A 47,135-nucleotide genomic window follows, 5' to 3' on the forward strand; every position below is an offset into this window, starting at 1 on the left:
ACTTCGGGGTTGTCCGAGCGGGCGCGTGCCAGGCCGATATCGGTGCCGTGGCCCCAGGGCAGGTAGCGCTCCTGCGGCGAGGTGCCGTACAAGTGGGGGAAATCGGTACGCGATGCCTGGCCGATCTCGCGCAAGGTCATCATGCCCAGGCGGGCACGGCTGCGCTTGGGCAGGGCATGGATGCTGCGCTCGATTTCATGAAACTGCCGGCTCAACTGGCGTCCGCGATTCATGACGATGAGTCGGGTGACGATGCGCATGGCGTGTCCTCGGTCGGGGCCTGGAGTGGCGTCCGCGCCGAGCGTCGCCGGAGGAGGACTTTAGCCCCGACCGGCGAATGCGTGCGCCAAAATGGTCACAAAACGACGCAATGCGTCAGTCGGCGCGTCAAACTATTGACGCGCCGACGGCTCAGGCGTGCAGCTCGCGCCCCAGTCGCTGGCCCACCTTCACCGGCTGCTGCGAGGCAAGGGCGTCCAGTTCAACGGTGCCGTCGGGGAACAGCAGGATCACGGTAGAGCCCATGTTGAAGCGGGCCATTTCGGCGAAGCGCTCCAGGGTGATGTTCTGGCCGACGAAAGACTTGCGGCGGATCGACGAGGCGTAAGGAGGAATCACCAGCCCGTCCCAGACCGTGGCGACGCTGGAGACCAGGATCGCACCCACCATTACCACCACGAACGGGCCATGCTCGCCCTCGAAGTGGCAGACCAGGCGTTCGTTGCGCGCGAACAGGCGCGGAATCGCCTCTACCGCGAAAGGCGCGACGCTGAAGATGCGACCGGGCACATGCACGGTTTCCTTGAGCGTCCCCTTCAGCGGCATGTGCACGCGGTGGTAGTCGCGCGGCGACAGGTAGATGGTGGCAAAGCGACCGTTGCGGTACGGCGCGGCGCTGGCCTCGTCGCCCAGCAGCTCGGCGGCGGTGTACTCCTGGCCCTTGGCCTGGAAGATGCGCCCGTCGACGATCTGGCCGGTCTGGCTGATCTTGCCATCGGCGGGAGAGATCATGGCCTTGGGGTCGGCATCGGCCTGGCGGGCATCGGGGCGCAGCTTGCGCGTAAAGAACGCATTGAAGTGCTGGTAGGCCAGCGGATCGGGCTGCGCGGCCTCGGCCATGTTCACCTGATAGTTGCGCACGATGGTGCTGATCAGGAAATTCTTCCACGGCGTGAACGTCCAGCGCGTGGCCCAGTAGACCACCCGCGACAGGGCGCGGTGCGGCAGGATGTATTGGAGGAATACGTTGAAGGTCATCCGCCAAGTATGAACGAAGCGGGCGATGATTACGCCTGGGTGACAGCCCGGCTCCGGCTATACTTGGCGACCCTCCGACGCCCAGACGCCGCCGTGACCCACGAACTCGCCTCCATCATCGACTTCATCCGCTACGGCGCCAGCCGCTTTTCGGCGGCCGGGCTCACGTTCGGGCATAGCCACGACAACCCGATCGACGAGGCCACCCACCTCGTGCTCGCCAGCCTGCATCTGCCGCCGGATATTCCGCCGGCCTACGGCGCGGGCAAGCTCACCGGCGAGGAGCGCGAGCGCGTGCTGGCGCTGATCGAGCGCCGCGTCAACGAGCGCCTGCCGGTGGCCTACCTGGTGGGCGAAACCTGGTTCGCCGGCCTCAAGTTCAAGAGCGATCGCCGCGCCTTGGTGCCGCGATCGCCCATCGCCGAGCTGATCGAGTCCGGCTTCATGCCCTGGCTGGATCACCGCCATGTCGAGCGCGCGCTGGACCTGTGCACGGGCTCGGGCTGCATCGGTATTGCCATGGCCGAGTACAACCCGTCCTGGCAGGTGGATATCGTGGACATCAGCGATGATGCGCTGTCGCTGGCTCGCGAGAACATCGCCTTCCAGCACGTGGAAGGCCGCGTGGAAGCGATCAAGTCCGACCTGTTCGGCGGCCTCAAGGGGCGTCGCTACGACCTGATCGTGTCCAACCCGCCGTACGTCACCGAAGACGAGTACGCCGCGCTGCCGGGCGAGTACAGCCACGAGCCGAAGCTCGGTCTGACCTCGGGCGAGGACGGCCTGGACATCTGCGTGCGCATGCTCAACGAGGCGGCCGACTACCTTAGCGAGGACGGCTTGCTCATCGTCGAGGTGGGCGAGAGCGAGCACGCCCTCGCAGCGTTGTTCCCGGAAGTGCCCTTCGTGTGGATCGAATTCAAGGTGGGTGCGATGGGCGTGTTCGCCATCGAGCGTCGCGACTTGATCGAGCATGCCGACGCCTTCCGCGCTGAGGCCCAGGTTCGCCAGGGCCGCTGAGCCTGCATGGAGCTGCGTACGCCCCGGCTTCGGCTCGATGCGCTGCATCCGGCCGATGCGGCGGCGCTGTTTGCCTACCGCGCCGACCCGGTCGTGGCGCGCTACCAGGGGTGGGTGCCGGCCTCGCTGGCCGAGGCGGCGCAATTCATCGATGACCTGCCGGCCGAGCCCTTGCCCGGTCGCTGGTTCCAGTGGGCCATCCGCGTGCCTGAGGACGGGCGCCTGATCGGCGACCTCGGCGTCTGTTTGGATGGGCGCCGGCAGGCCACGTTCGGCATCAGCCTGGCGCCTGCGCAGCAGGGGCGCGGCTTGGCGCAGGAGGCGCTGCAAGAGGTGTTGGGCTGGCTGTTCGGGGCGATGGACGTCCATCGCGTGCACGCTTCGGTCGATCCGCGCAACCTGGCCAGCATGGGCTTGCTGGCACGCCTGGGATTGCGCCAAGAGGCACTGCACCGCCAGAGCTATTGGTTTTGCGGTGAGTGGGCGGACGATGCGGTTTTCGCCATGCTCGTCAGCGAATGGCGCGCGCGCGTTGCAAACGGCCCCGTGGCGGCCTGCACGCGCTAAGCTGTGAGGGTTTCCCCGCAGACGACCCGAGTCCCGTGTCCAGTAATTCCTTCGGCAAACTCCTCACTGTCACCACGTTTGGCGAAAGCCACGGTCCGGCTATCGGCTGCGTGATCGATGGTTGCCCGCCGGGCCTGTCGATTTCCGCGGAAGCGTTCCGTGCGGACCTGGACCGTCGCGCCACCGGCAAGAGCCGGCATACCTCGCAGCGTCGCGAGGCGGACGATATCGAGATACTCTCCGGCGTCTATGAGGGCGTCACCACCGGTACGCCGATCGCGCTGCTGATCCGCAACACCGACCAGCGCAGCAAGGACTACGGCGACATCGCCCAGACCTTTCGCCCCGGTCACGCCGACTACAGCTACTGGCAGAAGTACGGTATCCGCGATCCACGTGGCGGCGGACGCTCGTCCGCTCGCGAGACCACCATGCGCGTGGCGGCCGGCGTCATCGCCAAAAAATGGCTCGCCGAGCGCTACGGAGTGCGCGTGCGTGGCTACATGGCGCAGATCGGCGAGATCACGCCCGGTTCGTTCGACTGGGATGTGGTGGAGCAGAACCCGTTTTTCTGGCCGGACGCGCATGAAGTGTCGGTGCTGGAGTCGTACATGGATGCCTTGCGCAAGTCGGGTGATTCGGTAGGCGCGCGGGTCAACGTGGTGGCCGAAGGCGTGCCGCCGGGCTGGGGCGAGCCAATCTACGGCAAGCTCGATGGCGACCTTGCCGCCGCGCTGATGTCCATCAATGCGGTCAAGGGCGTGGAGATCGGTGACGGCTTTGCCGCCGTCAACCAGCATGGCAGCCAGCATCGCGATGAGATGACGATGGACGGCTTTACGTCCAATCATGCCGGCGGCATCCTCGGCGGCATCAGCACCGGGCAGGCCGTGGTGGCCTCGATGGTGCTCAAGCCGACCTCCAGCATCCTCATTCCCGGTCGCAGCGTGAATCTTGCCGGCGAGGCGGTGGAAGTGGTGACCAAGGGTCGTCACGACCCTTGCGTAGGCATTCGCGCCACGCCCATCGCCGAGGCCATGATGGCCCTGGTGCTGATGGATCACGCCCTGCGCCATCGCGCCCAGTGCGGCGATGTGGGCCTCATGGCGCCACGTATTCCCTGAATGTTGTGATGCCCGCCGCCGGCGGCGGGTGGATGAAGAGTCGAAGTACACGCCAATGACCAGCAAGCCGAAAGTATGGGTCGCGCGCCCCCTGTTCCCCGAGGTGCTGGCGCGCCTGGCCCAAGTCGCCGAGGTAACGGCCGAGACCGAAGAACGGCCGCGCAGCCCGGCCGAGCTGAAAGCTCGCCTGGCCGAGGTCGATGCGGCCGTGGTGGGCCTGACCGATCGCGTGGATGCCGCCGCTCTGGAGGGCAACCAGCGCCTCAAGGTGGTGGCGAACCTGGGCGTGGGCCACAACAACCTGGACCTGGACGCGCTGACCCAGGCCGGCGTGCTGGCCTGCAATACGCCCGACGTGCTGACCGAAAGCGTCGCCGATTTCGGCTGGGCGCTGATGCTGGCGGCCGCGCGGCGCATCGGGGCTGCCGAGCGCTGGCTGCGGGCCGGCCACTGGCCGGGCAGCCATATGCGGTTTGACGATTGGCTGGGCCTGGACCTGCACGGGCGTACCCTGGGTATTCTCGGCATGGGCCGGATCGGGCAGGCGGTGGCTCGTCGTGCCGGTGGCTTCGGCATGCCCGTGCTGTATCACAACCGCTCGCGCCTGCCCGCAGCGGTGGAGCAGGAGTGCCGCGCCACGCTGGTGAGCAAGGCGGAACTGCTGGCGCGAGCGGATTTCCTGGTGCTGGTGTTGCCGTTCACCGCGGCCAACCATCATGCCATCGGCGCAGCCGAACTGGCGCAGATGAAGCGCTCGGCGGTACTGGTGAACATCGCCCGGGGCGGTATCGTGGATGACGCCGCCCTGGCGGCGGCCCTGCGCGAGGGCACCATCGCGGCGGCCGGCCTGGATGTGTTCGAGGGCGAGCCGGCCGTGCATCCGGACCTGCTGGTGTTGGACAATGCGGTGCTCAGCCCGCATATCGCCAGCGCCAGCGCCGCTACCCGTCGCGACATGGCCAACCTGGCTATCGACAATGTCATCGCGGCACTGGGTTACGGCGAGTCGGCCGGAAGGCCGCCCACGCCGCTCAATCCGGCCGTGTTTGACCGCTGGGCGATACGTAAAGCGTGATGACATTCACGGCGATGCGCATCGCAGGTTGTTTTGCGCGCCGCCCCGGCTAGATTTCCGCGATGCGGAGATCGGCACCGCCGGGACGGTTTTCCGATTCCTCCTACCTGATACCGGGACATGAGCAAGAAGAGCAGTTACAAGGTGGCAATGGTTGGCGCGACAGGCGCCGTGGGTGAAACGCTGCTGGCGATCCTGGCCGAGCGCGAGTTTCCGGTGAGCGAGCTGGTGCCGCTGGCGAGCGAACGTTCGGCGGGCGAGAAAATCACCTTTGGCGACAAACAGATCACCGTGCAGAACCTTGCCGACTACGATTTCGACGGCGTCGACATCGCGTTCTTCTCGGCGGGCGGTTCGGTGAGCCGCGAGCACGCGCCGCGTGCGGCGGCCGCAGGCGCGGTGGTCATCGATAACACCTCCGAATTCCGCTACCAGGACGACATTCCGCTGGTGGTGAGCGAGGTCAACCCGCACGCCATTGCCGAGTACACCACGCGCGGCATCATCGCCAACCCCAACTGCTCCACCATGCAGATGCTGGTGGCGCTGGCGCCGATCCATCGCGCGGCAGGCATCGAGCGCATCAACGTGGCGACCTACCAGTCGGTGTCCGGCGCCGGTCGCAGCGGCATGGAGGAACTTGGCCAGCAAACCGCGGCCATGCTGAGCTTCCAGGAAGTGGAGCCCAAGAAGTTCCCCAAGCAGATCGCCTTCAACGTGATTCCCCACATCGACGAATTCCTTGCCAATGGCTACACCAAGGAAGAAATGAAGATGGTGTGGGAGACCCGCAAGATCCTCGAGGACGACACCATCCAAGTGAATCCCACGGCGGTGCGTGTGCCGGTGTTCTATGGCCACTCCGAAGCGGTGCACGTGGAAACCCGCGAAAAGCTCAGCGCCGAACAGGCGCGCGAGTTGCTGGAGCGCGCCGATGGCGTGGTAGTTATCGACGAGCGCAAGGCGGGCGGCTACCCGACGCCGGTAGGCGATGCAGCCGGCAAGGACGAAGTATTCGTGGGTCGCATTCGCGAAGACATCTCGCATGAGCGGGGCCTGGACATGTGGATCGTCTCGGACAACATCCGCAAGGGTGCGGCCCTCAATGCCGTGCAGATCGCCGAGCTGTTGATCGAGGATTACCTCTGATGAAACATGTGTTGTCCGGACTGGTGTGCGGTTTGTTGGCGATAGCCTCGCCGCTCCGGGCAGCACAGGTGGCGGCCCCTTCCAGCAGCAAGAGCGGCCAGCCCGCCAGGCTGGAGGGCGCCATCGCCCAGGAGCAGGCCAAGGTGCGACAGTTGCAAGGCGACGTGGGTCGGGAAGAGGGCAAATCCCAGCAGGCCGACGACAAGCTGAAAAAGCAGGACCAGGCCATTGCCGAGCTGCAGCGGCAACTGGAGGCGCTGAAGAAGGCGCCGCAGGGAAGCGGCCACCCCTGAGCGGGTGGTTCCAGGGCGTTTTCCTACCCAAGAACAAACTGCAGCAAGATGTCGTAAGCATCGGTCGGTACTATTGTTGATCGGCCTGTACCTAACTAAAGTGGCCCCTCGTTCCAGGAGCTGTTGCCTTAGCGGCAGCCAACAAGAAACGCCATGGGGTCGTCCGGGGGAATACACGATGAATCGTTCGTTGAAGCTGTCGATATGGCTGGCGCTTGCCCTGGGCAGCACTCAGGCGGCCGCACTGGAGCTGGGCCAGATCCAGGTGAAGTCGGCGCTGGGGCAGCCGCTGATTGCCGAGATCCCGGTCAACCCTGATAGCCCGGCCGAGCTGCGCAATCTCAGTGCGCGCCTGGCTTCCGCCAGTGATGCCGCGCAGGCCGGTGTCGCAGCAGGTCCGAACATTCCGCTGCAGTTCTCCGTGGTGGATGCCGGCAACGGCAAGAAAGTCATCCGCATCACCAGCACCGCGCCGGTGAACGATCCCTACCTGGACCTGCTGGTCGAGGTGAATAACGCGACCGGCAAGAATCTGCGCGAATTTACCATACTGCTCGATCCGCCCAGCAGCACAGCCGCCGCGCCTGTCAGCACCCCGTCGCCGGCACCGGCGCATGCACAGACTCAGGCGCGCGCATCGCAGGCCCCGGCCGCCGTGTCGGCACAGCCGCCCGCACCGGCTCCGGCTCCTGCTCCTGCTCCCGCTCCCGCTCCGAAGCCCTCCAGGCCGGCGGCGGTGCCGCGCGTGGCTGCCAACGGCACCTTTGGTCCGGTCGAGCGTGGCGAGACGCTGTCGTCCATCGCGCACCAGACCGCGCCGGAGGGCGTGGACGTCAACCAGATGCTGCTGGCCCTCAAGCAGGCCAATCCTGATGCCTTCTACCGCGACAACATCAATGCGCTGAAGACAGGCGCCGTACTGCACGTGCCTTCGCGTGAGGATGCGCAATCGGTGGCCGTGGCCGCCGCCTTGGCCCAAGTGCGCAAGCAGAATGGTGATTGGCGTTCGGGCGTCGCCCGCACGCCCACCGTCGTGGCCGATGCCGGTACCCGCGCCAACGCGTCGTCTGCGCCGACCACCGCCGGCCCGGCGGGCGATCATCTTGCCCTGGTTCCGGCCAAGGAAGGTTCCGACAACGCTGCCGGTCGTGGCAGCAAGGGCGACAAGGCCGAGAAGAACATGGCCGCGCTGCACCAGGATCTGCTGCGCAGCCAGGAATCGTTGACCAGCTTGCAGAAGCAGGGCGACGAGCTGAAGTCGCGCCTGAAGGATCTGGAAGACATCAACAGCAAGAACGAGCGCCTGCTGTCGCTCAAGGACAACGAAATCGCTGACCTGCAGCGCAAGCTGGCCGAGGCCCGCAAGACGGCCGGTCAGCCGGCCTTGGCCGCAGCGAGCAGCGCCCCGGCCAAGGCCGAGGCCGCCAAGCCGGAAGCCAGCAAGCCCGAAACGGCCAAGCCGGCCGTCGAGGAAGTGGTCGCCACGCCGGCACCGGCAGCCAGTGCAGCGGCCGCCGCTGCGGCGACGCCGGCCGAGCCGGCGCACGCCAGCACGGTTGCGATGGCCAAGCCGGCGCCGGTCTCGCCAGCGGTCAAGCCGGTCGCCAAGCCGGCCGCACCGGTGACGGACGAAGAACCCTGGTACATGCAGACCTGGGCCTGGGGTGCCGGCGCGGGTGCGGCCGTACTGCTGCTCCTGCTCGGCCTGCGCAGCCGCAGCCGCAAGCCGGTGGCTGCCGTGGCCGCTGCTTCCGGCAGCTCCCTTGCCGATCGCTTCGGCACCATGCCGACGCTGTCGGAAGACGGTATCGACCTGGATCAGGACGAACTGCTCGACCAACTGGCGGAGCATCCCGATGACATCGGCCTGCACCTGGAACTGGTCAGCCTGTATTACAGCCGCCGCGACGTGGAGCATTTCGAAGCCGCCGCCGAGGCCATGCACGCCCACGTCAGCGACGTGAACCAGCCGGAATGGCTGGATGTTGTCCACATGGGCGAGGACCTGGTCCCGGAGCACCCGCTGTTCGCCGCCGCCTCGGGCGCGGCCGCCCAGGTGTACGCACCGACCGATGACGAAAAGGACGCGCTGCATCATTTTGACCTGGGCAGCTATGCGGTCGATCATCAAGGGAGCGAGCTGCCGCCGATTCCGTCGCCCCCGCCCGCGCAGCATCATAAAGTCAGCGAGTACCACTTCGACTTTGACCTGACGCCGCGTCCGGCGACGTCGGGCGCCGCTAGCCAGGCGGACTCCCACGCCGACGCCGAGCCCGGCGCCACCACCAATGGCGAGGAGCTGCCCCCGCTGTCCTGGCAGTTCTTTGACCGGGAGGACGAGCTGGCGGTCGAGAAGTCGGCGCACGAAGCCCATCACGAAAGCCAGCAAGAGGCCCACCAAGAAACCCATCACGAGCCGGTGGCCGAGGCGGTGCATACGGCACACGAAAGCGATCTGGCTCCCGTGCACGGATCCGATCACGAGTGGGGTCAGTTTAGCGATGACCCGGTCGATACCAAGCTCGACCTGGCGCGCGCCTACCTCGACATGGGTGATCCGGATGGCGCCCAGGCGATGCTCGAGGAAGTGCTGCACGAAGGCACGCAGATGCAGCAGGATGCCGCCAAGCGCCTGCTCGACAGCATTCGCTGATCGCTCGCGCTTTGCGCTACACCCACTCGGGCCGGCCTTGCCGGCCCGAGTTCATTTAGGGTTGGGGTGGCCGCTGCTGCTACTCTTTGCGCTTCCATTTTTCCTGCAGCAGTTCTTCCATGCGAATCGCCTTGGGCGTCGAATACGACGGCACTGAATTCTCCGGCTGGCAGCGACTGAGTCACGGCAACACCGTGCAGGGCGTGCTGGAGCAGGCGTTGTCGTTCGTGGCTGCGCATCCGGTGGAAGTGACCTGTGCCGGCCGCACCGATGCCGGCGTGCATGGGCTTTGCCAGGTCGTGCATTTCGATACCGAGGTGCAGCGCGATATGCGTGGCTGGGTGCTGGGCACCTGTTCCAACCTGCCGGCAAGCGTGGCTGTGTTGTGGGCGCAACCGGTGGATCAGGCGTTTCACGCGCGTTTTTCCGCGCGCAGCCGGCGCTATCGTTATCGCATCCTCAATCGCACGGTGCGTGCCGCGCTGGATGCCCACTATGTCACCTGGGAGCGTCATCCCTTGGACGCCGGGCGCATGCATGAGGCCGCGCAGGCGTTGGTCGGCGAACATGATTTCAGCGCCTTTCGTGCGATGTCCTGCCAGGCCGCGCACGCGCGCCGCGAAGTGCTCGCGGTGAGTGCGCGGCGCGAAAACGAACACGTCGTTGTCGAGATCGAAGCCAACGCGTTTCTGCATCATATGGTGCGCAACATCGTCGGTTCGCTGCTGCCCATCGGACGTGGTGAACAGCCCGTGGCGTGGATGGCCGAACTGCTGGCCGGCCGCAGCCGCGAGGTCGCCGGTCCTACCGCGCTCGCCTCGGGCCTGACGTTTCTCGGGCCGCGCTACGAGGCGCATTGGGGCCTGCCGGCGGAGGTGAGCCAATGACGCGAATCAAGTGCTGCGGCATGACGCGCGTGGAAGACGCCGTGATGGCCGCTCAACGGGGTGCCGACGCCATCGGCCTGGTTTTCACCGCGCGCAGCAAACGTCGCGTGTCGCCCGAACAGGCGCGTGCCATCGTGGAGGCGTTGCCGCCCCTGGTGAGTACGGTGGCATTGTTCATGGACGATGAGGCGATCTGGGTGCAGGAGGTGATCGATGCGATCCAGCCCGATCTGCTGCAGTTCCACGGCGCCGAAGCAGATGCGTGGTGCGCGCAATTCGGTCGTCGTTATCTCAAGGCCATTGCCATGGGCGAGGGCGCTGCCGCCTTGTCGCGTCTGCGCGAGTACCCGCGTGCGGCGGGCCTGTTGCTGGATGGACACGGTCTCGGTGAGGCTGGTGGCAGCGGCAAGGCTTTCGACTGGCACCTGATGCCGGCCGATGTTCGGCAGCCCTTGATGCTTGCCGGTGGCCTCACCCCGGACAACGTGGCGGAGGCTATTCGCGTAGCGCGTCCGTGGGCGGTGGATGTGGCCAGTGGCGTGGAGTCCGCGCCGGGCATCAAGGACCCGCAGAAGCTCGCCGCGTTCATCGAGGCCGTGCGCCACGCGGGCTGAGCTCGCTTATGCGTGCCGCGTTGCGCCTATGCGACGTGTTTTCCACAGGGAATGTGGATGTGACCGGGAAAAGCCTGTGGATAGGTGGTCTATCTCATTGACGCGTCGACGTTACTGACGCGGTGATGCGCAATTGCGCAGCGGCGTCATCGCCGCGCACCAGCGTGCGGTGCAAACGGCGGGGAATATCGCTATGGCGTTGGTGCAACGCTGCGTGCGAACGCATTCTTCAGCCATGTCGCAAGCGCGTTGGATCGCTCTGCCGTCGCGCGGGCGGGTGTGGCCAGCACCCACTGCGCGGCAGTGTCCTGGAAGCCCCAGGGCGCTACCAGGCGGCCGGATGCCAGGTCATCGGCGACCAGTGGCTCGGGGGCGATTGCCATGCCACGCCCGGCCACGGCCGCTTCGATCAGGTGGTAAAGGTGTGGATAGCCCTGGCCCAGTTGCAGCTTGGCGGGCGCAATGCCGGTGCTTTGCGCCCAGCGTGTCCAGGCCTGTGGTCGCGACACGGTATGCAGCAGCGCTTGGCGCGTCACCGCCTGGGGCCGGCTGCGTACGAGGTGCAACTCCTTGGCCAGGCTGGGGCTCACGACCGGTCCCACCCGTTCATTGGCCAATGGCTGGACACGCCAGCCGCCAGGCCACGGCGCTTCTCCCGCAAGTACGGCGGCATCGAGCCCGCCGAGCGCCTCGTCGAACGGTGCCTCCTGCGGGCGCAGGTGCAGGTCGAGGTCGGGCAGGTCCGCCATCAGGCGTTCCAGTCGCGGAATCATCCAGCGGGCGAGCAGGCTCACCGGACAGCCCAGCACGAATGGAGCGTGCGCCTGTTCGACACGCAGCAGGTCGCAGGCCTCGCGCAATTGTCCAAAGGCGGCGCCGCTGGCGTCGCGCAGCCGCTGTCCTGCGGGGGTGAGCGCCAGTCCGCGTCCCTGGCGCTGGAACAGCGGCGTGCCCAGCTCCTCTTCCAGTGCGCGAATGTGTCGGCTCACCGCGCCGTGGGTGACGTGCAGTTCGTTGGCCGCCTGACTCACACTGCCCAGGCGGGCAACGGCTTCGAACGCATGCAGGGCATTGAGCGAGGGCAGTGGGCGGGGCATGGTATATGTGAGTTTTCCTGACAGGTGATGGCCATCATATCGCTTTTGGGAAAGGCGCCTTTGGGGTAGGGTGGCGAATGCATCCCACGCCTCCCCGCGAGTGCCATTCATGAGCAAAATCACCGATTTCAGCGTCTATCCCGACGAGCACGGCCGTTTCGGCAATTACGGTGGCAGCTATGTCGCCGAAACGCTGATGGCACCCTTGGCCGAGCTGACCGAGGCGTATCTGCGCCTGCGCGAAGACCCCGCGTTCCTGGCCGAGTTGGACCGTGACCTGAAGTACTACGTCGGCCGACCCAGTCCGATCTACCACGCCGAGCGCCTGTCCCAGCATGTGGGCGGCGCGCGTATCCTGCTCAAGCGCGAAGACCTCAATCACACCGGTGCGCACAAGATCAACAACACCATCGGTCAGGCGCTGGTGGCCAAGCGCATGGGCAAGCCGCGCATCATCGCCGAGACCGGTGCAGGCCAGCACGGCGTGGCCAGCGCCACGGTGGCGGCGCGCTTTGGCCTCAAGTGCGTGGTGTACATGGGCGCGGTGGATATCGAGCGCCAGAAGATCAACGTGTATCGCATGAAGCTGCTCGGCGCCGAAGTGGTGCCGGTCACCTCCGGCTCCAAGACGCTCAAGGACGCGCTCAACGAGGCGATGCGCGACTGGGTCACCAACGTGGCCGATACCTTCTACATCATCGGCACGGTGGCGGGCCCGCATCCGTATCCGCTGATGGTGCGCGACTTCAATGCCATCGTGGGCCGCGAAGCGCGTGTGCAGATGCAGGAGCAGTTTGGTCGCCTGCCGGATGTCATCACCGCCTGCGTTGGCGGTGGTTCCAACGCCATCGGCCTGTTCCACGCGTTCCTCAATGATGCGAGCGTGCGCATGGTCGGCGCCGAGGCAGCGGGTGAGGGCATCGGCACGGGGCATCATGCAGCGTCGCTGGCGGCGGGGCGCCCTGGCGTGCTGCATGGCAATCGCACCTATGTGCTGTGCGACGACAACGGGCAGATCACCGAAACGCATTCGGTTTCGGCGGGCCTGGATTATCCGGGCGTCGGTCCGGAACACGCGTTCCTCAAGGACGCCGGTCGCGCCGAATACGTTGGCGTTACCGACGAGGAGGCGCTGGAGGCGTTTCACTTGCTGGCGCGTACCGAAGGCATTCTCGCGGCGCTCGAATCCAGCCATGCGGTGGCGCAAGCGATCAAGCTGGCGCGCGAGTATCCCAAGGATGGCCTAGTGCTGTGCAACCTCTCCGGTCGCGGGGATAAGGACGTACACACGATTGCCGCCCGCGAAGGAGTGCAGGTATGAACCGCATCGATCGCCGTTTTGCACAGCTCAAGAGTGCCGGCCGCACGGGCCTGATTCCCTTCGTTACCGCAGGCGATCCCGCGCCGGCACACACCGTGGCGCTGATGCATGCGCTGGTCGCGGCCGGTGCCGACGTGATCGAGTTGGGGGTGCCGTTTTCCGACCCCATGGCCGATGGCCCGGTGATCCAGCATGCCAGCGAGCGTGCCATCGCCAAGGGCATCGGCCTGGGAGACGTGCTGCGTTGGGTGGCCGAGTTCCGCCAGCACGACGCGGACACGCCGATCGTGCTGATGGGTTACCTCAACCCGGTGGAAATCCACGGTTATGCCCGTTTCGCCACCGAGGCCGTACAGGCCGGGGTGGATGGCGTGTTGCTGGTGGATTGTCCGCTGGAGGAGTCCGCTGTATTGCAGCCATTGCGCGACGCGGGGCTGCAGCAGATCCTGCTGGCGGCGCCCACGACCGCACCCGAGCGTATGGTGCAGTTGTGCGGGTCGGCGCAGGGTTTCCTGTACTATGTCTCGTTCGCCGGCATCACGGGCGCGGCACGTTTGAGCACCGGCGACATCGCCGGGCGCGTGGCCGAGATCCGTGCGAAGTCGAAGGCACCGGTGGCCGTGGGGTTCGGCGTGCGCGATGCGCAGTCGGCCAAGGCCATCGCCGACTTCGCCGATGCGGTGGTGATCGGCAGTGCATTGGTAGAGCGATTGGCCGGGGCGGATGATGTGCAAGACGTCACCGCGCGGGCGACCGCATTCCTGGCGCCGATACGCGCTGTGCTGGATGCGCATTGAGACACGCTGCGTTCCTGACGCAGCGATGCGTCACGAACGTTTGAGGTGTTGCGATGAACTGGCTCCAGAAAATCATGACTCCCCGTGCTCGCACGGAAACCACCGGCAACGCCGGCAAGGGCAAGGTGCCGGAAGGCGTGTGGGAGAAGTGCGGTGGTTGCGGCACGGTGCTGTATCGGCCGGAGCTCGAGCGCAACCTGATGGTTTGCCCCAAGTGTGGCCATCACCACTCCATCGAGGCGCGGGCGCGCCTGGAGTCGTTCCTGGATGAGGGTTCCATGCAGGAGCTGTGGGCTAGCATGGAGCCCAACGACCCGCTCAAGTTCCGTGACTCCAAGAAGTACCGCGATCGCATCGTGGCGGCCCAGAAGTCCACTGGCGAGAAAGATGCACTGATCGCCATGAGCGGTCGCCTCAAGGGACGTCCGCTGATGACCGTGGCGTTCGAGTTCTCCTATATGGGCGGCTCGATGGGCTCCGTGGTGGGCGAGAAATTCACTCGCGCAGCCGAGCGCGCGCTGGCCGATCGCAGCGCGCTGGTTTGCTTCTCCGCGACGGGCGGTGCGCGCATGCAGGAGTCGCTGTTCTCGCTGATGCAAATGGCCAAGACCTCCGCCGCGCTGGCACGCATGCGCGATGCAGGCGTGCCCTATATCAGTGTTTTGACGCATCCCACCACCGGTGGCGTTTCCGCGAGCCTTGGCATGCTGGGCGACATCAACGTGGCCGAGCCCAAGGCGCTGATTGGTTTCGCCGGCCCGCGCGTGATCGAGCAGACCGTGCGCGAGACCTTGCCGGAAGGCTTCCAGCGCTCGGAATTCCTGGTGGAGCACGGGGCCATCGACCTGATCGTCGATCGTCGCGAAATGCGCGACAAGCTGGCGGATCTGCTCGGCATCCTGATGAAGGCGCCGCGCGCCGCCTGATCGCGCACCAAGGTAGTTCGGTATCTCCAACAGCGCCTCGCTCAGCCGGGCGCTGTTTTTTTTGGTGGCGTATCCAACGCGTTTTCCACAGCGAATGTGGACACGGGCTGGGTAAGCCTGTGGGCAAGTGCGATTCCCACCTTTGCCGACAAGCACTTGCTACACCGTGCCTACTATTTGATCAGCGTACGCGCGCAGCCATGCGTGTTGTCCACAGCTACTGTGGATGCGGCACGCGTAAAGCTGTGGAAAAGTGCAGTAACTCCTTGCTGGCAAAGCACAACGCGACACGTTGATGAAGAAATGCGCAACATCGCTGCATTCGCAGACGGCGGTGCATGCGAGGTTTTCCACAGCACGTGTGGATGTATCTCCAGCAAAGCTGTGGAAAAGTACCGCAAGTCCTTGCTGCGTAAAGGTGTCAGTACGTCGTGATGAAAAATTGCGCAGCGCGTGCGTGATCGAGGCATGCGTGCATGCGCGGGTTTTCCACAGCGAATGTGGACGCACGTGGGTGTAGCCTGTGGATAGCTAGGCTATCTCGTTGAACGCAAACGCGATGCGACGCATTGATGCGCAATTGCGCAATCCACGCGTGAGCTATGCCATCAAGGCATGCAGCGGCAGCAGCCACAGCGAGAGTGCGCCCAGCGCGCTGCCGATGGCCGTCGCCGCGATCACGTCGCTGGGATAGTGCAGGCCCAGGATCACGCGCGATGCCCCCACCAGCGTGGTGAAGGTAAGCAGCAGCGGTGCCAGCAGCGGATACCAGGCAAGTGCCACCACGGTGAAGCTCACCGCTTGCAGCGTGTGCCCCGAAGGGAAACTGAATTCATCCAGCGGCGGCACATGGGCAATAACGCCAGGGCAGGCGCGGAACGGGCGCGGGCGGCGCGTCCAGCGCTTGAGCACGCGATAGAGAAACAGTGCGGTGAGTCCGGTGAGGGCCATCTGCGCGGCAGCGAGCAGGCCACGGCGACCATCCACGAGCGCGAGTACGGCCATCAGCGAGTACCAGAACACGCCATCGCCAAGGCGGCTGATGATGCCGAAGAACGCACCCACCGCGCGGCGTGTGCCCCAACGGTTGGCCGCCACGCACATGCGGCGATCGAGGGCGAAACGCGGACCGGCGGGAAGATCAGGCGTGTGCAGCGGTGGCAGGGTGTTCATGCACGTTCTCCTGGGCCAGTTCTCGCAAGAGGGTCTCGAACTCGCGAATCACGGCATCGGGCGACAGATTGGCGATGCTCTGCTGTGCCGCGCGCCCCATATGGCGAATCAGGCTGGCGTTACTGGCGAGAGTGGTCGCCGATGCGATGAATGCCTTCTCGTCGCCGATATGGATGCGGTAACCGTTCTGCCCGTGATGGAGGTGTTCGCGCGCGGCGCCTTCCTCGTACGCCACCACCGGCAGGCCGGCGGCCAGCGCTTCGAGGATCACGTTGCCGAAGGTTTCACTGAGGCTGGGGAACGGGAACAGGTCTGCGCTGGCGTAGTGGCGCGCCAAGGCCTCGCCGCGCTGCATGCCGGCGAAGATGAAATCGGGATTGGCCTCCTGCAGCGCTGCGCGGGCCGGGCCATCGCCCACCCACACGTAGCGTGCCTTGGGTACCTGCTGCTGGATCGCGCGGAACGTGCGTACCGCCAGGTCGAGGTTCTTCTCTGGGGCGATACGGCCCACATAGAGCACCACCGGCGTGTTGCCGTCCGCACCCCACTGATCGCGCAATGTCGCGCAGCGATAGCTGGGGTGGAACAAGTGCGTGTCGACCGCGCGTCGAAGCAGGCGTGCGGTACCGACGCCCAGCGTTTGCAATTCGTTCGCGAGGGCTTGAGTGGGCACCAGCGTGGCGCCCGCGCGGCAATGGAAGCGACGCAGATACTGGCGCACGATGGGCGTGAGAAAGCCTACGCCGTAGTGGTTGGCATAGGTATCGAAACGCGTGTGGAAGCCGGTGGCGGCGGGAATGCCCATGCGCTTGGCGGTGCGCACGGCCGACCAGCCCAGCGGGCCTTCGGTGGCGACATAGATGGCGTCCGGCCGTAGCCGCTTCCAGCGCTCCCGCAGCGTGCCGCCGGCAGGGAGGCCGAACCGTAGACCCGGATAACGGGGCAGGGCCGCGCCGCGCACTTCCAGTGTCACGATGCCCGGTTCGTCGTCGAAGGGTTGCGCCTGCCGGGGGCGGATAAGATCCACCGTGTGCCCCTGCGACGCCAACCCGGCGGCGAGGCTGTGCACGGTCAGTGCCACGCCGTTGATTTCGGGTGGATAGGTTTCGCTGACAATGCCTATGCGCACTTGAACATACCGTTGGCTGGCCCTGTGCAGGTTCCTCCCGGGGCGTTGCGGGGGCGTGGCGCTTGTATGACGTGGGCGTGACGACGGTGACGGGCTGGAACACCCACCACGGCATGGCCGAGTACACTGGCCGCACTTTCTTATCGTGGAGAGACGTCGATGAAACGCATGTTGCTTGCACTCGCGCTGACCGCCCTGTGCGGCGGCGCCATGGCCGCCGATGCGCCAGGCCTGCCGGTCACCAAGGCACCGGCGGGTGCCGAGGTGTACATCATTTCGCCCAGGGACGGCGCCGTGGTCGGCCCGGACGTAACCGTGGTATTTGGCCTCAAGGGCATGGGTGTGGCTCCCGCCGGCATGAAGAAGGAAGGCACGGGTCACCACCACCTGCTGGTGGATGTGAAGGACCTGCCTGCCGCCGGTCAGCCGATTCCCAAGGACGATCATCACCTGCATTTCGGTAATGGCCAGACGGAAGCCACGCTCAAGCTGGCGCCGGGCAAGCACACCTTGCAGCTGGAATTGGCGGACGAGAACCACATTCCGTTCGACCCTGCGGTGGTATCCAAGCCGATCACCATCACGGTCAAGTAACCGTGTTCCGCCATGGTCCCGTAGCCGGGGCCATGGCGCGACGGGTGGGGCCACTCAGCGGCCGAAGTACATTGCCACGCCTACACCGGCCTCCCACACGGCGGCCTGTCCACCCAGGCGACGCCGGAACCAGGTATCGAACTGCAGGTTCGATCGAGGTTGCCAGGTCAGGCCGCCACCGGCCTGCGTGCCGTAGCGATGGTCCGCGTCGCGCAGCAGGGCCACTTCGCCATAGCAGCCCCAATGGTCATTGAACTGGTAGTTGTAGTCGGGAGCGATGAGATAGTTGTCGCGCCCGCCACTGCGCTGCCATTGCGCGAAATAGCTGATATCCGCGCGTGGACTGAGGGTCTGGTCCACCACCACGCCCAGCGTGTAAACGGGATGATCGCTGCGGAAATCGCGTGCGCCATCGGTAAGCTCCACGCTGCCCAGCACGCCCCATGCCCAAGTCTCGTTCGGTGGTGTGGGGGCCCATTTCAGGCCCAGGGTGGTGTCGCCGTGGCCGTAGCTGGTTTGTGTCGCGCCGTCGCTTGTCTGGCGCAAGCGGTTATAGGGTGAGCCACCCACCTGCAATTCCAGGCCCGAGCCCAGGCCGAAGCGAAACAGCGTGTCGTAGGTGGATTGATCACTGGTGCTGCCGTGGTCACGCGTGCGGCTCCAGTCGGGCAAGCCTTGTTCGTAGGCGAACTGGCCGGCGTAGAGGGCGTTGGTGGCAAAGCCGAAGCCGGGGCGATCGAACCCCGGAATGTCCTCTGCCCAGGCCGTGGCGGCCCCGCACAGCAGCAAGGTGGCTGAAAAGACACGGTGCCATCGCCCAGATCGGCTAAAATCCATCGCTTCGCTCCGATCCCTTCAAGAAAATCCGATGACCGTTCGCACCCGTTTCGCTCCCAGTCCCACCGGTTTCCTGCATATCGGCGGCGCCCGCACGGCGCTGTATTGCTGGCTGGAGGCGCGTCGCCGCGGCGGCGAATTCGTGTTGCGCATCGAGGATACCGACCGTGAGCGCTCCACCGAAGCGGCCGTGCAGGCCATTCTCGATGGCATGAGCTGGCTGGGTCTTCGCCATGACGACGGCCCGATCTACCAGACCGCTCGACTGGAGCGCTACAAGCAGGTGGCCGACGAACTGCTCAAGGCGGGCAAAGCCTACTACGCCTACGAGAGCAAGGATGAGATCGAGGCCATGCGCAACGAGGCGATGGCCAAGGGCGAAAAGCCCCGCTACAACGGCTATTACCGCGACCGCAACGAGCCGTTTCGTGATGATCCCCATCGCGTGATCCGCTTCAAGAACCCGCTGGAAGGCTCGGTGATGTTCGACGACAAGGTGAAGGGCCGGGTGGAATGGAGCAACGCCGAACTGGACGATCTGGTGATCTTCCGTTCGGATGGCTGGCCCACCTACAACTTTGCCGTGGTGGTGGACGATATCGACATGGGCATCACCGAGGTGATCCGTGGCGACGACCACGTCAACAACACGCCGCGCCAGATCAACATTTACCACGCGCTGGGCGCGCCGGTGCCGGAGTTTGCGCATCTGCCGATGATCCTTGGCCCGGATGGCCAGAAGCTCAGCAAGCGCCACGGTGCGGTGAGCGTGATGCAGTACCGCGACGACGGCTTCCTGCCGCACGCGCTGCTCAACTACCTGGTGCGTCTGGGTTGGTCGCACGGCGATCAGGAAATTTTCTCGGAAGAGGAAATGATCCGCCTGTTCGACGTGGCCGACGTGAACAAGGCCGCCTCGCGCTTCGACGTGACCAAGCTGTCCTGGCTCAACCAGCATTACCTAAAGAGCGAGGACCCTGTGGCCATCTCGCCGGAGTTCGAATGGCATCTCACCCAGGCCGGCATCGATTTCAGCAAGGGCCCCAAGCCGGCCGATGTGATCGTGGCGCTGCGCGATCGCGTGCAGACGCTGAAGGAAATGGCTGAGCGCGCCAAGATCTGGTACGGCCCGATCGTGGAGTGGGACGACAAGGCCGTCGCCAAGCATCTGCAGAACGACAGCGCGGTATCCGTGCTGGTCGCCGCCAAGGCACTGCTGCTCGATTGCGCCTGGGCGCCGGAACCCATCCATCAAGTGATCGAGCAGGTGGCCGCCAAGCTGGAGCTGGGCATGGGCAAGATCGCCCAGCCGCTGCGCGTGGCGATGACGGGCACGCAGGTGTCGCCCTCCATCGATCACACCATCTTCCTGGCCGGTCGCGAAGAAGCGCTCAAGCGCATCGATGACGCCATCGCCAAGGCGAAGGGCTGAGCGACGCCCAACGATCAGGGCGGGCACGCGCTGCCCTGATCGCACCGCATGCCCAGGCATGCCTGCGGGGCGCAGGTGGTCGGGCAAGCGTGCCTCGACGATCGCGTGCGTTAGATCGAAGAAATATCGCCCAAGGGTGCAAGCGGCTCGCCGACCCTTCATCATGCGGTCTGGCGCATCGATCGGCAGACACCGCGTGGATCCATGGCTGGACAAGGCGATGCAGGGCGTGGACCCGGATAGCCCGGATGCCTTCCTGCGCGTGTTCATCAACCTGATGGGCATGCTGCCGTGGTCGGCGCTGTTCTGGTGGAGCGTGCTGTTCCTGGTGGTGGGTGCCCTCATCGGCTGGTGGCGCGGGCGCCTGCTTGAAGGCGTGCTGTGGGCCGCTTTCTTGGGGCCGTTGGGCTGGTTCGTGGTGTTGTGGCGTCCGCGCGCCAAGCCTCGCGTCGAACCACCGCCATTGCCTGGCCGCCGTCGAACGTAGGCTCTTGCGTGGGGGTGTATGATGGCCCACGAGGTGAATCGATTGAGCCAGACCGTTTCCAGCAAATCGCACGAGCACCACCACCATCACGACGATGCGCAGAGCTTCGTGCGTGCGGTGGAGCATGCCAGCGAGGAGCGTGGCCTGCGACTCACGCCGCTGCGCAAGGAAGTTCTCGAACTGGTCGCCGCCGCAGGCAAGCCGATCAAGGCGTACGACCTGCTCGATCAACTGCGCGAGCGGCACGGCAACGCGGCACCACCCACGGTGTATCGCGCGCTGGATTTCCTGCTTGAGCACGGCTTCATCCATAAGTTGGAATCCATCAATGCCTTCGTCTCCTGCCATCACCCGGCCGAGGCGCATCAGGTGCCGTTCCTGATCTGCGACAACTGCTCCAGCGCCCAGGAAGTGTGCGACGAGCGCGTGGCCGAGCTGATCGAAGCCCAGGCCAAGGCCTTCGGCTTCCGTCCGCAGGCCCAAACGCTGGAAGTCCACGGCCTCTGCAGGAACTGCCGCAAAGCCTGAACAGCCCCCGCTGCGTGGCCGTTTTCGTGGTTTGCGTTTGAGACGTTATAATGTAACAATGGCTCCATTGGGCTCCCCGGCCCGACCCGAGACGCCCCGGTTCCAATCCGATGGAAGCCCGAGAAGAGAACAAGAAGCGCTGGTGGTCCCTCGCCGATCGAGTCGGCGCTACGGCATCGTTCCTGTGCGCCATTCACTGCGCGGCACTGCCTTTCGTGCTCGCCGTGTTGCCGCTGCTGGGGCTGGGTTTCCTGGCCGATCACCGCTTTGAACGCGGCTTTGTGATGTTCGCCTGCGCACTGGCGCTGATCAGCCTGGTCAGCGGTTATCGCCACCACCGTCGACCACTCGCCCTGCTGCTGGCGCTACCGGGACTGCTTCTGCTGATTTCGGGCGTGACCTTTGCCGAAAGTTATTCGGTGGCACTGCATAGCGTGCTGGTTACCTGCGGTGGCCTGCTGGTCGCCTCGGCGCATTTCGTCAACCTTCGTACCCACCGCGCGCTGCATGTGCATGGGCCGCAGTGTGCCCATTGACGCCACCGGCGCGACGCGCCGTGATTGTGTAACGGGGCAGGCGGTTCCTAGCATTCGCGTCATGAGTACGACACCCGCGCATTCCCATCACGATCACGACCATGCTCACCATGGGCACGCGAACGGCCACGATCATCATGACCACAGCCACTTCGGCGGCCGCGAGCGCAAGCTGATCTTTGCCTTTGTACTCACCGCGCTGATGATGGTGGTGGAAGTCGTCGGCGGCGTCTGGTCCGGTTCGCTGGCCCTGGTGGCGGATGCGGGCCACATGCTGATCGATGCGCTGGCGCTGCTGCTGGCGGTCATGGGTGCCTGGTTCGCCAAGCGACCCGCCGACGCGCGGCGCAGCTACGGTTATGGCCGTCTGGAAGTATTGGCGGGCTTCGTCAACGCGTTGACCCAGTTTGCGCTGGTGGCCTTCATTGCGTACGAAGCCATCACGCGTTTGTTTCAACCCACCGAAATCCTTTCCGGCATGATGCTGGTCGTGGCCGTGGTCGGCCTGTTGGTGAACCTGCTGGTGTTGCGCACGCTGCACGGTCACGCCCATGACGACGTGAATCTCGCTGGCGCCACGCTGCACGTGCTGGGCGATCTGCTCGGTTCGGTGGCGGCCGTGGTCGCCGCGCTGCTGGTGCGCTGGAAGGGGTGGAACTGGGCCGACCCCGCGCTATCGTTGCTGGTGTCGTTGTTGATCCTCAACAGTGCGTGGCGCTTGCTGCGTCGCTCGGCGCACATCCTGCTGGAGGGCGTGCCCGAGGGTATGGACACCGGTGTGGTCGCCGAGGCCCTGCGCGGGGCCGATGCGTCGATTCGCGATATCCATCACGTGCATGTGTGGCAGTTGGCGTCGGGTTCGCGCATGGCCACCTTGCACGTGGAGTTGCATGACAACGATCGCAGTGGCGCCGCCATCATGGCGATCAATCAAATGCTGGCTGAGCGCTACGGCATCCAGCACGTGACGGTGCAGGTGGATCCTGAGCATTGTCCGGACCAGCAGCGTGGGTGTGCGGGGCACGGCCACCGCTGACTATTGCGCTTTGGGCCGTCGCTGATACGATGGTCGGCCGTGTTAACCCAACGAATCAAGGAGTTCCCCATGGGCAAGGGCGATCGTAGGACCCGTCGTGGCAAGACCTATCGTGGCAGCTATGGCATCAGCCGCCCGCACTCGCTGCAGCCGGCCGTGGCCGGTGCCAAGGCGACCGTGACCAAGCCGGCCGCTGCGAAGAAGGCAGCTCCGAAGAAGAAGTCGGCCTAAGCCACTTCCGCTTCGCAAGAAAAAACCCCGCCTCGGCGGGGTTTTTTTGTGCCTGTCCAATCGCACATGCGACGCCCTGCTCACATGTACGCCGACCAACCAGCACTGACGCTGGCCGCCGGCTCAGCCTTGCGCGGGTAACTGCTCGCCACCCAGGAAGGCTTTGCGCAGCAACTGGCCACCGATCCAGTAACACAGCTCGGCAGGCTGGCGAACGTTCCATACCGCGATATCGGCGCGCTGACCCACGGCCAGCGTGCCGCGATCATGCAGGCCAAGCGCGCGAGCGGCATGTACGGTCACGCCACGCAAAGCTTCCTCCGGCGTCAGGCGGAACAGCGTGCAGGCCATGCCGGCCGCCAGCCGCAGCGACAGCATGGGCGAGGTGCCCGGGTTGCAGTCCGTTGCTACGGCCATCGCCACGCCGTGCTCGCGCAGGCTGGCGATCGGCGGCAGCTTGGTCTCGCGCAGCGCATAGAACGCGCCGGGCAACAGCACGGCAACGGTACCGGCCTGCGCCATGGTGCGGACGCCGTGTTCGCTCAGGTATTCCAGGTGATCGGCGGACAAGCCATCGAAGGAGGCCACCAGCGCCGCGCCGTCGAGATCGGATAGCTGCTCGGCATGCAGTTTCACGGGCAAGCCCAGTTGGGTAGCGCGCTCGAACACGCGCCGCGTTTCGGCGGGCGTAAAGCCGATGTTCTCGCAGAACGCATCGACCGCATCGACCAAGCCTTCCGCGGCGAGCGTCGGCAGCATCTCATCGCAGACCAGGGCGACATAGGCGTCGCGGTTATCGCGATATTCCGGTGGCAGCGCGTGCAGACCAAGGAAAGTGGTGCGCACCGTCATGCCCAGCGCCTTGCCCACACGGCGGGCCACGCGCAGCATGCGTCGCTCCGACGCCAGATCCAGCCCGTAGCCGGATTTGATCTCCAGCGTGGTCACGCCATCGGCGAGCAGGGCATGGGCGCGTGGCAGGGTCTGCGCAAAGAGTGCGTCCTCGCTTGCCTCGCGCGTTGCCTTGACGGTGGAGACGATGCCGCCGCCCGCGCGGGCGATGTCCTCATAGCTGGCACCATTGAGGCGCAGATCGAACTCATGCGCGCGCTCGCCGCCGAACACCAAGTGCGTATGGCAATCGACCAGGCCAGGCGTCACCAGGGCACCGTCGAGCGTATCGACGTGCGTGGCCAGCGTCTCCGGTGTGCCCGGCAGCGCGTCTTGCGGCCCGATCCAGGCGATCTGGCCTTGATGCAGCGCGATGGCGCCTCGCTCGATCAGGCCATAAGGCGCATCGCCGGTGAACGTGGCAAGCGTGGCATCCAGCAGCAGGTGATTCCAGGGTGTTGTCATGGGCGGTGATGATCGGGCGGGTGGCCGGGCGGCAGGTTGTCGGGCATGTCGTCGCTGGACGGGAGCGGCGTGGCCGGGTCCTCCACCATCGGTGCGATATCCAGTTCGTCGAGCGGTGTTTCGGATGCCGCTTCGGCGGCGCGTCGGGCGAGTTCGTGCTCGTAGCTTTCGATCAGGCGATCGGCCAGCGCGCGATATACCGGCTTGCGCGACAACAGCGAAGACGCGGCGCGTGCCAGCAAACAGGTGGCCATGATGGGCAGCACCATCTGCTGGTTGGCGGTGAGTTCCATCGAGATCACGGTCGCGGTAAGCGGTGCCTGGGTGACGCCGGAGAGATAGGCCGCCATGGCGAGCAGGGCCACGGCCGAAGGGTCCACGCCCGGCAGGATGAGGCTGAGGTTCTGGCCCAGTCCGGCACCCACGGCGAGTGCGGGTGAAAAAATGCCACCCGGTATACCCGCCCAGAACGAGGCGATATTGCCTAAGAACTTCAGTACGCCAAAGCTCATTACGGTGTCGGAGTGTTGCTCCAGGATCTCCTTGGCCTGCGCATAACCGGTGCCGTAGAGGCCGGTATGCGTGAGCTGGCTGAGCAGCACCAGGGCCAAGCCGCAAGCGGCGGCGAACAGCACCGGCTGGCGGCCGCGCAGACGCCCCACGACGCCACGCAGCCCATGATCGCTGGGCAGGATCAGGCGGGCGAACAGGCCGCCGGCCAGGCCGCAGACGATGCCGGTGGCGAGCACCGCCAGCCACGCCTTGCCCAGCGGCAGGCTGATATCGAAATGACCGAAGTACGCGTAGTTGCCGAGGATGCCGAGCGACACCACGCCGGACACGATGACGGCCGTGAGCAAGGTGCCGCTCATGCGATGCTCGAACGCGCCACTCATTTCCTCGATGGCGAACACCACGCCCGCCAGCGGCGTGTTGAACGCGGCGGCGAGGCCGGCGGCGGAGCCCGCCAGGATGAAGCGCCCGGCAGCCGTAGGGTCGGCGAAGCCGAAGCGGCGACCGAGCGAATAGAGCAGGCCCGCACCCACGTGCACGGTCGGTCCTTCGCGTCCCACCGACGCACCGCCCAGCAAGGCGCCAAGGGTCAGCGCCATCTTGCCGATGGCCACGCGCAAGGAGAGCAGGCTGCGGCGGAAGTTTTCGTCTTCCACCTTCAGTGCGGCAATGGCTTGCGGAATGCCTGAGCCGCGTGTCGGCTTGAGCACGCCCTGGGTGAGCCAGGACAGCAGGGCGAAGGTCAGCGGGGTGATGAGAAACGCCCACAGGCGATTGTGCTCGACCACGCCGTGGAACACGCCAAACGCCCAGTCGGCCGCTTGTGCAAAGCCGACCGCAGCCAGGCCCACCAGTACCGCACCGCTCCAGAACAAAATGCGTCGGCGCCACTCGATCGGTGAGAACAGTTCCGAATCGGTCAGGCGCTGGCGGCGGCTATCCTTGGCCGGCGAATGGCCGGCGTCGCCCTCACTCATGACAAGCCTTCCGATTTGCGAGTCCAGCGCGTTTCGTAGAGATCAAAGCGACGATCCTTCAGGTTCTGCACGGCACCGGCATTGCGGGCGCGCGCCAGGCTTTCCAGGTGCAGGTCGGCGAACAGCACAGTCTCGATATTGGGCGTGGAGTCGGCGGCAATGCCATCACGCGCGAACGGGAAGTCGCTGGGCGTGAGGATGCAGCTTTGCCCGTACTGGATATCGAAGTTGTTCACGCCGGGCAGGTTGCCCACGTTGCCCGAGAGCACGACGTAGCATTGGTTTTCGATGGCGCGCGCCTGCGAGCAGTAGCGCACGCGCAGGTAACCCTCACGCACATCGGTGCAGAAGGGTACGAACAGAATCAAGGCGCCCTGATCGGTGAGGTGGCGCGCCACTTCGGGAAATTCCGAGTCGTAGCAGATCATCACGCCGATGGGGCCGCAGTCGGTCTGGATGGTGGCCGCCGTGTCGCCACCGGTGATGTTCCACACGGTGCGCTCGCTGGGCGTGGGGTGGATCTTCTCCTGCTCGTGGATCGAGCCATCGCGCAGGCATACATAGCAGACGTTATGGATGTCCCCATTGGTCTGCTCGGTGGGGTGCGAGCCGGCGATGATGTTGATGTTGTAGTGAACGGCCAGCCGGCTGAAGAGTTCCTTCACTTGTGGCGTGTACTGGCTGAGCTTGCGGATCGATTCGACGGGGGAGAGTTCCTCGTTTTCTATCGACAGCAGCTGCAGCGTGATCAACTCGGGAAAGGTGACGAAGTCCGCGTTGTAGTCGGCTGCGATATCCGTGAAGTACTCCACCTGCGTGGCGAATTCCTCAAACGAGCGGATGCGCCGCTGTTGGTATTGCACCGAAGCCACGCGCACTTGATCGGGCAGCGGCTGGGTCGAGGGAATCGACGGGATGTCCGGCTGGTTGAGCAGTTGAGGATTTCGCCACACAAGGTGTGCGGCATAGCCCAAGGAATCGTAATCGGATGGCACGTAGGCGCGCAGGAGTCCGATCACTTCGAACTCGTTGCTGAGCTGAAAGCTCAAGGTGAGGTCGCGCCGCTTGCCCTCCACCACGGCTTGCACATAAGCCTCGGCGCTGCCGTAGCGCTGCATGTTGCGCGCAAGTCCCGGGATGCGACCGCCGAACACGATGCCGCGTAACTTCAGGTCGGTACATACGCGCTTGCGTGCCTGATACAGGCGCTGGCCGATGCGCATGTTGCGGTAATCCGGATGCACCACCACTTCCATGCCGTAGAGCCAGTTGCCGTCGCGGCGATGGCGCGAAGCCATGCCGCCGCCGGTGATCTGCATCCAGGTGTGCGGCGCCAGCGCGGTCGCTTCGTCGATGCGAAAGGTGGCGCAGTAGCCGACCAGCTTGCCTTCGTACTCGACCACGAACTGACCTTCCGGGAAATGCGTCTGCTGCGAGCGAAGCATCTCCGCCGAATGGCCCCATTCGGGGGTGTAGACGCGAGCGGTCAGGTCCACCAGGGCGGGGACATCGGCCGGTCGCGCCTGGCGCACCAGCAGCTTGGGGGCGTGTTCCTGAGTTTTCTTGGCCATCCGCGCATTATGCCGCAGCGGGCTGAACGACGCGGCGCGAGGAGGGGTTACACTCGCGGGGTTTCCCAAGGAGCAGGTCGATGGCTGGCACGATCCCTACCCATTACACGGCAGATCGCCTGTGGACCACGCAAGGCTGGACGCGTGACGCCGGTGTGCAGATCGATGACGGCGGCCACGTGACGGGGCTGCAACCCGGCCGCGGCGAGCGCCTGGGGCACTGGGTATTGCCTGGCATGCCTAACCTGCATTCGCACGCATTCCAGCGCGCCATGGCCGGTCTGGCTGAGCGCAAGGGCAAGAGCGACGACAGTTTCTGGACCTGGCGCGAAACCATGTACGCGTTCGCCGCCGCGATCGGTCCGGAGGAGCTGAAGGCTGTTGCCGCCCAGTTGTATGTCGAAATGCTCAAGAGTGGCTACACGCAGGTGTGCGAGTTCCACTACCTGCATCATCAGCCGGACGGCACGCCGTACGCCCAGCCCGAAACCATGTCGCTGGCCCTGATCGAGGCGGCGCGCGAGGCGGGTATCGCGCTGACCTTGTTGCCGGTGCTGTATATGACCGGCGGCTTCGACGGACGTCCGCTGGTGCCCCGTCAGCGTCGCTTTGGTCATGATGTGCCGTCGTACTTGCGCCTGCTCGACGCGTTGCGCGCCCATGAGAACGAGCGCCTGCGTGTGGGCGTGGCCTTGCACTCTCTGCGCGCCGTGCCGGAGGCGGCGATGCGCGACGTGCTGGCAGCCGAAGCACGCACGCACCGTCCTATCCATATCCACATTGCCGAGCAGATCGGTGAAGTGCAGGACTGCCTGGCCACGCGTGGCGCGCGACCGGTGGAATGGCTGCTCGATCACGCCCAGGTGGACGCGCGCTGGACGCTGGTCCACGCGACGCATCTCAGTGACGAGGAAGCCGCGGCGCTCGCGCGTAGCGGTGCGGTGGCGGGCTTGTGCCCAACCACCGAAGCCAACCTCGGCGATGGCCTGTTCCCGCTGGCCGACTATATCGATGCCCATGGCGTGCTTGGCATCGGCTCCGATTCGCATATCTCCGTGTCGCCGGTGGAGGAACTGCGCTGGCTGGAATACGGGCAGCGCTTATCCACACGTCATCGCAACATTGCAGCGCGCCAGCAAGGCGACAGCGTGGGCGAAATGCTGTGGGCTGCTTCGCTGCGCGGCGGCGCACTGGCGGCCGGCATGCCGGTGGGCGAGTTGCGTGCGGGGGCGCGTGCGGATCTGTTGGTACTGGACGATCGCGCGCCAGTGCTGGCGGCGCGTGACGAGCGCTCGGTGATCGACAGCTTCCTGTTTGCCGGCAACGTGCCGCTGGTGCGCGATGTGATGGTCGGCGGCGAATGGGTGGTTCGCGACTTTGTGCACCGTGATGAAGAACGTATCGCTGCGCGCTACCGCTCCACCGTGGAGCGTCTGGCGCAAGGCTGACCAGCAAGCTTCAGGACAGCATGAACGGTGGCTGCCGAATGTATGAATAGCCGCCATCGACAGGAAGTTCATGCGTCAGCGCGCCCGCCGGGAAGGCGTTCTTCGGAACAAGTCCACTTCCAGGGAGCGCGTCATGCGCAAACTCATGCTGATTAGTCTTGGTTTTGCCGTTATGTCCAGCGCATTGCTCTCGTTGACCGGCTGCGTGGTGGTGGCGCCGCGCCCGCACTACGTGGCTCGCGTGTGGGTGCCGGGTTATTGGGCGCCGACAGGCGTGTGGGTTTCCGGTCACTGGCACGGTTAACCACTGGCGGCCAGGTGAGCGCGCAGGTGCTCGATGAACACGCGCAGTTTGGGTGGCAGCTGCATGCGGCTGGGGTAATACAGATAGAAACCCTCGAACGGCGGTAGCCATTCCTCCAATACCGGTACGAGCTGGCCGGTGGCGATGGCGGCGCGTGCGGAGGGTTCCATCATGTGGGTGAGTCCCAGGCCGTCGATGGCCGCATGCACCGCCAGCGTCGGATCGTTGGTGGTGAGCGGGCCATCCACATCGATAGCGAACCAGCGGCCCTTGCTGCTGCCGCGCGGATGGGCAAATTCCCAGCGATAGATGGCGCCGCTGCTGAAGCGATAGCGCACGCAATCGTGCGCGGACAACTCCTCGGGCGAACGCGGGCGGCCGCGTTGCGCGAGGTAAATGGGTGAGGCTACCACCACCGCCCGCTGCATGCCGCCCAGCGGCAGCGCAACGACATCGCGCGCCAAGCGCTCTCCCAGGCGAATGCCGGCATCGAAGCCTTCGGCGACCAGGTCGGTGAGCCGGTTATCCACGTGGATATCCACCCGCAGCTCTGGCCACGCCCGCATGAACGCGGCCAGCGATGGCGTGATGAGGTGATCGAGCACCATCTGCGGTACCGCGATGCGCAGCGTGCCGACGGGACGGTCGCTGTGGTCGCGCAGGGCGGCGATGGCGTCGTCGATGTCATTGAGCGCAGGGGCGATGCGCTCCAGGAAGGCGTGTCCGGCCTCGGTCAGGCCGACCTTGCGTGTGGTTCGTTGTAGTAGGCGCACGCCAAGCTGACTTTCCAGCTGGCTCAAACTCTGACTAAGCGCGGAGGGCGTTACCTCAAGCTCGGCGGCGGCGCGGGTGAAGCTGCCATGGCGGGCGATGAGCCGAAAGGCGCGAAGGGCGCTGGTGTCGTCGGTGCGCATTTGTTAGCCCTGCTTAAAGAAGCATTCACAAGATGCGGATTTTTCCGGGCAATGACAAGGCGCAGACTGGCTTCCAGTTTCCACCCTCCGCAGAGAGCCTTCCATGTCACTCGATACCTACTACACCCTCGGCCGCTCCGGCCTGCGCGTGAGCCGCCTTGCCCTGGGCACCATGACCTTCGGTGACAACTGGGGCTGGGGCGCGGCGCAGGACACCGCCCGCGCCATGTTCGATCGCTATCTCGCTGCCGGTGGCAACTTCTTCGATACCGCCGACCTATATACCGATGGGGCCAGCGAGGCATTGCTGGGTCGTTTCATCGAGGACAGCGGCACGCGCGATCGCGTGGTGCTCGCCACCAAGTTCAGCTACAACGCGCAGCCGGGCAACCCCAATGCCGGCGGTAACGGTCGCAAGAATATCCTGCGTGCGGTGGAAGGCTCGCTGCGCCGCCTGCGTACCGACTACATCGATCTCTACCTGCTGCACACCTGGGATCGCGTAACCCCGGCCGAAGAAGTGGTGCGCACGCTGGATGATCTGGTACGCGCGGGCAAGATCCGTTACGCCGGCCTTTCCGACGTGCCGGCTTGGTACGCCTCACGCGCGCAGACCTATGCCGAGGCGCACGCGTTGACGCCACTGGTGAACCTGCAGTTGGAGTACTCGCTGATCGAACGCCATATCGAGCACGAGTTCGTGCCGATGGGCGCGGAACTGGGCATGGGCATCACGGCCTGGAGCCCGCTTGGCATGGGTCTGTTGTCCGGCAAGTACAAGCCCAGCCAGGACGGGGGCACGGGGGAGGGGCGCCTGGCCAAGATCTCCGGCACGCCGGGCTTCGATCGCTTCACCGAGCGCAATTGGCGCATCGTCGCCGCGCTGGAAGAGGTTGCCGCCGCGATGGGCAAGCCGATGGCGCAGGTCGCCCTCAACTGGGTGGCCACGCAGCCGGGCATTGCCTCGGTGATCGTGGGCGCCACCAAGCTGGCCCAGCTCGAGGACAACCTGGCGGCGCTCTCGTTTGCGATCCCCGCCGCGTTGCGCGCCAAGCTGGAAGAGGCCAGCGCGCTGGAGGCGGCCTTTCCCTACTGGTTCTTTGGCGACGTGCAGCAGTCTCGCATTCACGGCGGCGTGGCCGTGGGCAGCAAGCCGGCCGGATACGCACCGCCGGTTTACGTTCCGGCGCAGGTGGCGGGGAACTTCAAGACCGATTGAGGCTACTGCGGCTCGCCCAAAAGAAGCGGCGCCAGCATGCAGGCTGGCGCCGCGTTGCTAGGTGACGCCAGAGGAGGCGCCTTTGTTGTTATGGCGTAGCCCCATTACTGGGCCGAGTTGGTACCCGACACCGGATGCTGGGCCTTGAACTGCTCCCATTGCTGGCGGCGAGCCTGCTGCTGAGCCTTGTTGGCGGCCAGCTGCTGCTGCTGGGCCGGGGTGAGTAGGGCGTAGACCTGGGCGCGGATGGCCGCACGCTGCTGCACGCGAGCCTGAGCGGCGGCGCCTTCGGCCTGTGCGAGGCTGGCGGCAGCGGCCTGGTAGCCGGCCTGGTTCGGGGTCAGCGCCTCAAACGCTTCGCGCTGCTGGTGCAGGGCCTGACGCTGGGTCTTACCCTGGGCCATGGCGGTCTGCATGATCTGCTTGATGCTGGCCTTCTGGGCGTCGGTGAGGTTGAGTTTGCCGAGGGCCTGGAACGCGCCGTGGTGGCCACCGTGGCCGCCGTGCCAGCCGCCGTTCGGACCGCCATCCTGGGCGACGGCGATGGCGAGGGGGGCCATGACCAGGGCCGAGGCGAGAGCCAGGGCGAGCTTGACGTTCTTGCGCATGGGGAACTCCTGTGTCGTTGTAGTGAACTGGGGTGGTGTCCATTTGACGACAGCGCTATGTGTATGTTCTTTGCCGAAAGGTAAAGAAGGGTAAAGCCGTTAGCCTTCCTCACCGGGCGTGGCTTGAATGGCCCCCGGAGCGACGGATCACCATGCCAAAGATTCTGATTATTGATGACGACCGCGCCCTGGCTGGTCTGCTGGCGGAATACCTGCAGCGCGAAGGCTTTGTGGTGGACGTGGCCCACGACAGCGAGACGGGCCTGGCGCAATTGCATAACTCATCCACGCGGCCGGATCTGCTGATCCTGGATGTGATGATGCCCGGCCGCGATGGCCTCGATACCCTGCGTGAGTTGCGCCTCAAGCATCGCCTGCCGGTCATCATGCTGTCGGCCAAGGGCGAGCCGGTGGACCGCGTGGTCGGCCTGGAACTGGGCGCGGACGATTACCTCACCAAACCGTGCCTGCCGCGCGAATTGCTGGCGCGTGTGCGCGTGCAGCTGCGCCGCGCCTCGCCGGTGGTCGCCGGTTCCCTGCAAGTGGGCCTGTTGCGGCTGGAGCCCAGCGAGCGTCGCGCCTATGTCGGCGAGCGGGAGTTGTCGCTGACCGGCGCCGAGTTTCAGTTGTTGTTGGCGCTAAGCCAGCGTGCCGGCGAACTGGTGGACAAGGCCACGCTCACGCGCATGGCGCTGGGCCGCGAACTGGAGCGTTTCGATCGCAGCATTGACGTGCATGTAAGCCGCTTGCGCCACAAGCTGGCCGAAGCGTCCAGCCAGTCACCGCGCATCGAATCGGTGCGTGGTTCGGGCTACAGCCTGGTCACGGGTGGCGCATGAGTCCGTTCAAGAGCTCGCTCTACTGGCGCCTGTTGATCCTGTTTTGCGCGGCCAACGCTTTGGCGCTGGTGCTCGGCGGATTTCTCACCCAGCGCTTTATCGAGTACACCACGGCGGTGGAGATCAACTGGTCGGCACTTGGCGAAAGCGCCGACCAGGCGTTCGAAACCGGCGGCGCGGCGGGGCTGGAAGACTGGTCGGCGCAACAGCGGCGCGAAGGTATCGAAGCCACCTTGTACGAGGATGGCCGCGCGCTGGTGCCGGTGCGCATGCCATCGTCGGTAGTGAATTCCCTGCCGAGCTGGCTGGCCGAACACCGCGACATGGTGTTGCAGCCGTGGCCCAATCTGTATCTGGCGGTTCAGCAGGTTCAGGGCAGCGACGGTCATACCCGGCAACTGGTGGCGTTGAGCCGCAGCCATTCGCGGTTGCGTCCGCGCGCACGGCAATCGATTTTCCTGGCGATGCAATGCGGCTTGTCGCTGGTGTTCATCGGTCTGGTCGGCTGGTGGGTGGCGCGCAGCGTGGCCAGGCCGGTGGAGGCGATTCGCGCGGCGACCCGGCGCATGGCCGCTGGCGAGTTGTCGGCCCGGGTGGACGGCCGCAGTCGTCACGCCCACGACGAACTGGCCCAGCTCGCCCAGGATTTCGATGCCATGGCCGAGCGCATCGAGGCATTGGTGGCGCACGACCGCAGTGTGCTGCAAGACCTGTCGCACGAACTGCGTTCGCCGTTGGCACGGCTGCACCTGATCATCGACCTGGCCCGCCGGGGGCGCGATAGCGATGAAGCCGAGCGCTATTTCACCCAGGCGGAGCAGGAGATCACCCGGCTGGACAGCATGACTGGCGAAATGCTGGCGCTGTCGCGTCTGGAGGGCGGCATTCCCGGTGAGAATCGCGAGCCGCTGGATATCGACGCCCTGTTGCGCGAGTGCGTGGACCGTGCGCAGGTGGAAGTACAGGCGCGCGGCATTGCCATGGAGGTGAGTGCGCAGGCCGTGCTTACCGTGTCCGGCAATGCCATGTTGCTGGAGCGCGCGCTGGATAACCTTATTGCCAATGCCATCAAGTTCAGCCCCGATGGCGGACGCGTGCAGGTGAGTGCGCACAGCGAAGCGGGGCGGGCGGAGTTGTCGATACGCGATTACGGGCCTGGCGTGCCGCCGGCCGAACTGGCCTCGTTGTTCCGCCCGTTGTTCCGCGGCAGCAATGCCGCGCGCGCCGACGGTCACGGCCTGGGCCTGGCCATCGTGGAGCGGGTAGCGCGTGCGCATGGCGGCGATGTCGTCGCCAGCAACGCGGAGGGCGGTGGCCTAGAGGTACGTCTGCGCTTGCCGCTGATCGCGGCAGCCTGAAGAACCGGTCTACGCGCGGAAGGCGCATACGCCGGCCCTGCGACGAGCGCGCCACGGCCTTCGAAAACGCGGCCGCATTTGCCACACTCCAGCCTTTGGTTTGTGGAATGCCGATGCGTTCGAACGCTTTCTCCGCGGTGGGTCTGGCGCTGGCTGCCGCGCTGTTCTTCACCATGACCTATGTGCTCAACCGCAGCCTGGTGGCGGGCGGCGGTCACTGGGCGTGGGCGGTGATCCTGCGTTACCTGATGACCTTGCCGCTACTGGCGCTGGTGCTGCCCCTGCAAGGCGGGCTGGGTGCCTTGCCACAGGAGCTGCGTCGCTACCCGCGGCAGTGGTTCCTGTGGAGCGGCGTGGGCTTTGTGCTGTTCGGCCTGCCCTTGACTTGGGCCGCCAACAGCGGCCCCTCGTGGCTGGTGGCGGGCAGTTTCCAGACGACCGTGTTGGCCGGCCCACTGCTCGCGCCGCTTATCTACCGAGACGAGCGCCGACGCCTGGCGTGGCGTAGCTTGGCGATTGGCGTGCTGATCGTGGCGGGCGTATTCGCGCTGCAATGGGGTCACGCGCAAGGGCGCTTGCATGCAAGCGACTGGTTGGCGATGGCGGCAGTGGTGTTTTCCGCCTTCGCGTATCCGTTGGGCAACCGCATGTTGCTGCTGCACCTGGAGCACAGCGGCACACCTATCGGCGCGACCCAGCGTGTGTTCGGCATGACGCTGTGTAGTTGGCCATGCTGGTTGCTGCTGGCCGCGGTGACCTGGGTGACGGTGGGGCCGCCCAGCCTGCGCGAGGTGTGGCTCGCCGGTGGCGTTGCCTTGTCCTCGGGCGTCATTGCGACGGTGCTGTTTTTCCGCGCCACCGATAGGGTGCGCAGCGAGCCCACCGCGTTGGCGGCGGTGGAGGCGATGCAGGCGGCCGAGCTGCTGTTCGCCACGGTGATCGGCGCGTGCTTCCTCAGCGAGCCGTGGCCGCAGGGTTACTCGGCGTGGGGAGCCTTGATGATCGTCATCGGCATCGCCCTGTTTGGCTGGTTCAGTGGACGCGCGGCAGCAGGGCACGATGAGGAAGTGCGTAGCCTGCGCAGTGATCGGGGCGCCTGACCTGCACTTGTGGAACTTGCCCGCACGCCTTGCCTCAAGGTAAACACTTGGGTTTCGGTGGCTCGCGAAGCGATCGACTTTCTGGGGTGAGGTGGAGTGGCGATGGGTCAGCGGCGTAGTGCTTGGATGGTGGCGGGCATCTTGCTCGGGTCGGTATCGGCAGCGGGTGCCCAGGTCGCGCCAGCGCAGCCTCCGCTGCGCTGGTCCGCCGATGCGTTGGGCAACCATCGTTATCTGTTGCAGGTGAATGCACCGGCCACGGCCGTGCATGTGGTGATTCCTTGGCGTCGCCGCGATGCGCACCCCGAACAGGTGGCCGTGATCGTGGTTGGCCCCCAAGGGCAGCCTGTAGCCAATGTGTTGCGCGCAAGCATCGATCGCGCTCAGGGCGAACTGGTGTTCGAGGCAAAGCAGGCCGGCACGTATGCCGTGTACTACCAGCCTTACCTCAGCAAGGGACGCAGCAACTACCCCACCGTCACCTATCAGCCGCCCACATATAGCGCCGATGCCGCATGGACGCACAAGGTGGGCACCGGCGCGAGCGCATGGCGTGCGCTGCCGCAAGCACAAGTGTTGCGTTACGAGGCGGTTGACGATTTCGATGCCTATACCGAGATGGAGCGCACGGCGACGCCACAGGAGTTGCAGGCGCTACTGGCCGCGCATGCGCATGACGCGTTGCTGCTGTTTCCCGAAACACGCGCCTATCCCACCCGCATGTTCGATGCGTTGCCTGCGCGCTGGGCACAACGTGGTCCCGGCGGCGGCTTGGCGGATCAGGTCAAGGGCGGCGAGTACCTGAGTTTTCAGGTCGGCGCCTGGGCGCCGCGCGGCAAGGTGGAAAACGTACAGTTGCATGTTGGCGATCTGGTCAGTGAAGGTGGTGCGCGCATACCTGCCGGCGCGTTCACCTGCTTCAATCTCGGCGGCGTGGATTTCACCGGCAAGCCTTTCACCGCGCGGGTCGACGTGGCGGCGGGTCGCGTACAGCCGCTGTGGGTGGGCCTGGATGTGCCCAGCACCGCTATGCCCGGCGTCTATCGCGGCGAACTAACGGTGTCGGCCGATGGCGTTTCCGCGCAGACGGTGCCGCTGACGATCACGGTGGGTGAGGAGAAGGCGATCGCGCATGGCGACAACGATCCGTTCCAGCTCACCCGTTTGCGTTGGCTCAATTCCACGCTGGCGCAGGACGATACGCTGGTGAAGCCGTTTACGGCGATCACGGTTCGTGGCGATGCACTGGGCATACTCGGGCGAGAGCTTCGACTGGACAGTACGGGCCTGCCATCGCAGATCACCAGCCGCTTCAACGAACGCATGACGGGCTTCAGCCAAACGCCCAAGGCCATGCTGGCCGCGCCGATGCGTCTGATCGTGCAGGACGAACAGGGTGACCACGCGCTGACGGCGCAAGGCATACCCGGCATTCAGCGCGATGGGGACGCCAAAGTGCACTGGCACGTTGCCGGCCAGGCCGGGCCCTTGCAGGGTGATGTGCAGGCGAGCCTGGAAGCGGATGGCAGCTTGGTCTATGCCATCGCACTCACTGCCGCGCAGGCCATCCGCTTGCGCGACATCCGGTTGGAACTGCCGCTGCGCAAGGAGGTGGCGCAGTACCAGTTGGGGCTGGGCCGGCAGGGCGACGATGTGCCGGCCGATTTCCAGTGGAAGTGGAACGTCGAGAACAACCAGGACGGCGCCTGGATCGGAACGGTCAACGCCGGGCTGGAGTTTCATCTGCGCGACGAGCACTACCAGCGCCCGCTCAATACCAACTTCTATCACCAGCAGCCGCTGCGCCTGCCGGTGTCCTGGGACAACGGCGGCCAGGGCGGTATCCGCCTGCACCGCGCGCAGGGAGACTACGCCGTACAGGCCTTCAGCGGTCCACGCCAGATGCAGGCTGGCGAAACCTTGCGCTATGACATCGTTATGCGTGTCACGCCGTTCAAGACGATCGATCCGGCTAAACATTTCTCCGAACGTTTCTTCCACAAGTATGGCGAGTTGGACAGCATCAAGGCCGATGACGCCAATGTGGTGAATATCCATCACGCCACGCCCATCAATCCGTGGATCAACTATCCGTTCCTGGAAGCGGATGCGATGCGTGCCTATATCGATGCCGCGCATCAACGCGGCATGCGCGTGAAGATCTACGACACCGTGCGGGAGTTGTCCGATCGCGCGCCAGAGCTGCCCATGCTGGAAAGCCTGGGGCACGAGGTCATCAGCAGCGGTAAGGGCGGGGGTTTCTCCTGGTTGCAGGAGCATATGGATGGCGATTACATCGCCGCGTGGCATGTGCCCGAGAATCGCGACGCGGCGGTGATCAATGCGGGGCAGAGTCGCTGGCATAACTACTACATCGAAGGCCTGGATTGGCTTGCGCGCAACGTTGGCATCGATGGGCTGTATCTGGACGACGTGGCCTATGACCGCACCACCATGAAGCGCGTGCGCAAGGTGTTGCAGGCGCACCGCCCCGATCCGCTGATCGACCTGCATTCGGCCAGCCAGTACAACCCGCGCGATGGCTATATCAACAGTGCATTGCTCTACATGGAGCTGTTCCCGTACATCGACAGGCTGTGGTTCGGCGAGGAATTCGATTACGAGAAAACCTCACCCCGCTACTGGCTCACCGAGATATCCGGCATTCCCTATGGCCTGATGGGCGAGATGCTGCAGAACGACGGCAACCCCTGGCGCGGCATGTTGTTCGGCATGACCAACCGTCTGGGTTGGTCCGCGGGCAGCGATCCGCGCGGGCTGTGGGCGCTGTGGGATGCATTTGGCATCGAGCAGGCCGACATGGTGGGGTGGTGGGTCCATGACACGCCGATCAAGACCGATCGCGACGATGTGCTGGTGACCAGCTATGTGCGCAAGGGCAAGAAGACGCTGATCGCTTTGGCATCGTGGGCACCGCAGCCCGTGCAGGTGAAGCTGGCCATCGATTGGAAAGCGCTGGGCTTGACGCCCGGCAAGGCCACACTCTCGGCGAGTGCGGTGGAGGGCTTCCAGCCGGCCGCGCAGTTCAAGGTGGGCGACAGCATCCCGGTGCAGCCCGGCAAGGGCTGGCTGATCGTGGTGGAGTGAAGCGCATGAGTCGGCGTCTGCGTGGAGGATGGGTGGCGTGCTTGATGGCGGCGGCGGGCGTTTGGGCGATGGTATCGACGGTGCAGGCCACCCAGCCGCCTGCGCTGGACGTGGTCCATCTCGCCATGGACGCACCGGCGGTTGCACCAGAACCACTCAAGGTCACGCTTTACCTGCCTCCGGGTTACGCGGCCGACGCCGCCATGGGGACACGCTATCCCGTGCTGTACGCCAACGACGGCCAGGACATGGCGGCGGTAGGCCTGGAGGAAACCCTGTCGCGACTTTACGCGCAGCACGCGATGGCGCCGGTGATCGTGGTCGCCGTCGATATGCTGAAGGATCGCGCATCCGGTTACGGGCTATCCGATCGAAGGTTGCGGCGCAGTGTGGTGGGTGACTCGCGTATCGGTCCGATCGGCAGCAAGGCTTACGACTATTCGCAGTGGCTGGCGATGACATTGGTGCCGTACATCGACGCGCACTACCGCACGAAGGCATGGGCGCGGGAGCGCGCCATGCTGGGCTGGTCATTGGGTGGGCTCAACGCGTTCAACCTGGGCTGGCAGTATCCGGAGGTGTTCGGTCAAGTCGGTGCGTTTTCGCCCTCGTTATGGCTGGCGGCCGATCGCAGCAATGCCGATGCCGTGGAAAACACCCGGCTGGCGCACGCCATGGTGCGGCAGGGCAAGGCGCCCGCAGGATTGCGGCTGTGGTTGTCGGTGGGTGGTCGCGAGGAAACCAGCGACCGTAACGGCAACGGCATCATCGATGCGGTTGAAGATGTGCAGGATCTCGTGCAGGGTTTTCGCGCGCCCGACGGCACGTTGCGCCCAGGCTTGCGCGATCTCGGTTATGCGGTGGACATGGGCGGCGCGCAGCATCCGGCTACCCATGCGGGCGTGGTGTTTTATCTGCTACCGGACGGCGAACACAATCAGGCCACCTGGAAGCGCGTATTGCCCGCGTTTCTGGTGTGGGCGTTTCCGGTGGCCGATGCCTCCTCGCGGGCCACGCAGGCCACGCGCTGACATGGTCGCGGCGGACCGGACGGCCTGGCGTCAGCGCTCGGCGGCGGCGAGCGGCGGATGGGCCGCGATACGGTTGCGGCCATCCGTCTTCGCGCGATAGAGCGCCGCATCGGCACGCGCTATCAGGTCGTCGGCGGTATCGGCCAAGCCTTGCAGGCTCGCCACGCCGAGACTCACCGTGGTTTGCACGGTATTGCCACGGAAATGCACCTGCAGGGTTTCGATGCGCTGGCGAATGCGTTCGCCGATCGACATGGCGTTGTCGTGCGAGGCACCAGGCAAGCCCACTACGAACTCCTCGCCGCCATAGCGCCCTAGCCAATCGGTGGGCCGAAGCTCGTCGGCAATCGACTCGGCTACCGCGCGCAGGCAGGCATCGCCCACCGGATGCCCGAAGCGATCGTTGATCGACTTGAAGTGATCCATGTCCAGGAACAGCAGCGCCAGCGGCTCGCGTTGCAGGCGCGCCTCGGTGATGCCGGTGTGCAGCCGCTTGACCAGGGCGCGGCGGTTGAGGATGCCGGTGAGCGCGTCGTGGTCGGCCAGGTGATGTGCCATGTCGCGCTCGCGGCGCGCCCGTAGCGAAAGGTCAGCCAGGCCAATGGTGATGACGATGCTGGCGAAGGCCATGGTGAATGGAAAGCCGTACTCCAGCCAGCGTGGCTGATCCAGCGACAGCAGCAGCTGGGCGACGCGCAGGAAAGTCAGCAGCACCTGCGGCATCCACGCGATGAGGAAGAAACGCGCCTGCCGTCCATGCCGCAACACTGCCAGTACCACCGTCCCCAGCGCCCACAGCGAGGAGAACATGAACCACAGGTTGAACGCATTGGCCAGCGCATGCACGCGTTCGGCAAACGGAAAGCACAGCAGCGGTGCGGCCACCAGATAAGGCCAGCGCATCCAGCCAAGCATGCGTGCCGCCCATGGAGTGATCTGGCGAAGCTCGCAGAATTCCAGGATGAAGGAGATCGACAGTGGCGCGCTGAGCGCCGCAAACAGCCACAGCGCATGCGGGCCCAGTGGCACCAACAGGCTGGCACCGGGCAGCTCATACATTTCGCCACTGACCAGCATCTGGTAGATCAGCTGGCACGCGGCGTAACCGATGAAATACACCAGCACGCGATCGCGCAACACCATCCAAAGGCACAGCGCGGCAAGGATCATGGTGAACTGCACGCTGGCAAACAGCGTGCACAGGCGAACGTGGGTGAGGTCGTCGGCCTGGTAGTTGGCAAGGTCGGTCAGTTCGGGCCGGATGGGCCGGGTAAAACTGTCGGCGGCGACTTGCACGTAGATGGGTTGTTCGGCGCGTAGACCTTGGGGCAGTTCCAGCGCCAGATGATGGCGCGAGAAACGCGGCGCCTTTTCAATCTGCGTGAACCACAGCGCTTGCGGACGGTAGTCCGGCGGCGCATACACCGTGATGCGAATGTAGGTGGCGCCCGAAAAACTCAGCACCGGCGCGGTGGCCTGGTTCCAGTCATGGGTGAGGGTGAGGCGATACCAGCGCTGGCTCTCCACCGCATTGACGGTGTAGGGCGACGCACTGGGATCAAAGGCGGCGTCGAGGCGGCCGCGCACCACATCCATAGGCGACGGAGCCACCCGGGTGGGCGGCAGCGCGGCGATCTTCAGTGCGGGTGCCGGCATGGCGGCTGGCGAGGCGTGCACCACGAGTGCGCAAAGCCCAGCGATCATGCACGCGAAAAAAAACACCACGGGTGTGCGATGCAGCATTCCCCCCCCTTTTTTATAACCCGGCCCCCAATTGCCGGTGATCGAACTCATCCGTTCCGTCGGGTGAGATCTCCCTGGACTCTATGTATCACGTTTTCCGGTCTGCCCGGAGGGCCGAAGTCGCACTTACGGCGCCCCAAAAGCGTATTCCAAACAGGCGTTTGAGCCATGGGTCGATCCGTGTGGCGGCAAGTTCTATGCTTGGCGCTTCATTGATGTGAGCAACCGTTGACCCATGGCAACGCAACAGGGGCATTCGTTGGAACCCCGAGCAGCGCATCGGCAGGATCCGCCGGAACTTGAATCGCACGATTTCATCCGCCATGGCACCCCGATTTTCCGACGAACCAATCTGGCGCTGTTTGCGGCCGGTGTGGCGACCTTCGGCCTGCTTTACTGCACGCAGCCGCTGATGCCGGAGTTCAGCAAGGACTATGGGGTCAGTGCGGCCACGGCGGCGTTGTCGCTGTCGCTCACCACCGGCGTGCTGGCGTTCGCCATGTTGTTCGCCGGCGGGGTGTCCGACGCCTGGGGTCGCAAGTCGGTGATGACGGCCTCGTTGCTGTCTTCCGCCGTGCTGGTATTGCTGACGGCATGGGTGCCCAATTGGCACATGCTACTCATCCTGCGCGCGCTGCTGGGCATCACGCTGAGCGGCTTGCCTGCCGTGGCGATGACGTACCTGAGCGAGGAAATGCATCCCGATTCCATCGGATTGGGCATGGGCCTGTACATCAGTGGTAACGCAATCGGAGGCATGGGCGGGCGGCTGGTGGCCGGCGTGCTCGCCGATTTCGTGGGCTGGCGCTGGGGCGTGGCGACCGTAGGGGTGATTGGTTTGGTGTCCGGGTTGTTGTTCTGGCGCAGCCTGCCACCGTCGCGCCATCACCTGCGTCAGCCTTTGCATCTGGGTCAATTGCTCGGTCGCTTCCGTCTGGCCTTTCGCGATGCTGGTTTGCCGTGGCTTTTCGCCGAAGGCTTCCTGCTGCTCGGGGCGTTTGTCACCGTCTATAACTACATTGGCTATCGCTTGCTGGCCGCGCCATATGCGCTGGGGCAAGCGGTGGTGGGTGCGATCTTCAGCGTCTATCTGATCGGCACTTTCAGCTCGGCGTGGATGGGGCATCTGGCCGGACGTCTGGGGCGTCGCAAGGTGCTATGGACCGCGTTCGCCCTGATGTTGCTGGGCGTGGCGTTGACGGCGCTATCGTCCTTGCCGTTGATCGTGCTCGGCATCGTGGCGGTGACCTTCGGTTTCTTCGGCGGCCACTCCATCGCCAGCAGCTGGGTGGGACGGCGCGCCGGCCATGCCAAAGCCCAGGCCTCGTCGATGTATCTGTTTTCCTACTACATGGGTTCGAGCCTTGCGGGCGCCACCGGGGGACTTTTCTACGCCGCCCATGGTTGGAACGGCGTGGTGTGTTTCGTGATGGCGCTGGTGTTCGCCGGCTTGTTGATTGCCTGGCGTCTGTATCGGCTTGCGCCGCTGCCGGGGCCGCCATCACCGGGCACCGAGCCACCCATTCCCCAATAAGTCATGCCCCGGTGAGTCATGTCCCATGCGTACTGATATCAAGATCGATGCCATTGACCATCTCGTCCTTACCGTCGCGGACGTGGACGCCACCTGCGCGTTCTACAAGCGCGTGCTGGGCATGCAGGAGGTGACCTTTGGCGAGGGCCGCAAGGCGCTGACGTTTGGTGCACAGAAGCTCAACCTGCATCAGCAGGGGAAGGAGTTCGAGCCTAAGGCACGACATCCCACGCCAGGATCGGTGGATCTGTGCCTGATCACCGCATGCGCCATGGATGACGTCATCGCGCATCTTGCGCATGAAGGTGTGCGCATCGAGGAGGGGCCGGTCATGCGTACTGGCGCACGCGGCCCCATCGAGTCGGTGTATTTGCGCGACCCTGATAACAACCTGATCGAAGTGAGTCGGTACGTCGCCTAAGCGATGTGGCGAAAGGCGAGGCACGCTGGCCTCGCCTTTCGCAGACCACGATGCCGGCTTATCGTGCTTCCGGCTTGAGCATGTCCTTGACCTGCTGGTAGTCGCCGTCATTGGCGGCGGGCGGCAGGTCGAGCAGGTGAGCCATCAGCGGATACACGTCCACGTTCGAGAACGACGGCACCGTAATGCCCTGGCGGAACGCCGGGCCGTGCGCCACGAACAGGGCCTGCATCTCCGGTGCCTGGTTGTCGTAGCCGTGCTCGCCAAGGCTGAGCTTGCCTTTGCGCTTGCTCACGAAGTCAGAGGTGGAAATGCGCCAGCCCACATCGGCCAGGCACAGCAGCTGCGGCACGCGCGGGTTACTGCCATAGGCGAGGCGAGCCGGCACGCGTGACTTGTCCCAGCAGGTCATGTGCTTCTGCGGCTTTTCCAGCTGCGCTTCGATCTTGGCGAAATCCTGGCCCGGCAGGGGATTGAGGCCGGCCAGCACGCCCAGGCTCACCACGTCCACGCGACGCAACGGGATCAGCTTGTCCAGCAGCACGGTCTGGTTCGCCGGCACCGGTGCCATGCCGTGGTCGGCCACCACGATCAGGTTGATGCGGTCCAGCAGGCCGCGCTGTTGAAGGCCTTGCACCAGATGGGCGAGGGCGGCGTCGGTGTCGCGCAGGGCCTGATCCACTTGCGGGGTATCCGGGCCATAGGTGTGGCCGGCGTGATCCACCTCGTCAAAGTACAGCGTGAGGAAGCCCGGGCGTTGTCCGGCGGGCAGATCCAGCCAGGCCAGCACTTGGTCGACACGCTGCGTGGGCGGAACGTTACCGTCGAACGAGCGCCAGTAGTCCGGGTGCTTTCCGTGGATATCCGCTTCCGAGCCGGGCCAGAACATGGTGCCGCTCTTCATGCCGTGGTTGCCGGCGGTCTCCCACAGCGGGGTGCCTTCCTCCCACCAGCGACCGTTGCCGACGGCATTGCGGTCGCTCAGCGAGAACTTGCCCAGCTCCGGATCGGACATTGTGTTGTTGACGATGCCGTGGTGGTCCGGACGCAGGCCGGTGACGATGGTGTAGTGGTTGGGGAAGGTCAGCGAGGGGAACGAGGGCTGCATGCCGATGGCCTGCACGCCCTGCTTGGCGAGGCTCGCCAGCGTGGGGCTTAGCCCACGTTCAATGTAGTTGGCGCGATAGCCGTCGATGGAGATCAACAACAGCGGGGCGGCAGCCGGTTTCGCCGTGGCGACGGTGGGCGCGGAGGGCGCTGCGGTCGGCTGCTGCGTGGCGCAGCCGGCTCCCAGCACCATCAGCGAACAGAGCAGCAGGCGAAACAGTATTTTCATGAGTGGGTCCGTACGATGTATGAAAACCCCATATCTTCGCGTAGTTGTATGACCATTACACGTGCCTTGCGAAATCTAGGATGGATCGTGAGTTTTCTACTGGCCGGCTGGACGGCGCAGGCGTACGCGCAGCAGTCGCCCGTATCGGCGTCGTCGGTTGCCGGCGCGGCGCGTCCCGCTTCAGTGAATGCCGTTCGCAGCGGAGCGGCTGCCTCGGGCACCAGGGTGGTCAAGGCGCCTGCTACGGCAGCCGATGGTGCCAAGACCGCACCCACGGCGCCTGCCGCGGTCGCTGAAGCGGATACCACGCGCACCGCGCCGCGCCCGCAGCAGCGACCGCGCGCGCCACTGGATCAATACCGGAACGCCGTGACGCCGCCCGTGGAAAATGGGCGCTAGGGCAGGACAGCCCGCTTAGCGAGCGCTGAGAAACAGATCGCCGTGGACGATGCGATCTTCCAGCGCCAACAGGTAGCGTTTGGTGGGCAGCCCGCCACCGAAACCGGTGAGGCTGCCGTTGCTGCCGATCACGCGATGACAGGGCAGCACGATGGGCAGCGGATTGCGCCCGTTCGCCGCGCCAACCGCACGCATGGCCTGCGGTTGCCCGATGCGCCGCGCCAGCTCGCCGTAGCTGATGGTGCTGCCATAGGGTATGCGGGCCAGCTCGTGCCACACCTCCAGCTGGAACGGTGTGCCAAGCGGACGCAAGGGCAGTGCGAAGTGTTGACGCGTGCCGGCGAAATATTCTTCCAGCTGCTGTGCGGCCTGCACCAGTGGATCGGTGGCTGCCCGCATCCAGCCGGGTTGCGGTGCGCGTTGATGCTTGCCGCTGTCGAACCAGATCTCGCGTAGCCCCTCGTCGTCAGCCACCAGGCGGAGCAGGCCAATGGGCGTGGGCAGGTCGTCGTACCAAAGACGCGGCATGGTGGACATCAGCGGACCTTTTTCGTGGGCGCAGCGGCGTCGCTGGTGCTGCGCCACAAATGTATTACGGCATAGGCGCGCCACGGACGCCACGCCTCGGCCAGTGCGGTGAGTGCCTTGGTGCTCAGTTCCGGGCCATCCGTAGCGGCCGCCCGGCGCAGGATCAAGTCGGCGGCGGGAAAGGCATCGGGATGGCTGAGCCCGCGCATGGCCAGATAGTGCGCCGTCCATTCGCCGATGCCGGGCAACGCTACCCAGCGCTCCACGAATTCATCCAGTGGCTGTTCGCTGCGAAAGTCGATGCGGCCATCCAGCAGCGCCTGTGCCACGCCACGCACGGTGGTGGCGCGTGCGCTGGTGAGGCCGATCTCGCGCAGATCCGCGTCCACCAGAATTTCCGGGCCGGGAAACAAGCGTTCGAGGCCCGGCACCGGAACGTCCGCCACCGGCGTGCCATAACGCTGCACGATGCGCGAGGCCAGCGTACGCGCCGCCGCCACGCTCACTTGCTGTCCAAGGATGGCACGCACCGCCATCTCGAACCCATTCCAGCTACCCGGCAAGCGCAGGCCGGGGCGCTTGCGCCATAGCGGCTTGAGCTCGGCGCTGTCCTTGAGCGCATCACCGATGGATTGCGGGTTGGCGTCCAGGTCGAACATGCGTCGCAAGGTGGTCACCGCGCCCAGCATGTGGCTCGGCTGCGGGCAATGCAGTTGCAGCCGCAAGGCGTGCTCGTCGCCGGGCCATGCGCTCAGGCGTAGCCACCCGGGTGCCTGGGCATCGCCGAATACACGCGCGTAGCTGTGATCGTCCACGGCTTCCACGCCCGGTAATGCGCGGCCACGCAGGAACGCGAGCATCGCGTCGAAGTCGTACGGCGGGCGATAGCCCAGGCGTAGGGTGATCGCATTCCCATCGATCCGATGCGGATGACGACGCAGTTCTCGCGGGGGCATGCGATTAGCTTGCAGGAACGCGGCATTGAAACGGCGCAGGCTGCCAAAACCCGATGCCAGCGCTACTTCAGTCACCGGTAGCGCGGTTTCGGTGAGCAACTGTTTGGCGAACAGCAGACGGCGCGTGGTGTGTACGCTGATGGGCGGAGCGCCCAGGCGCTCGACGAACAGGCGGCGAAGCTGACGCGCACCCAGCCCCACACGTTCGGCCATGGCGTCGACGCTAAGTTCGTCGAACCCGCCGCTATCCATCAGCTTGAGCGTGCGGGCGATGACGTGATCGCCGCGCTGCCAGGCGTCGTTGCCGGGCGCTAGTTCCGGGCGGCAACGAAGGCAGGGGCGAAAGCCGGCCGCTTCCGCCGCAGCGGCGCTGGCGTAATAACGTACGTTCTGCGGCTTGGGCGAGGGCGCCGGGCATACCGGTCGGCAATAGATGCGCGTGCTGGTGACGGCGGTAAAGAACAGGCCATCGAAGCGCGCGTCCCGACTCAGTCGGGCTTGTTCGCAGGTCCGCTCATCCGGCAGCGTGGGGTCAGTGTGGGATGACATGGCAGCAGGCTAGCACCGCATGGTGCCCCCGACTCGCCGTTTTCGGACATCTATGCTGAAGGGCCGCAGGCCCGTCGTCGACGCGTGTTGGGCGTGTGTTCGCCCATTCTGGCGGGTGCGGGTGTCGCAACCGCGCGGCGACGGCGCGGGCATCGCGCTTTGACGCGCTGCGGTTTGCGGGCAACGGCTCGGCTCGCCACAATCGAGGTTTCCTCCCTGGCTGCGATGCTTTCCATGAACGCTCCGACCCGTATCGACACCACGCGCACCATCCGTTCGCCCCGCGGCAGCGAACTCAGCTGCAAGAGCTGGCTCACCGAGGCGCCGTTCCGCATGCTGCAGAACAACCTCGACCCGGAGGTGGCGGAGAACCCGGCCGAACTGGTGGTGTATGGCGGCATTGGCCGCGCTGCCCGCAACTGGGAATGTTTCGATGCCATCCTGCGCGCGCTGCGCCAGCTCAACGACAACGAAACCCTGCTCATCCAGTCCGGCAAGCCGGTCGGCGTGTTTCCCACGCATGCGGACGCGCCACGCGTGCTGCTGGCCAACTCCAACCT

44 protein-coding genes and 2 pseudogenes are annotated in these 47,135 nt (G+C 65.3%); 31 read left to right on the forward strand and 15 right to left on the reverse strand.

Features of this window, described 5'->3' with window-relative positions:
• Both JHD67_RS12430 and asd read right to left on the reverse strand, forming a co-directional pair.
• Nucleotides 1-260 (reverse strand): annotated as a pseudogene (locus JHD67_RS12430) (hypothetical protein); the annotation flags it as partial.
• 151 nt (nucleotides 261-411) lie between these two features.
• The gene (gene asd, locus JHD67_RS12435) at nucleotides 412-1,257 is read right to left on the reverse strand and encodes an archaetidylserine decarboxylase (RefSeq protein WP_199099501.1); all 846 of its coding nucleotides are present in this window, start codon (nucleotides 1,255-1,257) and stop codon (nucleotides 412-414) included.
• Between the two features lie 93 nt (nucleotides 1,258-1,350).
• Here asd and prmB point away from each other — a divergent pair, with 93 nt between their 5' ends.
• From prmB to JHD67_RS12480, 9 genes are all read left to right on the forward strand, one after another.
• Nucleotides 1,351-2,277 carry a 50S ribosomal protein L3 N(5)-glutamine methyltransferase gene (gene prmB, locus JHD67_RS12440; protein ID WP_199099502.1) on the forward strand — a complete coding sequence of 309 codons (927 nt, stop codon included), beginning with the start codon at nucleotides 1,351-1,353 and terminating at the stop codon, nucleotides 2,275-2,277.
• Between the two features lie 6 nt (nucleotides 2,278-2,283).
• Nucleotides 2,284-2,844 (forward strand): GNAT family protein, encoded by a 561-nt coding sequence (locus tag JHD67_RS12445; protein ID WP_199099503.1) that lies wholly within the window; start codon nucleotides 2,284-2,286, stop codon nucleotides 2,842-2,844.
• 35 nt (nucleotides 2,845-2,879) lie between these two features.
• Nucleotides 2,880-3,968 (forward strand): chorismate synthase, encoded by a 1,089-nt coding sequence (gene aroC, locus JHD67_RS12450; protein ID WP_199099504.1) that lies wholly within the window; start codon nucleotides 2,880-2,882, stop codon nucleotides 3,966-3,968.
• Nucleotides 3,969-4,023: 55 nt separating this feature from the next.
• On the forward strand, nucleotides 4,024-5,043 hold the full coding sequence (locus tag JHD67_RS12455; RefSeq protein WP_199099505.1) for a D-glycerate dehydrogenase: 1,020 nt from the start codon (nucleotides 4,024-4,026) through the stop codon (nucleotides 5,041-5,043).
• Nucleotides 5,044-5,163: 120 nt separating this feature from the next.
• Entirely contained in the window at nucleotides 5,164-6,192 is a 1,029-nt protein-coding gene (locus JHD67_RS12460) for an aspartate-semialdehyde dehydrogenase (RefSeq protein ID WP_199099506.1), read from the forward strand.
• Nucleotides 6,192-6,485, forward strand: a complete 294-nt coding sequence (locus tag JHD67_RS12465) for a hypothetical protein (protein WP_199099507.1) — start codon at nucleotides 6,192-6,194, stop codon at nucleotides 6,483-6,485. Before JHD67_RS12460 ends, JHD67_RS12465 begins: the two co-directional genes overlap by 1 nt.
• 178 nt (nucleotides 6,486-6,663) lie before the next feature.
• Nucleotides 6,664-9,138, forward strand: coding sequence for a FimV/HubP family polar landmark protein (locus JHD67_RS12470; protein WP_199099508.1), 2,475 nt, complete (start codon nucleotides 6,664-6,666; stop codon nucleotides 9,136-9,138).
• Between the two features lie 119 nt (nucleotides 9,139-9,257).
• Nucleotides 9,258-10,025 (forward strand): tRNA pseudouridine(38-40) synthase TruA, encoded by a 768-nt coding sequence (gene truA, locus JHD67_RS12475; protein ID WP_199099509.1) that lies wholly within the window; start codon nucleotides 9,258-9,260, stop codon nucleotides 10,023-10,025.
• Nucleotides 10,022-10,639, forward strand: coding sequence for a phosphoribosylanthranilate isomerase (locus tag JHD67_RS12480; RefSeq protein ID WP_199099510.1), 618 nt, complete (start codon nucleotides 10,022-10,024; stop codon nucleotides 10,637-10,639). The genes truA and JHD67_RS12480 overlap by 4 nt, the downstream gene beginning before the upstream one ends.
• A gap of 191 nt (nucleotides 10,640-10,830) precedes the next feature.
• Here the strand turns inward: JHD67_RS12480 and JHD67_RS12485 are convergent, their stop codons facing one another.
• A complete protein-coding gene (locus tag JHD67_RS12485; RefSeq protein ID WP_199099511.1) occupies nucleotides 10,831-11,736 on the reverse strand; it encodes a LysR family transcriptional regulator in 906 nt (301 codons plus the stop codon).
• A 109-nt stretch (nucleotides 11,737-11,845) separates the two neighbouring features.
• Here JHD67_RS12485 and trpB point away from each other — a divergent pair, with 109 nt between their 5' ends.
• Genes trpB through accD form a run of 3 tightly spaced genes read left to right on the forward strand, consistent with a single transcriptional unit; the run spans nucleotide 11,846 to nucleotide 14,780 of the window.
• On the forward strand, nucleotides 11,846-13,057 hold the full coding sequence (gene trpB, locus JHD67_RS12490) for a tryptophan synthase subunit beta (protein WP_199099512.1): 1,212 nt from the start codon (nucleotides 11,846-11,848) through the stop codon (nucleotides 13,055-13,057).
• Nucleotides 13,054-13,854 carry a tryptophan synthase subunit alpha gene (gene trpA / locus JHD67_RS12495; RefSeq protein WP_199099513.1) on the forward strand — a complete coding sequence of 267 codons (801 nt, stop codon included), beginning with the start codon at nucleotides 13,054-13,056 and terminating at the stop codon, nucleotides 13,852-13,854. The genes trpB and trpA overlap by 4 nt, the downstream gene beginning before the upstream one ends.
• 53 nt (nucleotides 13,855-13,907) lie before the next feature.
• Nucleotides 13,908-14,780, forward strand: a complete 873-nt coding sequence (accD, locus tag JHD67_RS12500; RefSeq protein WP_199099514.1) for an acetyl-CoA carboxylase, carboxyltransferase subunit beta — start codon at nucleotides 13,908-13,910, stop codon at nucleotides 14,778-14,780.
• A gap of 600 nt (nucleotides 14,781-15,380) precedes the next feature.
• Here accD and JHD67_RS12505 read toward each other — a convergent pair.
• Together JHD67_RS12505 and JHD67_RS12510 are read right to left on the reverse strand one after the other, a co-directional pair.
• Nucleotides 15,381-15,953 carry a phosphatase PAP2 family protein gene (locus JHD67_RS12505; protein WP_199099515.1) on the reverse strand — a complete coding sequence of 191 codons (573 nt, stop codon included), beginning with the start codon at nucleotides 15,951-15,953 and terminating at the stop codon, nucleotides 15,381-15,383.
• Nucleotides 15,922-17,082 carry a glycosyltransferase family 1 protein gene (locus tag JHD67_RS12510; protein WP_199099516.1) on the reverse strand — a complete coding sequence of 387 codons (1,161 nt, stop codon included), beginning with the start codon at nucleotides 17,080-17,082 and terminating at the stop codon, nucleotides 15,922-15,924. The genes JHD67_RS12505 and JHD67_RS12510 overlap by 32 nt, the downstream gene beginning before the upstream one ends.
• A 159-nt stretch (nucleotides 17,083-17,241) precedes the next feature.
• Here JHD67_RS12510 and JHD67_RS12515 point away from each other — a divergent pair, with 159 nt between their 5' ends.
• Nucleotides 17,242-17,676 (forward strand): DUF4399 domain-containing protein, encoded by a 435-nt coding sequence (locus tag JHD67_RS12515; protein WP_199099517.1) that lies wholly within the window; start codon nucleotides 17,242-17,244, stop codon nucleotides 17,674-17,676.
• A gap of 54 nt (nucleotides 17,677-17,730) precedes the next feature.
• Here JHD67_RS12515 and JHD67_RS12520 read toward each other — a convergent pair whose 3' ends face one another.
• Complete coding sequence (locus tag JHD67_RS12520) at nucleotides 17,731-18,513, reverse strand: transporter (protein ID WP_199099518.1); 783 nt, start codon at nucleotides 18,511-18,513, stop codon at nucleotides 17,731-17,733.
• A gap of 31 nt (nucleotides 18,514-18,544) precedes the next feature.
• Between JHD67_RS12520 and gltX the strand changes: the two genes are divergently transcribed.
• From gltX to JHD67_RS12550, 6 genes are all read left to right on the forward strand, one after another.
• Entirely contained in the window at nucleotides 18,545-19,945 is a 1,401-nt protein-coding gene (gene gltX, locus JHD67_RS12525; RefSeq protein WP_199099519.1) for a glutamate--tRNA ligase, read from the forward strand.
• 196 nt (nucleotides 19,946-20,141) lie between these two features.
• Nucleotides 20,142-20,432: a hypothetical protein gene (locus tag JHD67_RS12530; protein ID WP_199099520.1), complete on the forward strand. Its 291-nt coding sequence runs from the start codon at nucleotides 20,142-20,144 to the stop codon at nucleotides 20,430-20,432.
• Between the two features lie 18 nt (nucleotides 20,433-20,450).
• Entirely contained in the window at nucleotides 20,451-20,960 is a 510-nt protein-coding gene (locus JHD67_RS12535; RefSeq protein ID WP_199099521.1) for a transcriptional repressor, read from the forward strand.
• 110 nt (nucleotides 20,961-21,070) lie between these two features.
• Entirely contained in the window at nucleotides 21,071-21,496 is a 426-nt protein-coding gene (locus JHD67_RS12540) for a MerC domain-containing protein (RefSeq protein ID WP_199099522.1), read from the forward strand.
• A 61-nt stretch (nucleotides 21,497-21,557) separates the two neighbouring features.
• Nucleotides 21,558-22,532, forward strand: coding sequence for a cation diffusion facilitator family transporter (locus JHD67_RS12545; RefSeq protein ID WP_199099523.1), 975 nt, complete (start codon nucleotides 21,558-21,560; stop codon nucleotides 22,530-22,532).
• Nucleotides 22,533-22,601: 69 nt separating this feature from the next.
• A complete protein-coding gene (locus JHD67_RS12550) occupies nucleotides 22,602-22,763 on the forward strand; it encodes a 30S ribosomal protein THX (RefSeq protein ID WP_199099543.1) in 162 nt (53 codons plus the stop codon).
• A 123-nt stretch (nucleotides 22,764-22,886) separates the two neighbouring features.
• Here JHD67_RS12550 and hutI read toward each other — a convergent pair whose 3' ends face one another.
• From hutI to JHD67_RS12565, 3 genes are read right to left on the reverse strand one after another with little or no spacing between them, the layout of a single operon-like run.
• On the reverse strand, nucleotides 22,887-24,119 hold the full coding sequence (gene hutI / locus JHD67_RS12555; RefSeq protein ID WP_199099524.1) for an imidazolonepropionase: 1,233 nt from the start codon (nucleotides 24,117-24,119) through the stop codon (nucleotides 22,887-22,889).
• Nucleotides 24,116-25,609, reverse strand: coding sequence for a chloride channel protein (locus JHD67_RS12560; RefSeq protein ID WP_199099525.1), 1,494 nt, complete (start codon nucleotides 25,607-25,609; stop codon nucleotides 24,116-24,118). Before JHD67_RS12560 ends, hutI begins: the two co-directional genes overlap by 4 nt.
• Nucleotides 25,606-27,180: a bifunctional GNAT family N-acetyltransferase/carbon-nitrogen hydrolase family protein gene (locus JHD67_RS12565; protein ID WP_199099526.1), complete on the reverse strand. Its 1,575-nt coding sequence runs from the start codon at nucleotides 27,178-27,180 to the stop codon at nucleotides 25,606-25,608. Before JHD67_RS12565 ends, JHD67_RS12560 begins: the two co-directional genes overlap by 4 nt.
• A gap of 80 nt (nucleotides 27,181-27,260) precedes the next feature.
• Between JHD67_RS12565 and JHD67_RS12570 the strand changes: the two genes are divergently transcribed.
• Together JHD67_RS12570 and JHD67_RS12575 are read left to right on the forward strand one after the other, a co-directional pair.
• On the forward strand, nucleotides 27,261-28,628 hold the full coding sequence (locus tag JHD67_RS12570) for a formimidoylglutamate deiminase (protein ID WP_199099527.1): 1,368 nt from the start codon (nucleotides 27,261-27,263) through the stop codon (nucleotides 28,626-28,628).
• 133 nt (nucleotides 28,629-28,761) lie between these two features.
• Nucleotides 28,762-28,932 (forward strand): hypothetical protein, encoded by a 171-nt coding sequence (locus tag JHD67_RS12575; protein ID WP_199099528.1) that lies wholly within the window; start codon nucleotides 28,762-28,764, stop codon nucleotides 28,930-28,932.
• On the opposite strand, the gene JHD67_RS12580 is transcribed toward JHD67_RS12575, so the two are convergent.
• Nucleotides 28,929-29,846 carry a LysR family transcriptional regulator gene (locus JHD67_RS12580; RefSeq protein WP_199099529.1) on the reverse strand — a complete coding sequence of 306 codons (918 nt, stop codon included), beginning with the start codon at nucleotides 29,844-29,846 and terminating at the stop codon, nucleotides 28,929-28,931. The genes JHD67_RS12575 and JHD67_RS12580 overlap by 4 nt on opposite strands.
• Before the next feature lie 103 nt (nucleotides 29,847-29,949).
• Between JHD67_RS12580 and JHD67_RS12585 the strand changes: the two genes are divergently transcribed.
• Complete coding sequence (locus tag JHD67_RS12585; protein WP_199099530.1) at nucleotides 29,950-31,065, forward strand: aldo/keto reductase; 1,116 nt, start codon at nucleotides 29,950-29,952, stop codon at nucleotides 31,063-31,065.
• 104 nt (nucleotides 31,066-31,169) lie between these two features.
• Here JHD67_RS12585 and JHD67_RS12590 read toward each other — a convergent pair whose 3' ends face one another.
• Complete coding sequence (locus JHD67_RS12590; protein WP_199099531.1) at nucleotides 31,170-31,673, reverse strand: Spy/CpxP family protein refolding chaperone; 504 nt, start codon at nucleotides 31,671-31,673, stop codon at nucleotides 31,170-31,172.
• 152 nt (nucleotides 31,674-31,825) lie between these two features.
• Between JHD67_RS12590 and JHD67_RS12595 the strand changes: the two genes are divergently transcribed.
• From JHD67_RS12595 to JHD67_RS12615, 5 genes are all read left to right on the forward strand, one after another.
• Nucleotides 31,826-32,512 carry a response regulator transcription factor gene (locus JHD67_RS12595; protein WP_199099532.1) on the forward strand — a complete coding sequence of 229 codons (687 nt, stop codon included), beginning with the start codon at nucleotides 31,826-31,828 and terminating at the stop codon, nucleotides 32,510-32,512.
• Nucleotides 32,509-33,870: a HAMP domain-containing sensor histidine kinase gene (locus JHD67_RS12600; protein ID WP_199099533.1), complete on the forward strand. Its 1,362-nt coding sequence runs from the start codon at nucleotides 32,509-32,511 to the stop codon at nucleotides 33,868-33,870. The genes JHD67_RS12595 and JHD67_RS12600 overlap by 4 nt, the downstream gene beginning before the upstream one ends.
• Before the next feature lie 113 nt (nucleotides 33,871-33,983).
• Nucleotides 33,984-34,970: a multidrug resistance efflux transporter family protein gene (locus JHD67_RS12605; RefSeq protein ID WP_199099534.1), complete on the forward strand. Its 987-nt coding sequence runs from the start codon at nucleotides 33,984-33,986 to the stop codon at nucleotides 34,968-34,970.
• A gap of 102 nt (nucleotides 34,971-35,072) precedes the next feature.
• Nucleotides 35,073-38,078, forward strand: a complete 3,006-nt coding sequence (locus JHD67_RS12610) for a glycoside hydrolase domain-containing protein (RefSeq protein WP_199099535.1) — start codon at nucleotides 35,073-35,075, stop codon at nucleotides 38,076-38,078.
• Between the two features lie 5 nt (nucleotides 38,079-38,083).
• Nucleotides 38,084-39,109, forward strand: a complete 1,026-nt coding sequence (locus JHD67_RS12615) for an alpha/beta hydrolase-fold protein (protein WP_199099536.1) — start codon at nucleotides 38,084-38,086, stop codon at nucleotides 39,107-39,109.
• A gap of 30 nt (nucleotides 39,110-39,139) precedes the next feature.
• On the opposite strand, the gene JHD67_RS12620 is transcribed toward JHD67_RS12615, so the two are convergent.
• Nucleotides 39,140-40,852: a diguanylate cyclase gene (locus tag JHD67_RS12620; RefSeq protein ID WP_199099537.1), complete on the reverse strand. Its 1,713-nt coding sequence runs from the start codon at nucleotides 40,850-40,852 to the stop codon at nucleotides 39,140-39,142.
• Nucleotides 40,853-41,111: 259 nt separating this feature from the next.
• On the opposite strand from JHD67_RS12620, the gene JHD67_RS12625 reads away from it, so the two are divergent.
• Both JHD67_RS12625 and JHD67_RS12630 read left to right on the forward strand, forming a co-directional pair.
• Nucleotides 41,112-42,386, forward strand: coding sequence for an MFS transporter (locus tag JHD67_RS12625; protein WP_233171859.1), 1,275 nt, complete (start codon nucleotides 41,112-41,114; stop codon nucleotides 42,384-42,386).
• 37 nt (nucleotides 42,387-42,423) lie between these two features.
• Nucleotides 42,424-42,807, forward strand: coding sequence for a VOC family protein (locus tag JHD67_RS12630; RefSeq protein ID WP_199099544.1), 384 nt, complete (start codon nucleotides 42,424-42,426; stop codon nucleotides 42,805-42,807).
• Nucleotides 42,808-42,865: 58 nt separating this feature from the next.
• On the opposite strand, the gene JHD67_RS12635 is transcribed toward JHD67_RS12630, so the two are convergent.
• Nucleotides 42,866-44,143: an ectonucleotide pyrophosphatase/phosphodiesterase gene (locus tag JHD67_RS12635; RefSeq protein ID WP_199099539.1), complete on the reverse strand. Its 1,278-nt coding sequence runs from the start codon at nucleotides 44,141-44,143 to the stop codon at nucleotides 42,866-42,868.
• Between the two features lie 87 nt (nucleotides 44,144-44,230).
• Between JHD67_RS12635 and JHD67_RS12640 the strand changes: the two genes are divergently transcribed.
• The gene (locus JHD67_RS12640) at nucleotides 44,231-44,542 is read left to right on the forward strand and encodes a hypothetical protein (protein ID WP_199099540.1); all 312 of its coding nucleotides are present in this window, start codon (nucleotides 44,231-44,233) and stop codon (nucleotides 44,540-44,542) included.
• 15 nt (nucleotides 44,543-44,557) lie between these two features.
• On the opposite strand, the gene JHD67_RS12645 is transcribed toward JHD67_RS12640, so the two are convergent.
• On the reverse strand, nucleotides 44,558-45,079 hold the full coding sequence (locus JHD67_RS12645) for a methylated-DNA--[protein]-cysteine S-methyltransferase (protein ID WP_199099541.1): 522 nt from the start codon (nucleotides 45,077-45,079) through the stop codon (nucleotides 44,558-44,560).
• The gene (locus JHD67_RS12650) at nucleotides 45,079-46,575 is read right to left on the reverse strand and encodes a DNA-3-methyladenine glycosylase 2 (protein WP_199099542.1); all 1,497 of its coding nucleotides are present in this window, start codon (nucleotides 46,573-46,575) and stop codon (nucleotides 45,079-45,081) included. Before JHD67_RS12650 ends, JHD67_RS12645 begins: the two co-directional genes overlap by 1 nt.
• 234 nt (nucleotides 46,576-46,809) lie before the next feature.
• Here JHD67_RS12650 and JHD67_RS12655 point away from each other — a divergent pair.
• Nucleotides 46,810-47,135, forward strand: a pseudogene (locus JHD67_RS12655) (urocanate hydratase); the annotation flags it as partial.

The sequence above is a fragment of the Dyella sp. ASV21 genome (assembly GCF_016428975.1).
Classification (GTDB): domain Bacteria; phylum Pseudomonadota; class Gammaproteobacteria; order Xanthomonadales; family Rhodanobacteraceae; genus Dyella.

Bases quoted from the DNA above. Each gene is read 5' to 3' on its own strand.
- asd (WP_199099501.1), bottom strand. From the start codon at position 1,257: ATGACCTTCAACGTATTCCTCCAATACATCCTGCCGCACCGCGCCCTG.
- JHD67_RS12445 (WP_199099503.1), top strand. From the start codon at position 2,284: ATGGAGCTGCGTACGCCCCGGCTTCGGCTCGATGCGCTGCATCCGGCC.
- JHD67_RS12455 (WP_199099505.1), top strand. From the start codon at position 4,024: ATGACCAGCAAGCCGAAAGTATGGGTCGCGCGCCCCCTGTTCCCCGAG.
- JHD67_RS12460 (WP_199099506.1), top strand. From the start codon at position 5,164: ATGAGCAAGAAGAGCAGTTACAAGGTGGCAATGGTTGGCGCGACAGGC.
- JHD67_RS12465 (WP_199099507.1), top strand. From the start codon at position 6,192: ATGAAACATGTGTTGTCCGGACTGGTGTGCGGTTTGTTGGCGATAGCC.
- JHD67_RS12470 (WP_199099508.1), top strand. From the start codon at position 6,664: ATGAATCGTTCGTTGAAGCTGTCGATATGGCTGGCGCTTGCCCTGGGC.
- truA (WP_199099509.1), top strand. From the start codon at position 9,258: ATGCGAATCGCCTTGGGCGTCGAATACGACGGCACTGAATTCTCCGGC.
- JHD67_RS12480 (WP_199099510.1), top strand. From the start codon at position 10,022: ATGACGCGAATCAAGTGCTGCGGCATGACGCGCGTGGAAGACGCCGTG.
- JHD67_RS12485 (WP_199099511.1), bottom strand. From the start codon at position 11,736: ATGCCCCGCCCACTGCCCTCGCTCAATGCCCTGCATGCGTTCGAAGCC.
- trpB (WP_199099512.1), top strand. From the start codon at position 11,846: ATGAGCAAAATCACCGATTTCAGCGTCTATCCCGACGAGCACGGCCGT.
- trpA (WP_199099513.1), top strand. From the start codon at position 13,054: ATGAACCGCATCGATCGCCGTTTTGCACAGCTCAAGAGTGCCGGCCGC.
- accD (WP_199099514.1), top strand. From the start codon at position 13,908: ATGAACTGGCTCCAGAAAATCATGACTCCCCGTGCTCGCACGGAAACC.
- JHD67_RS12505 (WP_199099515.1), bottom strand. From the start codon at position 15,953: ATGAACACCCTGCCACCGCTGCACACGCCTGATCTTCCCGCCGGTCCG.
- JHD67_RS12515 (WP_199099517.1), top strand. From the start codon at position 17,242: ATGAAACGCATGTTGCTTGCACTCGCGCTGACCGCCCTGTGCGGCGGC.
- JHD67_RS12520 (WP_199099518.1), bottom strand. From the start codon at position 18,513: ATGGATTTTAGCCGATCTGGGCGATGGCACCGTGTCTTTTCAGCCACC.
- gltX (WP_199099519.1), top strand. From the start codon at position 18,545: ATGACCGTTCGCACCCGTTTCGCTCCCAGTCCCACCGGTTTCCTGCAT.
- JHD67_RS12535 (WP_199099521.1), top strand. From the start codon at position 20,451: ATGATGGCCCACGAGGTGAATCGATTGAGCCAGACCGTTTCCAGCAAA.
- JHD67_RS12540 (WP_199099522.1), top strand. From the start codon at position 21,071: ATGGAAGCCCGAGAAGAGAACAAGAAGCGCTGGTGGTCCCTCGCCGAT.
- JHD67_RS12545 (WP_199099523.1), top strand. From the start codon at position 21,558: ATGAGTACGACACCCGCGCATTCCCATCACGATCACGACCATGCTCAC.
- JHD67_RS12550 (WP_199099543.1), top strand. From the start codon at position 22,602: ATGGGCAAGGGCGATCGTAGGACCCGTCGTGGCAAGACCTATCGTGGC.
- hutI (WP_199099524.1), bottom strand. From the start codon at position 24,119: ATGACAACACCCTGGAATCACCTGCTGCTGGATGCCACGCTTGCCACG.
- JHD67_RS12560 (WP_199099525.1), bottom strand. From the start codon at position 25,609: ATGAGTGAGGGCGACGCCGGCCATTCGCCGGCCAAGGATAGCCGCCGC.
- JHD67_RS12565 (WP_199099526.1), bottom strand. From the start codon at position 27,180: ATGGCCAAGAAAACTCAGGAACACGCCCCCAAGCTGCTGGTGCGCCAG.
- JHD67_RS12570 (WP_199099527.1), top strand. From the start codon at position 27,261: ATGGCTGGCACGATCCCTACCCATTACACGGCAGATCGCCTGTGGACC.
- JHD67_RS12575 (WP_199099528.1), top strand. From the start codon at position 28,762: ATGCGCAAACTCATGCTGATTAGTCTTGGTTTTGCCGTTATGTCCAGC.
- JHD67_RS12580 (WP_199099529.1), bottom strand. From the start codon at position 29,846: ATGCGCACCGACGACACCAGCGCCCTTCGCGCCTTTCGGCTCATCGCC.
- JHD67_RS12585 (WP_199099530.1), top strand. From the start codon at position 29,950: ATGTCACTCGATACCTACTACACCCTCGGCCGCTCCGGCCTGCGCGTG.
- JHD67_RS12590 (WP_199099531.1), bottom strand. From the start codon at position 31,673: ATGCGCAAGAACGTCAAGCTCGCCCTGGCTCTCGCCTCGGCCCTGGTC.
- JHD67_RS12595 (WP_199099532.1), top strand. From the start codon at position 31,826: ATGCCAAAGATTCTGATTATTGATGACGACCGCGCCCTGGCTGGTCTG.
- JHD67_RS12600 (WP_199099533.1), top strand. From the start codon at position 32,509: ATGAGTCCGTTCAAGAGCTCGCTCTACTGGCGCCTGTTGATCCTGTTT.
- JHD67_RS12605 (WP_199099534.1), top strand. From the start codon at position 33,984: ATGCGTTCGAACGCTTTCTCCGCGGTGGGTCTGGCGCTGGCTGCCGCG.
- JHD67_RS12610 (WP_199099535.1), top strand. From the start codon at position 35,073: ATGGGTCAGCGGCGTAGTGCTTGGATGGTGGCGGGCATCTTGCTCGGG.
- JHD67_RS12615 (WP_199099536.1), top strand. From the start codon at position 38,084: ATGAGTCGGCGTCTGCGTGGAGGATGGGTGGCGTGCTTGATGGCGGCG.
- JHD67_RS12620 (WP_199099537.1), bottom strand. From the start codon at position 40,852: ATGCTGCATCGCACACCCGTGGTGTTTTTTTTCGCGTGCATGATCGCT.
- JHD67_RS12635 (WP_199099539.1), bottom strand. From the start codon at position 44,143: ATGAAAATACTGTTTCGCCTGCTGCTCTGTTCGCTGATGGTGCTGGGA.
- JHD67_RS12645 (WP_199099541.1), bottom strand. From the start codon at position 45,079: ATGTCCACCATGCCGCGTCTTTGGTACGACGACCTGCCCACGCCCATT.
- JHD67_RS12650 (WP_199099542.1), bottom strand. From the start codon at position 46,575: ATGTCATCCCACACTGACCCCACGCTGCCGGATGAGCGGACCTGCGAA.